This is a genomic window from Propioniciclava tarda, from assembly GCF_900182665.1.
In the GTDB taxonomy this organism is placed as follows: Bacteria; Actinomycetota; Actinomycetes; order Propionibacteriales; family Propionibacteriaceae; genus Propioniciclava; species Propioniciclava tarda.
Genome location: NZ_FXTL01000004.1, coordinates 1 through 57,671, shown reverse-complemented (window position 1 = coordinate 57,671; position 57,671 = coordinate 1). Strand labels below are relative to the sequence as shown.

Here is a 57,671-nt window from a genome sequence, read left to right as displayed (position 1 = left end):
CGTGGGCGAGGCCGATCGACGCGCGGCCGAGGCGGAAGCTGCGGCGGAGGCGTCCGAATCGGCGCCGCTGGGCGCAGCGGCTAACGTGGTCCGGGATGCCGCCAACGGGGCGGGCCGAGAGGAAGTTTGATCGTGGGGCTGTTCCCTGACACCGAGCCGGATTTCGAGCCCGACGAGGTGCCCTCGATCCGGAAGTCGCTGCTGTTCTACCGAGTGATGGCCTGGGTGGTCGGGATCATGCTGGTGATCTTGGTCTGCGTCGGTATGCCCCTGAAGTATCTGGGCGGCATCGGCTGGGTCGTGATGTATGTCGGGATCGCCCACGGCTGGCTGTATCCGATCCTGTTGATTGCCGCCTACAACCTCGGACGACGCGTCCAGTGGCCGTGGCAGCGGCTGCTCGCGATCGCCCTGGCGGGGACGGTGCCGTTCTTGTCGTTCGTGGCAGAGGTCTCCGCGACGCGTGACGTCCGCAACCGAATCATAAGAGTTTCTCAGGAAACCATTGGTTGACGCTCACGCGTCCAGTAGGTTGAGTGCTTTTGGAGGACCGCACTTGATAGACCTCGATCGCCCGGGCAGCGGGCCGCGTAGACGCGCGCCATTGGGGCTGCTCGTCGGCATGGTTGTCGCGGTCATCGGCGCCCTCAGCGGGCTCATCTTCGTGATGAGCCAGGGGGTTGGGCGCGCCCCCACGACCGCCAAGGTGTCAGCGGTTCCGACCGTCGTCACGATCGGGGCCATGCCGACGCTGAGCCAAGCCCCGTCGCTGACGTCCCTCACGCCGAACGAGGTCAGCACCTCCGAGCCGTCGCCGACCCCGTCCGTGGTGACGCTCGCTCCGGACGCCTGCCCCGCAGGTGACTTCTCGGGGAACGCCTATGACGGGTCCTGCGGAACCGCACCGGCACCCACGTCCGCGGCTCCGGACTCGTGCCCCAAAGGCGACTACTCCGGTTCGGCGTTCGACGGATCGTGCGGAACAAGGCCGGTGCCCACCCGGACGCAACCGGCGATCGACGTGTGCCCCAACGGTGACGTCAGCGGCAGCCCCACGGACGGCTCCTGCGGCACGATGCCGACGGTGGTCGTGACGTCGTGCCGCCTCGTGCAGGGTCCTGGGAGCCAGGGCGCCGAGGTTGTCGCGCGGGTGACCAACCCCGTTCACGTTCGGTTCAAGCTGACGCTCACGGTGAGCGGCGACTCTCAGGGGCTTCCTCCCTCCAACGCCGACGGGAAGGACTTCAGCTACGTCAGCAAGAAGGCCAAGGTCGCCGAGGCGTGTTCCGCCCGCCTCACCGTCGGGTGATCTGGGGGCGCTTCGCAGTTCTGGAGGCCGCCCCGGGCAAAGCCCTCATCCGGGTTGAGGTCCGCGACGATGTTCAACACGACGCCGGCGATGACTCAATTGTGCTGAAAAGTATGAAGCGCTATATCGATAAACTGCTAGAGCGCTGTGTCGATTCCGGATCGCAGGACATTGAGAATCCGACCGAGGTCATCTTCTGAAGCGAAATCGATGGTGATCTTGCCGCGGTGCCTGCCCATGGCGACATTGACTCTCGTGTCCAGGATGTCCGTCAGACGCTCCCCCAGCTCGGCGGCGCGCGGGTTGATGGTCCGCGGTTGGCTGGTTCGCTGCTGGGCGCGACCCTTGGTACCGACGGCCACGATCTCTTCGACCGCGCGGACGCTGAGACCCTCGGCCACGATGCGCTGGGCCAGACGCTCTTGGTCGGCTTGATCGTTGAGCGCCAGCAACGCGCGCGCGTGGCCGGCGGACAGGACGCCGGCCGCAATGCGCCGTTGGACCGGTGCGGGCAGCTTGAGCAATCGGATGGTGTTGGAGATCTGCGGCCGAGAGCGCTTGATGCGACCGGCCAACTCCTCCTGAGTACAGCCGAAGTCGTCGAGCATTTGCTGGTAGGCCGCCGCCTCCTCCAGCGGATTCAGGTTGGCTCGATGCAGGTTCTCCAGCAGCGCATCGCGAAGCAAGTCAGCCTCCGCGGTGTCGCGGACGATGGCCGGGATGGTGGGCAGACCGGCCGCCTTGGTCGCGCGGAGTCGCCGCTCCCCCATCACGAGTTCGTAGGCACCGTCCGGAAGCGGCCTCACAACCACCGGCTGCAGTAAGCCGACTTCCTTGATCGACTCCACCAACTCGGCGAGATCGTCTTCGTCGAAGACGGTACGCGGCTGCTTAGGGTTGGGCCTGATCTGGTTGACATCGATGTCTGCGAAGTGCGCTCCCAGTTCCGATGCTCCGACGGGGGCGTGGGTTTCCGAGGTGGCCGACTGGGTTTCGGGCCCGGTGGCCCTGATCAGGTCACCCAGGCCGCGCCCAAGGCCGCCGTGACGTTTGGGGGTCGTTGCCATGGTCGTTGTCCTTCTCTCAGAGGTGGGCGCCACGTTCGGCGATCTCACGTGCCGCCGTGAGATAGGCCTGAGCTCCCGCCGAGGCCAGGTGGTAGCTGAGCACAGTCTGGCCGTAGCTCGGCGCCTCCGCGACGCGGACGGACCGCGGGATAGCGGTGGGCAGCGTTTGCGCGGCGAAGTGCTGGCGAACCTGGTCCGCGACCTGCGACGAGAGGTTCGTGCGTGCATCAAACATGGTCAGCAGGACGGTCGTGAGGCGTAGATCATCGTTGAGTCGGCCCTTGACCAGGTCGATGGTGCGCATGAGTTGCGTGACCCCTTCCAACGCGTAGTACTCACACTGGATCGGGATCATGATCTCCCGCGCGGCGACGAGCGCGTTGAGAGTGAGAAGGCCCAGGGATGGGGGACAGTCGATCAGCACGTAGTCCACGTAGTACTTCGTGAAGAAGTCGGCCAGGGCGTTCCGCAGCCTTGTTTCACGTGAAACGGTGGCCACCAGCCCGATCTCAGCGCCCGCAAGATCGATCGTCGCCGGCACGACCCAGAGACCCGGAATGTCCGGACAGGACTGCAGTACCGATTCGACCGGTTCACCGTCGACCACCACCTCGTAGGTTCCCCGCACCCCCTCCTGGTGCTCCACTCCCAACGCGGTGCTCGCATTTCCTTGAGGGTCCATGTCCACGACGAGAACCTTGAGTCCGCCCAACGCCAGCCCGGCCGCAATGTTCACCGCCGTCGTCGTCTTCCCCACGCCACCCTTTTGGTTGGCAATGACGATCACCCGCGGCACTGCAGGGCGGGGGAGCGCGGTCACCGTTTCACGTGAAACATCGATCGCCAGATCATCGGGGGTCAGGGGCGCGGCGGTGGCAAACTCGTCTTCATCGAAGGCGACTCGTCGTGCGGAGCTATTCGACACCACAAACCCCTCACTGGCTCTGGACCCCGCCGAGCCTACCAAGTGCAATGACGAACCCGATCACCTAGTCAAGACCCTGTGGACAGTGCGAATCGCGTGCTCACGAACGAGACGAGCCTAGCCCAGCCGCCCCACGCCGTGCGTTCCCAACATGGCTCACGCACCGACTCAGTACGGCTGGTCGGGTATCCGACAAGCCAGCTCTCCCTGGAATCGCGCGACGACATCAGCCGGCTCCGCCGGGCTAGAAGAGGTGGGCCGTTCAGCCGAGCGGCCGATCAAGCGGCGCCACGGCCCGGTCACGATTGGTGATCAACCCGGCAAGGCTCAACCCCGCACTCCGATACGCAAGCCCAAACTCGCTATAGCTCTTTCTCCTTTTCTCTCTTTGTCGCTTTCTCGCTTCCGACGAAATCCACACCTGTGGGTGATCCTGTGGATGAACTACACGCCTGTCATTCAGACCCGCCCGCACCGGGGTCCAGCAAGCAGCCGCGCGTCATCGCACCCAAGCAGGCGGAACCCGCCCGCGACGCATACACCCGGCCCCACGCACCCGGCGCCTGCACACCTGACCCCCAGCACGGACTGACGCCCAAGGCGTCCGGACCTATGCTGAAGCGCGATCCGCCGACCAGACCTCGGCGGGCTAGGGGAGGCGCCATGATCCGCGGTCGCGCAGAGTACGAGAACGTGCTGCAGGCCATGGGGATCTGCCTGTCGTGCCGCATCCCGGCGCTGCTGTGGGGCGACCCTGGCCAGGGGAAGACGGCGGTCGTTGAGTCCGCCCGGGCGTCCGGCTGGCACGTCGAGACTCTGATCATCAGCCACTACGAGCCTTCGGACTTCGTGGGGCTGCCCATGCTGATCGACGGCAAGGTCGAGCTCGCGCCGCCCGCCTGGGCCGTCCGGCTGCGCGACCACGACGGCCCGGCGATCGCGTTCTTCGACGAGTTCTCGACCGCGTCTCCGGCACTCCAGGCCGCGGCGCTGCGCCCGCTCACCCACTACCAGGTGGGCTCGCTCCAGCTGCCGCGTACGGTCTCGTTCCTGGCCGCCGCGAACCCCGCGGACGTCGCCGCGGCCGGCTGGGAGCTGGCCGCACCGACCGCGTCCCGCTTTGTTCACCTCGACTGGGAACTGCCGCTCGAGGTCTTCGCCGAATCGCTGGTGACCGGCGTCTGGCCAGCGATGCCGGTCTACGAACTCCCCACTGACTACGCCGAACACCTCGGACGCCAGCGCGTTCTAGTGTCGGGCTTCCTCCGGGCTCGCTCGGCGCTCCTCACGTCGATCCCGAGCACGGCCCTCGATCGCGGCAAGGCCTTCCCGAACCCGCGCACGTGGGATTACGCCGCCCGCCTGCTCGCCCTCGCCGCCGCCATCGACGCCCCCGAGGCCGTCAGCCGCTTGCTCGTCGCCGGCTGCATCGGGGACGCCGCCGCGAACGAGTACCTCGCGTGGGCCTCGGCCCTGGACCTGCCGGACACGGACGCCGTCCTCGCCGACCCGCGCGCGGGCTGGTTCGCGGACCAGCGTCCCGATCGGGTCTACGTCACGCTGCAGGGTGTCGTCGCGCGGGCCGCCGGCGACCCCGCCCACTGGGCAGCGGCCATCGACGCGTGCTGCGCGGCGGCGTCCGAGAACGCGGTCGACCCGGCCGTGCCGGCGATCCGGGGGCTGCTCCGGATCCGCCCCGCGGACGCAACGCTGCCTCCCGACATCATGGTCTTCGCCCCCGTGCTCTCCCTCGCCGGCCTGCTGCCCGACCGACCGTGACCGAGCTTTCGGACGCCGTCGCAGCCGCCAAGCTGCGGCTGGTCAGCGCGGGGGCGTCCGACCTGCCCTACCTGTCCAAGGGACTGTATGCCCTTGTCACCGTGCCATCGGACGCCGTCGCCACCGTCGCGGCCGACGAACAGTGGCGCCTGTACGTCAACCCGACGTGGGCCAGCGACCACCCGATCGACGACCTGGCCCGCGAGATCGCCCATCAGCTCTGGCACCTCCTCTTCGACCACGCCGGACGCGCCCGCGCCGCCGGTGTCGACGCTGCCAACGCCGAGGCGTGGGGTGAGGCGTCCGATCTGGCGATCGTGGACGCCGTGGGTGCGGTCGGCGCCGTCCCGGCCTGGCTGATCGAGCGAGCCAGGAAGCTGCGCCTGCGGCGTCCCGATCTCGACAACCAGGCCACCGCCGAACAGCACTGGGCCAAGCTCAGCGGCGCCGTGGCCATGCCGCCCGACACCGAGGAAGGCGAGCCGGACGCCGAGGCGCGGGGGAGTGAGGGGTCGGCGTCCGACGGACTGCACCGCGAGTGGGAACTGCCCAGCGAGGCCGGCGTCGGCGGATTGGACGCCGCGGCCGCGGACCTCGTCCGGCGCTCGGTCGCCGAGTCTCTGGCCCACTGGGCGGACGGACGCCCCGGCGAGATCCCCGGCGAGCTGGCCCGCTGGGTGCGCGCGACCCTGAATCCACGGCTGCCGTGGGAGCAACTCCTCGCCCAGGCCACCCGCCGCGGACTCGGCTGGACCTCCGGGCGCACCCACACCACCTACACCCGGCCCAACCGGCGGGCGGCGTCCGTGCCGAACGTGGCACTGCCCGGCTGGCGGCGGGCGACCCCGTCGGTGGCCTGCGTCATCGACACGTCCGGCAGCATCGGCGACGAGCTGCTCGGACGCGCGCTCGCCGAGGTCGACGGGGCGATCCGGGCGCTGGGCGTGGCGGCGTCCGGCATGACGATCTTGACGTGCGACGCGGCGGTGCACGCCGTCCGACGCGTCCGGCGCCTCCCTGACGACGCCCTCGTCGGGGGCGGCGGCACCGACCTGCGCGTGGCGCTCACCGCGGTCGACGGCCTGCGTCCCCGACCGACGCTGACCGTGGTCTTCACTGACGGACTCACTCCCTGGCCGGACGCCCCACCCACCGGCAGCGCCGTCGTCATCGCGCTGCTGCTGCGCCCGGACGCCGACGCCCCCGAGACGCCGTCCTGGGCGACGACGATCGAATGCCGAACGGACCTGAGCTGACCCCTTCGGTCACGGAGCTGCTTTGCTGGCGGAGTTGTTGTTGCTGGGGAACAGCAACTCCGCCACTAACCCGCGGCTCCCGCTCACTTGGGCCGCCGAGGCGCCCGACGTTGACCGCGGGACGCCTCCGGGCGTGAGATGGTCGCTCACGACGCGAGACCAGGAGGATCGATGAGCGCGCTGCCCAGCAGACCCGTCCTGCCTGCGTCCGGGGTGACCTTCGACGTCGTCTGCCCGGAGCCCGCGGGCGGGCGTCCACATGAGGTGACGATCACCCCCGACTGGCGCCTCCTGCACCCCCACGACCTGGACGCCGAACGCGTCGGCGTGGCCCTGGGGGGCCAATGCCTCTGCGTCGCACTGGCCGACCACGCCCTCCCGGCCGTGCGCGGCTACCTGGCGCATCGCCTGCGTCTCGACGTCGCCCAGGTCGCGCACGCGGTCGACCGCTCGTGGCAGATCGGCGCGCGCGTCCGGCGGTGCTGCGACGAGCCTGGGTTCCCCACCGTCCGGGACGCCGCCGCGCACCTGCGGCGTCCGCGGCATTGGGCCCTGCGGTTCGGCGCCAGCACCGCGCTAGTCACCGCCGTCGCCCAGCGCATCCTGGACGCCCTCGCCGCCGCCGACCCGACCGTCGGGCTGGACCAGGCGATCGACCAGCGCTGCCCAGCGTCCGACGTCTCGGAGTTCCTGGTCGAGCCGTACGGGCTCTCCATGCTCTGGGACGCCGGCGTGCACCCTTGTCTGCTGCCGGAGTTGGTGGGCTCGGACGGACCCTTGTCAGTGAAAGACGTGCTGGCAAGGGCCTATGCGCGCGTCGAGAACGCGCCGTACATGTCGGGGGCCCGCATCACCGGCACCTGGCCGCAGTGGGGGATCGCCTCGGCGGGCCACACCATCGAACAAACGGCCGAACTGCTGGATCCGGCGCACGGCGAACTGCCCCCGCTGCGCTGAGGGTCTTCAACCGGACGACGCCCCCGTTCTGCCCTCTTGCCTCCTCCATTCCGGGCGTCTGCTCTATCGCACTTGCTATATTTCACGCATGACGGTGCTCTCAGAGATCGCTCGGCGATCAGACGAAGCGATCGCGGCTGCTCGCGCGGAGCTCGTCCGCGCGGTGCGCGAGGCTTCAGCGAGGGGAATGACCCAGCAGCAAATCGCCCAGCACATTCGGCGCAGCCAATCAGAGGTGTCCCGCCTCCTGCACTTTCACGGGACGACCCCGTTGGCCAGGAAACTCCGGGCCCACGCGGGCGAGATCCATCGGGAGGTTGGGGCCATGGGGGGGCGGAACGTCAGAGTGTTCGGATCGGTGGCACGCGGTGACGACCGCGACGAGTCCGACGTGGACCTCCTCTTCGACATGAGGCGGCCACTCAGCCTGATGGAGCTGGGGGCACTCGAAGCACGTCTGTCGGCGCTGTTAGGGGTGCCGGTCGACCTGGTGCCGGAGTCGAGTCTGAAGCCCGCGGTCAGGTCGAGGGCAACCACCGAGGCGGTGCCGCTCTAAATCGCACTGACCGTGAACTCCTCACCGATGCGCTCGCCCACCTCGATCTTCTGAGCGGCCACGCAACGGCCGGTGAAATGAACTCGCAGCTCGTCCTGGACGCCCTGTGCATGCGGCTCTCTGCAGCACTCGAAGTGCTGCACCGCCTGGATGAGCCGACCCGCGAGCGCCTATTCGGTGGAAACTGGCGGTTGATGTGGGGCATGAGGAATCGGATCGCTCACGGCTATCTCCTCATGGACCCAGCCATCATCCTGCGGACCGTCGCCATCGACGTCCCCGGCATCGTGACCGCGATCCGCACCGAGCTGGACGATCCCCCCTCGGCGTCCGACTAACCCGGAAGAGCCAAACGGCGCCGGAGTCAGTACCGTCTAGGGGTGAACACAGACATCGACGCCCAGCCCAGCGACGAAACCGAGAGCGCGGAGGCGTCCGAGACCATCGACTCCGGACCGACGTTCGCCGACCTCGGCCTCGACGAGAAGCTGCTGAAGGCGATCAAGGAGGCGGGCTACGAGTCGCCGACGCCGATCCAGGCGGCGACGATTCCCGCGCTGCTGGCCGGACGCGACGTCGTGGGCCTCGCCCAGACCGGCACCGGCAAGACGGCCGCGTTCGCCCTGCCGATCCTGGCCCGGCTGAACCCGAAGGCGAAGAAGCCGCAGGCGCTGATCCTCGAGCCGACCCGCGAGCTGGCGCTGCAGGTCTGTGAGGCGCTCGAGAAGTACTCGTCGCACCTGCACGGCATCCATGTGCTGCCTGTGTACGGCGGCCAGGGCTACGGCGTCCAGCTGTCGGCGCTCGCCCGCGGTGTCCACGTGGTCGTCGGCACCCCCGGACGCATCATGGACCACCTCGAGCGCGGCACCCTCGACCTATCCGAGCTCCGTTTCCTCGTGCTCGACGAAGCAGACGAGATGCTCAACATGGGCTTCGCCGACGACGTCGAGACGATCCTCTCCGACACCCCGGCCGACAAGCACGCCGCGCTGTTCTCGGCGACGATGCCGCCGCAGATCCGCAAGCTGGCCGCGCAGTACCTGACCGATCCCACCGAGATCAACGTCAAGGGCCAGACCGCCACGGCCCCCAACATCACCCACCGCTACCTGATGGTCAGCTACCCGCAGAAGGTGGACGCCCTCACCCGCATCCTCGAGGTCGAGAACTTCGAGGGCATGATCGTGTTCGTCCGGACCAAGAACGAGACCGAGACGCTGGCCGAGAAGCTGCGCGCCCGCGGGTTCTCCGCGACCGCGATCAACGGCGACCTCAACCAGGCGCAGCGCGAGCGGACGATCAGCCAGCTCAAGGCCGGCAAGCTCGACATCCTCGTCGCGACCGACGTGGCCGCCCGAGGCCTCGACGTCGACCGGATCAGCCACGTCGTCAACTACGACATCCCGACCGACACCGAGAGCTACGTGCACCGCTCGGGCCGCACCGGACGCGCCGGCCGCTCGGGCGAGGCCATCTCGTTCGTCACGCCCCGCGAGCGCCACCTGCTCCGCTCGATCGAGCGCGCGACCGGCCAGACGCTGACCCACATGCCACTGCCGAGCGTCGACGACATCAACGCCACTCGGCTGAACCGCTTCGACGAGGCGATCACGGCCGCTCTGGCTGGCGACAACATCGACTTCTTCCGCGACGTCGTGGCCCACTACGTCAACGAGTTCGACGTCCCCGAGGTGGACGTCGCCGCCGCGCTCGCCGCCGTCCTGCAGGGCGACGAGCCGATGCTGCTCGAGCCGGAGGCGTCCAAGCCCGCCCGCTTCGACGAGTCGTCCGGACGCCGTGGCGACTTCGCCGCCGACCGGCCGGCGCGTCCGGCACGCGCGGACCGCGGGCCGCGCGGCGAGGGCGGACCGCTCACGGCGTACCGGATCGCCGTCGGCAAGCGGCACAAGATCACGCCGCGCCACATCGTGGGAGCGCTGGCGAACGAGGGCGGGCTCAAGCGCGAGGACTTCGGCCACATCGACATTCGCGCCGACCACTCGCTGGTCGAGCTGCCCACGCAGCTGGCCCCCGAGGTGTGGGCGGCGCTCAAGTCGACCCGGATCTCGGGCAAGCTCATCGAGCTGACCCTCGACGACGGACGTTCGGGCAAGAAGTTCGAGAAGAAGTTCGATCGTCACGACGGTGGCAAGCCGAAGAAGAAGTTCCGCAAGGACTGGACCTCCTGACCCGGCGAGCATGACCTTGGAGCGCTACCCCGTCCCCACCGAGCCGCCGCGCTACGTCGAACCGCCACGCAAGGTGGACGGCCGCGGACGCTCCCGCTGTGCGAGGTCGTGGAGGCCTGAGGGGTCCTAGCTCAAAACGACGACGAACGTCTCCTCGACGTCCCGATGGGGGGTGACGGACGCCACCCGTCCCGACAGCTTGCGGCGCGCCAGCACCCGGTCGAGAGCGTCGACCTCGGCGGCAGCCGACTGCCCCTTCAGCGCGACGAGGCGCCCGCCGGGTTGGAACAGATGGGCCGTCCAGCCGAGCAGCCGATCGAGCGGGGCGACCGCCCGACAAGTGACCACGTCGTAGCGGCCCTTGTGCTCCTCCGCGCGGCCGCGGACGACCCGGACGCGATCGTTCAGCCCCAGCTCGTCGACGGCCAACTGCAGGAACTTGGCGCGGCGCTCCAGCGGCTCAAGCAGGGTGATCTTCAGGTCCGGACGCGCCAGCGCCAACGGAATCCCCGGCAACCCGGCCCCGGAGCCGACGTCGACGACGGCCGACCCGTCCGGCACGAATCCCGACACGGCCAGGGAGTTCAGCACGTGCCGCGGCCACAGGCGCTCGGTCTCGCGGGGACCGATCAGCCCCCACTCAACGCCTCGCCCGGCCAGGATCGAGACGTACTGCTCGGCCAGCCCGACCGCCGCTCCGAACAGCTCGGACGCCGCCGCGGGCGTCGCGCCCGGGGCGTCCGGACGCGACCCGACCCCGGACGGGGCCGCGGCGTCGGCGTCCAACTCAGGCCTTGGGCATCACGACGACGCGACGGTTGGGCTCCTCGCCCTCGGACTCGCTGACGAGCCCAGCCGCCGCGATCGCGTCGTGCACGATCTTGCGCTCGAAGGGGTTCATCGGCGACAGCCGGACCGACTCGCCCGAGCCCTGCACGTCGGCGATCGCCTCCGCGGCCAGGGCCTGCAGCTGCGTGCGGCGCTTCTCGCGGTGGCCGGCGATGTCGAGCATGAGGCGCGAGCGATGCCCGGTCTCGGTCATCACGGCCAGGCGGGCGAGTTCCTGCAGCGCCTCGAGCACCTCGCCGTTGCGCCCGACCAGCATGGCCGCGTCGGTGATGATCGAGACGTGCGCGCGGCCGCCCTCGTTGTAGGTGTCGATGTCACCGTCGAGGTCGGCGATGTCGAGCAGACCCTCGATGTAGTCGGCCGCGATCTCGCCCTCGTTGGTCAGCGCCTCGTCGCGCTTGCTGCGCGCCGGCTTGCCGTCCTCGTCAGCCTCGTCGTCCTCGTCGCCATCGTCGTCGACGACGTCGGACGCCTCCGGCTCGGCCTCGGCGTCGGTCAAGATGTCGGCCACGACCTCATCGGCGTCCGACTCGGTGGAGACGCCCTCGGGCATCAGTTCGTCGCTCATGTCACTCCTCGTGCAGGTTCCCGCCGTCGGCGGGTCAGGACTTCTTGCGGGCAGCGCGCGGGCGCTTGTTGGGCTGCTGCCGGGCGATGTTGCGCCGTTCGCCGTTCTCGTCGGACGCCGCAGCGCCCGACGTCGGCGGCTGGCGGTAGGTGGTCGTGGTGGCGTCCGTCGCCGGGGACGAGGTGGAGCGCGTGGTGCCCTGGCGGGCGACCTTCGTGGGGTCGGCGGCCTCGGTGGCCTTGGGGCGACGATCCATGCCGAGGCGCTTGCGGAGAATGGCCTCCGGATCCTTGCCGCGGGCCCGCATGCGCTCTTCCCAGTCGATGTAGGCCGGGGTGTTCGGCGTCGGGGCGTTGTGGATCAGGATGTACTGCTGGGCGAGCGTCCACAGGTTCGAGGCGAACCAGTAGAGCATGACGCCGATCGGGATGCTGATGCCGAAGAACAGGTAGCTCAGCGGAAGGATGTAGAGCATCGTCTTCTGCTGCTGAGCCAGCGGGCCGGTGAGGGCCTCCGGGGGCATGTTCTTGCGCATCATGTGCAGCTGCGTGAAGAACAGCGTCACCACCAGGCCGATGATCAGGAGGCCGGCGAGCACCTGATTGGGGCCGAAGCCGCCGTCCATCGGCATGAACTTGCCGGCCAGGGACGCCCCGAAGAGCGTCGAGTTCCGCAGCGAGTGCACCAGGTTGGGGTTGTCGACGAAGAACTGGCCGACGGGGACATTGTTGGACACAGCGTTCAGCACGTTGAACAGGCCGATGAAGATCGGCATCTGCAGCAGCAGCGGCAGGCATGAGGCGAAGGGGTTGACGCCCTCCTCCTTGTACATCTTCATCTGCTCTTGACCGAGCTTCTCCCGGTCGGTGCCGTACTTCTCCTGCAGCGCCTTCATCTTGGGCTGCAGGAGCTGCATCTTGCGCGAGCTGTTGATCTGCCGCACGAAGAGCGGGATCATCGCGACCCGGACAACGATCGTCAGGCTGACGATCGAGAGCAGCCAGATCAGGCCCGAGTCGGGGTTCAAGAAGTGCGAATAGAGCCAGTGGAAGCCGACGACGATGCCCGAGATGGCCCAGTAGATGGGCTGCATCATCGCGTCGAGGCCCTTGCCCATGTCGGCCCAGAAGTCCAACAGGGTCAGCAGCGGCTGAAGGTTCATGAGTTACCTCGCATGTTCGGTCCCGGGAACGGGGTCGTAACCGCCGGCTGACCAGGGGTGGCAGCGCCCGAGGCGCTTCACCGTCAGAACGGAACCCTCCCAGGCCCCGTGGGTCTGCACCGCCTCCAGCGAGTAGGCGGAACAGCTGGGATGGAACTTGCAGACCTGCCCGTACAACGGGCTGATCAGCAGGCGGTACAGCTTGAGAAAGCCGATGATCAGGTACTTCATCGCGCGTCCCGGTCGGCCCTGGACGGGCCACATGACGTCATCATGCGGCCAGCTTGGTCAGCGCGGTGGCGTAAGCGGAGCGGAAGTCCCCTGCCAGATCCCCGGTCGTGGCCTGGGGTAGCGCCCGGACCACGATGTCGACCGAGCTCTCGGCGTCCGACGAAAAACTGGACGCCGCGAGGTGCCTCAGCCGCCGCTTGACCCGGTTGCGGGTCACGGCGTTGCCGACGGCCTTGGAGACGACGAAGCCCGCACGCGATGGCGGGCTCGAGGTTCGAAGGGCGTGGATGACCAGTGTCTCGCGACCAACCCGGACGCCTCCGCGCACGCAGGCACGGAAGTCGTCCGAGGACGTCAGCCGCGATCGTGCAGGGAGCACCGGGACGCCTCAGGCTGGCAGGTCAGCCGGCCAGGCGTTCGCGGCCCTTGGCACGGCGGGCGGCGAGGATGGCGCGACCCGCGCGCGTCCGCATGCGAAGACGGAAACCATGGGTGCGGCTGCGACGCCGGTTGCTCGGCTGGAAAGTGCGCTTGCTCACGCCAATCTCCCCACTCTTAGATCGTGTTCGGATCACTGCGACCACTGCGGACACAGGCGTCGCCAAGACAGCGACTTGCCAACGATACGCGTACGGCACTCTGACCGGCAAACCGAACCCCTGGCGCGGCGTCCGTCGAGACGACACGCCGTAGAACATGAAGATTCTCAGATTCCGTTTGCCAGGGTCGCCCCACGTGAGTAGCGTTCTCGCCTACGACGGGTCGTCACCCCCACCTGGAGTGATCACCCCGGCCTATCTCCACATCCTGTGGACAACGGTGTGGACAGCGGGTGTAAAGGGGTGGCATGGCTGACGACCTGGATCCCGAATTGCGCACCATTTGGGATCACCTGTGCGCCAGCGCCGACCCCTCATATCTCGGTTGGCTACGCCTGATGCGTCCGCTCGCCCTGCATGACAGCACCCTGATGGCGGCCGTCTCCAACGACTTCACCCGCAACCGCATCGAGAGCCGGCTGCGGTCCTGGATGGAGGACGAGCTCACCGACCTGCGGGGGCGTCCGACGGCTCTGGCGGTCACGATCGATCCGGACCTCGAACACGAGCTGGCCGAAGAGGAACGGGCCGAGGCGGAGCAGCTGCCGATCCCGGTGCTCACGTTCGGCCTGGGCAACACGGCCCCGCGGCCAGCGTCCGGCAACGGCGACCGGCTGAACCCGAAGTACACGTTCGACAATTTCGTCATCGGCTCCTCGAACCGGTTCGCGCAGGCCGCCGCGATGGCCGTGGCCGAGCAGCCCGGGAAGGCGTACAACCCGCTGATGATCTACGGCTCGTCCGGGCTGGGGAAGACGCACCTGCTGCACGCGGTCGGGCACTACGTCGCCACCTACGCCGAGGGCCTGCGGATCAAGTACGTGTCGACCGAAGAGCTGACCAACGACTTCATCAATGCGATCTCGGACAACAAGACCCCCGAGTTTCGGCGCAACTACCGCGACATCGACGTGCTGTTGATCGACGACATCCAGTTCCTGGAGTCGAAGATCCAGACCCAGGAGGAGTTCTTCCACACGTTCAACACGCTGCACAACGCGCAGAAGCAGATCGTGATGACCTCGGACCGTCCGCCGAAGGCCCTGGAGGCGTTGGAGCCCCGGCTGCGCAGCCGCTTCGAGTGGGGGCTGCTGACCGACATCCAGCCGCCCGACCTCGAGACGCGCATCGCGATCCTGCGGAAGAAGGCGTTCGCCGAGCACCTCACCGCCAGCCCGGACGTGCTCGAGTTCATCGCCAGCAAGATCCAGACCAACATTCGCGAGCTCGAAGGCGCGCTGATCCGGGTGACGGCGTTCGCCAGCCTCAACGGCCAGCCCGTCGACATGTCGATCGCCGAGGCCGTGCTGAAGGACCTCATCCCCGACGGCGAAGAGATGCCGATCAACCCGCTCGCGATCATGTCGAACGTCGCCAACTACTTCGGCGTGACCGTGGACGACCTGTGCTCCGGCAGCCGGACGCACGTCCTGGTCACCGCCCGCCAGATCGCCATGTACCTCTGCCGCGAGATGACCGACCTGAGCCTGCCCAAGATCGGTCAACTCTTCGGCGGCCGCGACCACACCACCGTCATGCACGCGGACCGCAAGATCCGCCAGCTGATGAGCGAGCGCCGCTCGGTCTACAACCAGGTCACCGAGCTCACCAACCGCATCAAGAACGCGTCGCGCTAGTCCGTCCGTTCCCTTCTTGAGCTGGACGCCGTGGGCCGCTTCGCAGCAGCACGCGCTGAGCTATCGCTGGCCGAGCTTGACGAAGCTGCAACCTGCCGGGGCTTCGACAGGCTCAGCCCACGGATCCCTTCGCTCGGTCGACTGATGACTCACGCTTAGCCAACGATCGTCTCCTTGATCGGCGTTGCCGCTGAGCCCTGCGTCGGCGTCCGATCTTGGTCGCCAGGATCGACGCCGTCGGCGTCCGCACAACTCTGGGGAGAACTCGGACGCCCTGTGGAAACCGGACGCGACGTCCGCGCCCGTCCACATCTACTACCCGTGTAGTTCGAGGTTGTCCACATCGGACGCCTCCGCCGACACGCCTGCTGACCAGCCCGGACGCCGCTCGTCCACCGAATCCACAGCAGTGACGATGAAGAAGAAGTAATAGACATCTCTTCTCTTCGAAGTAACCCGGACGCACAACTGTGGGCGAAGCGGGCCACGCCGATATGATCCGAAGAACCGATCGACAACGCAGGAGACGCCGTGAAGATCCGACTCGAACGAGACGTGCTGGCTGAGGCCGTTCAATGGGCGGCGCGCAGCCTGCCGAATCGTCCCAGCGTGCCGATCCTCGCGGGCTTGCGCGTCGAGGCGCGTGGCGATCAGGTCGTCTTGTCGAGCTTCGACTACGAGACGTCGGCCAAGATCGCGGTCCCGGCGAAGGTGTCCGAAGAGGGCGTCGCGCTCGTCTCCGGCAAGCTGCTCGCCGACATCGCCCGTTCCCTGCCGGCCAAGCCTGTCGACGTCGCCGCGGACGCCTCGAAGATGGAGCTGACCTGCGGGTCCGCCCGCTTCACGCTGCAGCTGCTGCCCGTGACCGAGTACCCCGAGTTGCCGACGATGCCGGAGTCGTCCGGCACGATCGCGTCCGATGTCTTCGCCCAGGCCGTGTCGCAGGTCGTCATCGCGGCCGGACGCGACGAGCTGCTGCCCGTCTTCACCGGCGTCCGCATCGAGATCGAGGGCGACACGCTGTCGCTGCTGGCCACCGACCGCTACCGCATGGCGCTCAAGGAGATCACCTGGTCGCCGGGCTCGGCGCGCGCCGAGGGTGCGGCGCTCGTCCCCGGACGCGTCCTCAGCGAGACCGCCAAGTCGATGACGAACGGCGAGCAGGTCACATTGAGCCTGGCCGGCGGTGAGTCCGGCGACGGGCTGATCGGCTTCGCCGGCGACGGCGCCCACGGCGTCCGGGAGATCACGACGCGCCTGCTGGACGGGGAGTTCCCGAAGGTCCGGCACCTGATGAGCGTGACGCCTACGCTCACCGTCCGCGCCAACACCCAGGAGATCATCGCGGCCGTGCGTCGCGTGGCCCTGGTCGCCGAGCGCAACACGTCGCTGCGCATGCTGATCGCGGACGGCGCCATCACGCTCGAGGCCGCCACGGGCGACCAGGCCCAGGCCGTCGAGGCGCTTGAGGCCGTCGTCGAGGACCACACCGGTCAGGGCCTGTCGATGACCGCCGCCGGGTTCAACCCCCACTACCTCGCGGACGCCCTCAACGCGCTCGACACCCCGTACGTGAACTTCTCGTTCACCGCCCCGGGCAAGCCCTGTCTGCTCATGCCGTTGGCCGACCTGGACGGCGAGCCGTCCGGGGACTACCGCCACGTCATCATGCTGATGCGCCTGCCCTCTTGATCCGCGGTCGCGGGCGCTAGCGTCCGCACGTCAGGCGAGGTTGCTCCTTGTTCGTCACCCAGCTCAGCCTCGCAGACTTCCGCAGCTATGCGGTCGCCGAGCTGGAGCTGTCCCCGGGCGTCACCGTCTTCACCGGACGTAACGGCCAGGGCAAGACGAACCTCGTCGAGGCTGTCGAGTACCTGGCCACGCTGGCGTCCCATCGGGTGGCGTTCGACGCGCCGCTCATTCGGAAGGGTGCCGAGCGGGCCATCGTGCGCGGACGCGTCCAGGCCGGCCTGGACGATCCGCGCTCGCTCCTGCTGGAGATCGAGATCAACACCGGTCGCGCCAACAAGGCGTCCCTGAATCGCGGGCCGCTGAAGCGTCCGCGCGACCTGCTGGGGGCGCTGCGGGTGGTGCTGTTCTCGCCCGAGGACCTGGCGCTGGTCAAGGGTGATCCGGCCGATCGGCGGCGTTTCCTGGACGAGCTGGTCACCGCGCGGTGGCCGCGCATGGCCGGCGTCCGGGCTGATTACGAGCGCGTGCTGAAGCAGCGCTCGAGTCTGTTGAAGTCACTGGCCGGACGCCGTGGGCCGTTGGCCGAGGACGCGTCCATCACGCTGGACTTCTTCTCCGATCAGCTGGCCGGCCTGGGCGCTGAGATCACCCGGGCGCGGCTCGACACGCTGGGGGACATGCGGGCCGGCGTCGCCGAGGCGTACTGCGCCATCGCCCCCGCCGAGGACGTCGCGGCCATCGCCTACCGGTCGAGTTCGATCACGGGGGAGACCAACGGGATCGTCGACGACGAACACCTGGACGCCGCCGCGCTGCACGCCCGCTACGTCGAGCGCATGATTGAGCGCCGCGGCGAGGAGATCGCCCGCGGGCTCAGTCTGGTCGGCCCGCACCGGGACGACTTGGTGCTCTCACTAGGGGACTTTCCCGCGAAGGGGTACGCCTCGCACGGCGAGTGCTGGTCGTTCGCGCTCGCTTTGAGGCTCGGGTCGGACGCCCTGCTGCGAGCCGGCGGGGTGGCGCCGGTGCTGATCCTGGACGACGTGTTCGCCGAGCTGGACGAGGTCCGTCGCGCCCGGCTGGCCGAGCGGGTGGCCGGCGCCGAGCAGGTGCTGATCACCGCCGCCGTCGCCGGGGATGTTCCCGCCGGACTCGCCGGGCGTAGGTTCGTCGTCAACGCCGGGGAGGTGAGCGCCGATGATGAGTGACCCTTCGACAGGCTCCCCGTCGACAAGCTCAGGGACCGGGACCGGGACCGGGACTGGAGCGCTGTGCTCAGGCAACCCGGCGGCTGAGCCTGTCGAAGCCCCGACTGAGGTCCTGTTCGACCCGACTGGGCTCAACTTGGCTAAGGCGATCGCGGAGTCTGTGGCTCACTCGTCCCCCTTGCCACCACCCAAGCCGCGTAAGGCCAAGCGGACTCGCGCGTCGGCGTCCGGACGTTCGCGCAGCGACCCCACCGCCCTCGGTGACGCGCTCGGCGAACTCATCGCCGAGCAGGGCTGGACGACCGAAGTGAGCGTGCACGCCCTGCTCGGACGCTGGCCGAGCATCGTCGGGGACGCCGTCGCGCAGCACTCGACGCCAGAGAGTTTCGTGGCCGGGATCGTGACGATCCGGACGGACTCGACGGCCTGGGCGTCCCAGCTGCGGCTGATGACCCCGCAGCTGCTCGCCAAGCTCAACGCGGCCGTGGGGGAGGGCACGATCAAGCGCCTGACGATCAAGGGTCCGGACGCGCCGAGCTGGAAGCACGGCATCCGGTCGGTCCGCGACGGTCGCGGCCCGCGCGACACGTACGGCTGACGAGCGCGGACGCCGAGGCGTCCGATTCTTGGACTGGCAGCGGACCGCGGCGTCGTGACGGCAAACCGGCCGCCTTCTTCACCCCCGGGTCCAGGCGCTCGGAAGGTCGACAAGGTCGCTGGGGCGCGCGGTCGGATACGGGCAGCGATACCGAGGTGAGTCGGTGCGCCAGTACCGCCATGATGTGGCTCGTTCTGTCGGAGGGAGCCGTCGTGAAGCAGCCAGCCTTGGGCAGGGGGTGATCCACAGGGTCGAGGTCGATCTGCAACGCCCCGCCTCCTGTGTGCGCGAGGCGAGGAGGAAGGAGGCGGCGATGGCTGCGAGATTCGATCAGAGGAGCCCCTGAGGGCCCGCCGCGCATGGGAGGACCTATGAGAGCCCCTGTTCGGGCGTCCTAGAGGCGTCCGGACGCCGTTGAGGGCCATGCGGGCGCGTCCGGTGACCGGAAATTTTCGGTGATCCGGTAGAGTAACCAGGTCTGTGAACGCCGCCTGGGCCATCCTCGGCCCAAGCGGCGCCGTGGCGTAGGAAGAGAATCAGTGAGCGAAGCGCAAGCCGTGGCCGGCACCTACGAGGACGTGCGCGGCACGTCGTCGACGGCCGTCGAAGAGGGCAACTACGACGCCAGTGCGATCCAGGTCCTGGAGGGCCTCGAGGCCGTCCGGAAGCGTCCGGGCATGTACATCGGGTCGACCGGCGAGCGGGGCCTCCACCACCTCGTGTACGAGATCGTCGACAACTCCGTCGACGAGGCCCTGGCCGGCTACTGCGACACCATCGACATCGAGCTGCTGCCCGGCGACGGCGTCCGCGTGACCGACAACGGACGCGGGTTCCCGGTCGACATGCACCCCACCGAGAAGATCCCGGCCGTGACGCTGGCGCTGACCGTGCTGCACGCAGGCGGCAAGTTCGGCAACGGCGGCTACAAGGTCTCCGGCGGACTGCACGGCGTGGGGGCGTCCGTAGTCAACGCGCTCTCGGACCACTTCCAGGTGGACGTCCGCCGCGACGGCTACCACTGGCGCCAGGAATTCGTGCTCGGCGAGCCCAGCTACGACCTCAAGCGGCTCGAGCCCCTCGGCCCGGACGACCAGGTCGGCACCACGATCTCGTTCCACGCGTCGCCGAAGATCTTCGAGACCACGCACTACAACTGGGACACGCTGGCGACCCGCTTCCGGGAGATGTGCTTCCTCAACAAGGGCCTGCGCATCAACCTGATCGACCGGCGGCCGTCCGAGACGGCGTCCGACGACGACGACTTCGTCGACGCGCCGACCGAGACGCGCGAGGTGTCCTACCGCTACGACGACGGCCTCATCGACTACGTGAAGTACCTGACGGGCTCCAAGGAGACGATCAACCCGACCGTCATCGCCATCGACGCGGTGAACAACGAGGCGCAGCTGGCCGTCGAGGTCGCCATGCAGTGGAACTCGTCCTACTCGGAGTCGGTGCACACCTTCGCCAACACCATCAACACCCACGAGGGCGGCACCCACGAGGAGGGCTTCCGGGCGGCGCTGACCAACACGGTCAACCGCTGGGGCGCGCAGTGGGGCATGATCAAGAAGCCGGAGGATCGCCCTAGTGGCGACGACATTCGCGAGGGCCTGACCGCCATCATCTCGGTCAAGATCGCCGAGCCGCAGTTCGAGGGCCAGACCAAGACCAAGCTGGGCAACACCGAGGTCAAGGGCTTCGTCCAGCGCGTGGTGAACGACCTGCTCGGCGACTGGTTCGAGAAGAACCCGTCCGAGGGTCGCGACATCATCCGCAAGGCGCAGGCGGCGTCCCAGGCGCGGCTCGCCGCGCGCAAGGCGCGCGACATGGCCCGTAACCGCAAGGGCCTGCTGTCGGGCGGCGGCCTGCCCGGCAAGCTGGCCGACTGCTCGTCCCGGAATCCGGTCGAGTGCGAGGTGTTCATCGTCGAGGGCGACTCCGCCGGCGGCTCCGCCAAGGGCGGACGCGACCCGCGCACCCAGGCGATCCTGCCGATCCGCGGCAAGATCCTGAACGTCGAGAAGGCGCGCCTCGACAAGATCCTCGCCAACAAAGAGGTCGAGGCGATCATCAACGCCCTCGGCACCGGCGTCCAAGAGGACTTCGAGGTCGACAAGCTGCGCTACCACAAGATCGTGTTGATGGCGGACGCCGACGTCGACGGCTCCCACATCCGGACGCTTTTGCTGACGCTGCTGTTCAGGTTCATGAAGCCGCTGATCTCGGGCGGGTTCATCTACCTCGCCCAGCCGCCGCTGTTCCGCCTGCGCTGGACCAACGCCCCGCACGAGCTGGCCTACACCGATGAGCAGCGCGATCGGATGCGCGACGAGGGCATGGCGTCCGGCAAGAAGCTGCCGAACGTCAACCCCATCCAGCGCTACAAGGGCCTGGGCGAGATGAACGCGTCGGACCTGTGGGACACCACCATGGACCCGAACCAGCGCACCCTGTTGCAGGTCACGCTCGAGGACGCCGCGGCCGCCGACGAGATGTTCTCGATCCTGATGGGCGAGGACGTCGAGCAGCGCCGCTCGTTCATCCAGCGCAACGCCAAGGACGTCCGCTTCCTCGACATCTAGTCGATCTCTCGTTTGACGACAAGGACACATACGCATGAGTGACATCCCGCAGGGACCGGACGCGTCGCGCGAGCCGACCGACGGCGAACTGGACGCCGCGGCGTCCGATAGTGCCGAGACGGCAGCGGCGGACGACCAGCCGGTCGCGCTGAGCGGCATGGAGGGCAGGGTCGAGGAGATCGACCTGAACGACGAGATCCAGCGGAGCTACCTCGATTACGCGATGAGCGTCATCGTCGGACGCGCCCTGCCGGACGTCCGCGACGGCCTCAAGCCCGTGCACCGCCGCGTGATCTACACGATGTACGACGGGGGCTACCGGCCCGACCGTGGCTGGAACAAGTGCAGCCGCGTCGTCGGCGACGTGATGGGCAAGTACCACCCGCACGGCGACACGGCGATCTACGACACCTTGGTGCGCCTCGCGCAGCCGTGGGTGATGCGGCACAAGCTCGTGCAGGGCCAAGGCAACTTCGGCTCGCCGGGCAACGACGGCGCGGCCGCCATGCGCTACACCGAGTGCCGGATGGATCCGCTGGCCATGGAGATGGTCCGCGACATCGACCAGGACACGGTCGACTTCCAGCCCAACTACGACAACAAGGACGTCGAGCCGGTCGTCCTGCCGGCGCGGTTCCCCAACCTGCTGGTCAACGGCTCGACGGGCATCGCGGTCGGCATGGCCACCAACATCCCGACGCACAACCTGCGCGAGGTCAACGACGCCGTGCAGTGGGTGCTGGCGCACCCGGAGGCGTCCAAGGAAGAGATTCTTGAGGCCTGCATCGAGCGGATCAAGGGTCCGGACTTCCCCAACGGCGCCCTGATCGTCGGACGGAAGGGCATCGAGGACGCCTACCGCACCGGACGCGGCTCCGTCATCATGCGCGCGGTCATCACCATCGAGGAGGACGCCAAGGGCCGCACCCAGCTCGTCGTCACCGAGCTGCCGCACCAGTGCAACCCCGACAACCTCGCGATGAAGATCGCCGAGCTGGTCAACGCTGGCAAGCTGACGGGCATCGCGGACGTGCGCGACGACTCGTCCGCACGGACCGGCCAGCGCCTGTGCATCGTGTTGAAGAGGGACGCCCAGCCGCGCGTCGTCATGAACAACCTCTACAAGCACACCCAGCTGCAGGACACGTTCGGCTGCAACATGCTGGCGCTCGTCGACTCGGTGCCGCGCACACTGCGGCTCGACCAGTTCATCACCTACTGGATCAAGCACCAGATCCAGGTCATCCAGCGTCGGACGGCCTACCGCTTGGCGGACGCCGAGGCGCGGGCCCACGTCCTGCGCGGCCTGGTCAAGGCGCTCGATCGTCTGGACGAGGTGATCGCGCTGATCCGCTCGTCGCGGACGACCGACGAGGCGTCCGAGCGGCTGCAGAAGCTGCTCGACATCGACGAGGTGCAGGCGAAGGCGATCCTGGACATGCAGCTGCGCCGCCTCGCGGCGCTGGAGCGGCAGAAGACCGTCGACCAGCTGGCCGAGTTCGAGCGACTGATCGCGGACTACACCGACATCCTGGCCAACCCGACCCGGCAGCGGCAGATCGTCGCCGACGAGGTGCAGGAGATCACCGACAAGTACGGCGACGAGCGGCGCACCAAGATCATCTCGGCCGACGGTGACCTGTCGGACGAGGACCTGATCCCCGACGAGGACATGGTCGTCACGATCACTCGTGGCGGCTACGCCAAGCGGACGCGCAGCGACCAGTACCGGGTCCAGCGGCGCGGCGGCAAGGGCGTCCGGGGGGCGACGCTGCGGGCGGACGACGAGGTCGACCACCTCTTCACGACGTCCTCGCACCACTGGCTGCTGTTCTTCACGAACCTGGGCCGCGTCTACCGGCTCAAGGTGTGGCAGTTGCCCGAGGCCGGACGCGACGCCAAGGGGGGCCACGTGGCCGGCTTGTTGTCGTTCCTGCCGGACGAGCGGATCGCGCAGGTGCTGACCATTCGCACGTACGCCGACGAGCCGTACCTGCTGCTCGCGACGCGTCGTGGCCTGGTCAAGAAGACCGAGCTCACGGCGTACGACTCGCCGCGGCAGGCCGGCCTGATCGCGATCAACTTCCGCGAGGACGACGACGAGCTGATCGGTGCGATCACGTGCAACGCGTCCGATCACGTGCTGTTGATCTCGCGCAAGGGGCAGGCGATCCGGTTCCAGGCGTCCGATTCTGAGCTGCGTCCGATGGGACGCGCGACGTCCGGCGTGACCGGCATGAAGTTCCGCTCCGACGACGAGCTGCTGAGCATGGCGATCGTCCAGCGGGCGGTGGATGAGGACTCACAGTTCGTGTTCACCGTGACCGACGGCGGCTTCGCGAAGCGGACGGCCGTCAGCGAGTACCGCGTCCAGGGACGCGGCGGGCTCGGCATCAAGGCCATGAAACTGAACGAGGACCGCGGGTCGCTGGTCGGCGGCCTCGTCGTTCGGGCCGAAGACGAGATCATCGCGATCAAGACCTCCGGGCAGATCATTCGGTCTGCGGTTGCTGGCGTCCCGGCCAAGGGACGCGACACCATGGGCGTGAAGTTCGTGGGGTTGAAGCCGGACGACGCCGTGGCCGTCATCGCCCTCTACCCCGAGTCGAAGGTCGACGATGAGGCGGCTGCCGAAGCGGGCGACGGGGACGATACCCTTGCCCACGCGGAAGCGGTGGACGTCGAGGCGATCGCCGAGGAGGCGAGCGACGTGAGCGCAGCGGCTGAGGCGTCCGACAGCGAGGAGGAGAAGTGAGCAATCCGACGGTGAGCGCCCCGGCGCCGGTGGATGCACCCGCCCCTGAGAAGGCTGCGCGCGCCAAGGCGCCCGCAGAACGTCGGACGCGGCGGGCGCGGCTCCGCATCTCGCGGATCGATCCGTGGTCGGTGATGAAGACGTCGTTCCTGTTCTCGATCGCGTTCGGGATCATGTCGTGGATCGCCGTGTATGTGGTGTGGTCGGTGATCGGGGCGTCCGGGCTGATCGACACGCTGAACGGCTTCCTGACGACGCTGCTGGCGAGCCCGAACGACCAGAGCCAGGTCCGGCTCGAGGACTTCGTCAACACCAACAAGGTCATGGCCGTCACGGCGCTGATCGCGGTGATCAACGTCGTGATCCTCACCGCGCTGGCCACGATCTTCGCCTTCTTGTACAACCTGTCGGCCAACATCCTCGGTGGGCTTGAGCTCACCCTCGCCGAGGACTGACCCGGGAGGCGTCCGGCGATTTGAGGCGGGTGCTCGGGGTGCAGTAAAGTTCCCACCCGGTGCATCCGCGTCACGCGGGCCTATAGCTCAGACGGTTAGAGCGCTGCCCTGATAAGGCAGAGGTCACTGGTTCAAGTCCAGTTAGGCCCACCGAAAAGTACCCCGGTCCAGAGGACCGGGGTACTTGCTGTTTTACCCTCGCTGACTAGGGGTTATGCTTCTGTATGAGGGCTCAGCAGGGTGGACAGTGGTGGTCAGCAATGGCCACTGAGGGACTTGGAAGTTGCACGTATGTTGCACGTATGTTGCACGAAACGAGGGCTCAAGACGGTTTGAGGTGGCGACCGTGACCCCGGCACGACGGTCGTTCGGCGCGATCCGCCGACTGCCTTCGAAGAGGTACCAGGCGAAGTACACGGGTCCGGATGGAATGTGGCATCTGGCCCCCGAGACCTTCACGACGAAGATGGACGCCGAGGGCTGGCTGAGTTCGGAGCGCCGGTTGATCGAGTGGGATCAGTGGATCTCGCCGGCCCAGCGGGCGGCGATGCGGAAGTTGGACGCCACGCAGACCCTGAAGGTGTACGCGGCGGAGTGGCTGCCGCAGCGGGTGGCCGTCCGTCAGCTGAAGCCGAAGACGGAGAGCGAGTACAAGCGGTACCTGAGCCGGCTGATCTTGCCGACGCTGGGGGAGCTGCGGCTGAAGGACATCTCGCCTGCGACGATCCGGGCGTGGCTGACGAAGCTGAACCCGTCCGCGCCGCGGCTGAACCAGAACGCGTACGCGCTGTTGAAGGAGATGCTGGCGACGGCCGTCGAGGACGAGCTCATCGATCGGAACCCGTGTCGGGAGCGGATCAAGAAGCCGGTGCGGCACATCGGGGAGCCGGCGACGCTGGAGGAGCTCGCGCGGTTGGTCGAGGCCATGCCGGAGCGGCTGCGGCTGATGATCGAGCTCGCGGCCTGGTGTGCGCTGCGATTCGGGGAGGTGGCCGAACTGAGGCGCGGCGACATCGATCTGAAGGAGGGGGTGATTCGGATTCGGCGGGCGGTTCAGTGGATCGACGGCGTCAAGACGGTCGCGGCGCCGAAGGCGGACAGCGTCCGGGTGGTGGCCTTCCCGCCGCACATCGGCCAGGCGATCAAGGAGCACCTCGAGAAGCATGCCCAGTGGGGCAAGGACGGCTTGTTGTTCCCGACGACGCGCGGTGGTCAGTACCGGGCGCCGACGTTCCACTCGTCGCATTTCCGGAAGGCGCGCGAGGCGGCGGGGCGTCCGGATCTGCGATTCCACGACCTGCGACACACGGGCGCGACGCTGGCGGCGGCGTCCGGAGCGACGCTGGCGGAGTTGATGCAGCGACTCGGACACTCGACCGTCTCGGCGGCGCTGGTGTACCAGCACGCGACCCAGGGCTCAGACAAGCGGATCGCGGAGCGGCTGTCCGAGATCGCGAAGGAGTCGGCTGGAGCGGGCGATCCCGAGTAAGAGGAGCGCGGGGAGGCGAGGGAGCGTGCCGGGGTCTTCCTGGGTGAGGGGGTACTCAACAGGGAACGTGTGTTTGTGCTTCCCGGAACCTCACTCCCGGGCGGAGCCCCCGCAGCGACCTGCGTACATACTTCAGGAGTGATTTCGGAGCCCGCTGGACGGCTGGGTGGCGGGCGGCGTCCGGACGTGGGTCCGGGCGCTCATCACCCTGAGCGGGAGGTGAGTTCGTGATTCGACCCAGACTCTTCACCATCGAGCGCACCGGACCGGGTCGCTTGTCCACGATGGCGGCGCCGGCCGGTGGTGATGCGCTGCCCGACGAGATGCGTGCCCTCGCCGACGCGGGGATCGTGATGGTGGTGAGTCTGTTGACCGATGCGGAGGACTGGGAGCTCGACCTCCTGCACGAGGAAGAGGCTGCCGCCCAAGCGGGCATCAGCCTGGTTCGACTACCGACGCCCAATCGCTGCGTCCCGGGCGTGGGAGCCACCCACGGTGTCGCTCGACGGGTGCTGCACGAATTGGGGCTGGGCCACGGGGTCGCGATTCACTGCCGCGCGGGCATCGGTCGGGCTTCGCTCCTGGCGGCCTGCGTATTGAGTTTGGAAGGGATGCATCCGAGCGAAGCCTGGCCGCTCATCAGCACGGCCAGGGGCGTTGAGGTGCCGGACACCGATGGCCAGAGGGCGTGGGTGGAAAAGTTCGCCGATCATGCGTCGGCGAGCACATCGACGGGTTCAAACCTGGCTGGGCTGCCTCGCCACGAGTTGCGCACTGCCGCCTCAATCGACGACCTGCTCGCTGATGAACGTGACCGGTGAGCTCAAGCGGTCTCTGGATAAAATCCGCTCACGTAAAGGTTCATCCTGTATGGTATTTATCCATGGAGCTCCTGAGAGATCTGCCGTCGACCTTCACGACAAAGGCCGCGCTGGGCTTAGGAGTACATCCGCGGGAGCTCTACGCCTGGCGCGACAGCGGTGACGTGGTTGAACTGTCCCGAGGGGTGTTCCGGCGCGGCGATGCGCCACTGGCCACGTACCCCGATCTCTTGGCAGTGAGCACTCGGGCGACGGCGTCCATCGTGTGTTGTGTGTCGGCGGCGGCGGTTCATGAGTTGACGGACGAGCTGCCACCAGCGGTGCAGATCGCGGTGCCGGTCAATAGCTATCCGCCTCGGATCGACTTCCCGCCGACGCAGGTGTTGCGGTTCGCCAAGGCGACGTTTGAGTTGGGCTTGTCGCGGGTCGAGGCGGCTCCCGGGGAGTGGGTGCGGGTGTACGACCCGGCCCGGACGGTCGTGGATTTGATGCGCCTGCGGCATCGGTTCGGAGAGCCGCTCGCGCACGGCGCCTTGACCAGAGCGCTGGCTGCCGGGGTGGCGCGTCCGGCTGACCTCCTGCGCTACGCCGAGGCGCTCGACGTGCTCGGACCAATGCGGTTGGCGCTCGATGTGGCGATGGCGCGATGAGTGGCCCGACAGAGGCGACTGCCGCCGGGCGCGCCTATCTGGACCTGCAGAACAGAGCCCGGCGCGAAAGGCGCGGCACGCAGGAACTACTCACGATGTACGTGGTTGAACGCTGGTGGGAACGGCTGAGTCGATCGCCGTATGCCGGCGATTTCGTCCTCAAAGGCGGGATGCTGCTGGCCGCGTTCGGTCATCGACGGCCAACATCGGACGCCGACGCCTTGGCGCAGAATCTGGCCAGCGATGTCGAGTCGGTGATGGCCCGGGTCGTCGAGGTGGCGGCCATCCCGGGGGACGACGGGGTGGAGTTTCTGACCGACACGGTTCGGGCGTCGGTCATCCGCGATGATGCGCTCTACGCGGGCGTCCGGGTTCTGATGGACGCCCAACTTGCGACGGCCCGAGTCAAGCTCCAACTCGACGTGAACTTCGGTGACCCGGTGACGCCGGGGCCGCAACTGATCCAACTGCCCGCGTTGCGGCCGGGGTTCCCGCCGGTGCGCATCCTGGGCTACCCGCTGGCCACGGTCCTGGCGGAGAAGTTGGTGACTGCGATCGATCTGAGGGCCGCCAACACCCGGGTCAGGGACTTTGTCGACATCTTCACCCTCACTCGAGACGAGCACATCGATCGCGACGAGTTGCGCGCCGCTCTCATCGCCACTGCTGCCTTCCGGGGAGTCCAACTGATGCCACTGTCCGACGCAATCGGTGATCTGGCCACGGCCCGTGCGGGTACGTACGCGTCCTATCGAGCCAATTTGGGGCCGGACGGGGCGCACCTCCCGCTGGCTTTCGCCGATGTCGTCCGAGCCGTAGTCGAATTCGCCGACGAACACCTCCGGTAGGGGTACGCGTCGAGGAACGTTCCCTTGCTGCTGTAGCGCCTTGATCCACGAGACGTTGGCGGCGGCGTCTGGTGGGACCGGCGCCAGCATCAAGACGTTGCCTGGGCGGCTCTCGAGTGGGAGCGCTGAACGTCCGGGCGGATCTTGCGCGTGGCCCCAGTCCATTCACTGGATGGGTGTCATAAAGGCCCAGAGGCGGCTATCTAGGTCTCGGACGGCGTATTCGCGATAGCCGTAGGGTTGGTCAACCGGTGGGTAATCGATCGTTGCACCCTGCGCTACTGCGCGTGTGTGGTGCGCGTCAACGTCGTCGACAATGACTGACATCCCGGCCGTCTCGGCGCCGAGTTTGGCCGGAGACTCAAGTCCGAACTCCGGGGCGACGCGGTGGAGCCAGATCACACCGTCGCCAGCCGTGACCTCTGCGTGGATCGCGATGCCCTGGTCGTCGGTGTCTAGGCGGCCCGACTCGAACCCGAAGACTCGGACGAGATACTCACGAGCGGCGGCGACATCCCGATAGACGAGGGTGGGAATGCGTCGGAGGACTGGGCTAATGGTCATCACCAATTCCTTCAGGGTGTCGAGTAGGGCGGAGGTGTCATCGTGGATGCCCGGGTCATGAAGAGCGGCATCCAGTCGGTCGCGCAGTCGCAGAGTATTGGCCACGTGGGCGTCCAACTCCGCGATCCTGGTTCTGGTGTAGCTCGCCGGATCCCACTCAGGGGACGCAGTGATTTGCGCAATCTCCGCTAGAGATCGTCCCAGGGCACGAAGGAGTTGGACTCGATAGAGCAGCTGGACCTGTTCGCTACCGTAAATACGATGGCCAGACGTAGTCCTGTCGGGAGTCACGAGGCCCAATTCTTCGTAGTAGTGCAGGGTCCTGATGGTGAGTCCGGTCCTCACAGAGAGCTCCCCTACACGTACGCTCTCGACTCTTGAGAAGCCGTCCGAGTCTTTGTCGTCCATGACTTTGACCATAGGACCTGACGCCACGTCTGGTTCAAGGCCTCCGATCCCCTCAGTTCCCTGGGTGACAGGAACCGGGTGCCCTCGGGCCAGGGCGATTGTGACTCTCCAAGGGACCGCTAGCGATCGCCGAGTTGGAGTCGCGTCCAGGAGTGGGCGGTGAGCGTTGCGCCGGCTAGGGCCGCGGCAACTGGGAGTAGGAGGCTGACCGTTGGGATGCCGGCGTTGGGGGTGGCCCAGAGGACGGGAATGGCCCAAGGGATGGCGATGCCAAGGCCGAAGCCGACGGCGATGTTAGTGACGATGACGAGGGCGAGAGTGGCGCTGATGCCGGCGAGGTAGCCGCGTCCGAGGGTCGCGATCCACATGACGGGCAGGGCGGCCACGCCGAGCAGCGCTCCGACGAGTGCGACCGTCGCTGCGGCTACCGGTGCGTTCGCGGCGGAGAGTCCGAGTGGGAGGCCGATGCCAGCGACCAGGACGCCTTCGGCCGCGGCGAGCGCAACGGCCCAGCCGATGGCGGCGGCGATTTTGGCGCAGGCGATGGTGGCTGGTGCGGCTGGCAAGGCGAACAGGCCGACGATGGTGTTGTCGGTGAACTCGCGTCCGGCGGTCCAGGCCATGACGATGCCGACGGCGAGCAGGGTGGTGATCCCGACGCTGGTGGCGGCCAGTCCGGTGTAGCCAGCCCAGCCGGGCGCGTCGACCAGGCCGGACGCTTTTCGTCCGAGTTGGCTGGCTGGTCCGGCTTGGGCGGCGGCGTACCCGCCGGCGGTGGTGATGGTGACGAGTCCCAGGGAGGCGAGGGTGGCGACGCGGGTCACGGTCGCGCCGAGGAGCTTGCGGGCCTCGAACGCGAGAACGGTGCCGAAGATGCTCATGCCGAGACCGCCGCGGTGTCAGCGGCGAGGACGGTGTTGAAGAACCTCTGCTCGAGGTCTGGTCCGTCCGGGGTGAGGGTGTCGATGATGCGTCCGTGGTGAAGGACATCGACCCGGTCGGCGAGGCGGGCGAGTTCGTCGAAGTGGTGGCTAGTGACCAACACCGCCGCCCCGTCGCGGGTGGCGTCAGCAATCAGGGTACGGAGGGCGACGACGGCGAGCGGGTCGAGCCCGTTGGTGGGCTCGTCGAGCACGATCAGCCGCGGCGCGTGGACCAACGCGGCCGCGAGCCCGACCTTCTGCCGCGTGCCGAGGGACAGCCGCCGCACCGGCGTCTCAAGCCAGGCGGTCAGCATCAGGCGGTCTGCGAGCTCAACGATTCGTGTGGACGCCGACGCGCGACTCGCGCCGTGCAGGGCTGCGGATGCCTCGATGTTCTGCCGGGCGGTGAGCTCGGGGTAGCAGAACGGGGTCTCGACGAGGTGCCCGACCGAACGCCAGACGCTGCGGTCGGCGCTGGGCAGCCGAGTGCCCAGGATTGTGACGGTGCCGGCGTCCGGGCGCAGCATGCCCAGCATGACCCGCAGTGCGGTCGTCTTCCCGGCGCCGTTCAACCCGACGATCGCACGGCACTCGCCTGCGTCTAGGAATAGGTCGAGTCCGTTCAGGACCCGCCGTCCCTTCAGATCACGGCGGACGCCATCCACCGCAAGCGCAGTCGTCACGACGGGTCCCCGATAAGGCCGAGCAGGCCAGTCTTCAGCAAAGCCGACGGGTCGGCGTCCGAAGGTCCAGACGCCCAAGACAACAGCACCGCGGTCGCCGCCCCCAGCAGAGCTCCGGCCGCCGCTCGGGCGTCCTCGACGCTCGCCGCGCCGTCGATGAGCGCGTGCGCGACGGCGTCCTCGGTCTCTCGGCCGGAGGCCCACAGTGCCGCTCGCAGGCTCGTTGTGGATGCCGCCAACGCCACCCGCTGACGAAACTCGACCGAGGCGAACTCGGCGAGGGCCTCCGGCGAGTCCATCGCGGCGGCTAACCCTCGGACGGCTCGCGCCAGCGGCGTCGACGACCTGGGCTGAGCAGCCACCGCAGCTGCGATCGCGGGATCGAAGACGTCGACGACGACCACGGACTCCTTCGTGGGGAAGTGCCGGAAGAACGTCATGTGCGACACCCCCGCCGCAGCGGCGACGGCAGCGACGGGCGTCGCGTCGAAGCCCTGCTCGGTGAACAGTTGCAGCGCCACGCGTCTGATCCGGTCTGGTGTTCCCTCGGTCGATATCACCCCTTCATGTTAGTCACTAACGTTTGTTACTAACAAGACAGCGCGGATCAATTCGCTCCGTTGGCAGGTTGGGCTCGCAGGTTGGCGACCAGAAGCGCGGCGATGAGGTAGCAGGCGACTTCCCACGGTGCGAGCACGTTGGCGAACGCGTGCGCGTGAAGGGTGTTCGGGGCGCCGGTGTTGCTGGCGAGGGTGTTGAAGTAGATGGTTCCCAGGGCGGCGATGCCGACCGCGCCACCGAACTGAGTGATGCTGGTGAGGACGCCACTGGCGGTGCCGGCTGAGCGTCCGGGGACGCCGGCGAGGATGGTGCTGAGCAGGATGGGGGCCGTGAGGCCCAGGCCGAGGCCACCGAGGAAGAGTGCTCCGGCAAGAGGCCAGGTGCCCGGGTCGGTCCCGTCCTTGACGAGGAACCAGGTCAACAGGTGTGCGGCTGCGAGGGTGAGCGCGCCGGCAACGAGCAGTTGGCGGCCGAGTTTGGCGCCGAGGCGATGCCGATCCCGGAGGTGATGATGGACCCGAGGGCGTACGGCAGCATGATGAGGCCGGTGTCCCAGGCGGTGCGTCCCGTGCCTTGCTGCAGGTAGATCGACCGGGTGAGGAAGAAGCCGCCGATGCCCCCGAAGAACAGCAGGGACGCCACCAGGCCGAGGCTGAACGTGCGGTTGCGCAGCAGGGCGGGGTCGAGGATAGGGGCACCGCCCGCTGCGGCGAGTCGCCGCTCGTAGGCGAGAAAGGCCACGAACAGCAGGACGCCGCAGGCGAGGATCACCCATCCCCAAGTCGGCCAGCCCCAGTCGCGTCCCTGCACGATCGGCAGGAGCACCAACACCACGGACGCCGCGGCGAGGGCCGCGCCGACGGCGTCCAGTCTTGTGGTTTGGGGTTGCCGCGACTGCGGCAGGACGCGGAGGCCGATCAGCAGGGCCAGGGCGGCGACGGGCAGGTTGACCCAGAAGATGGTCCGCCAGCCGAGGCCACCCAGGTTCGCGATGACCAGGAAGCCGCCGAGCAGCGGGCCGACGACGGCGGCCAGGCTTTGGGTGGCGCCGAAAGCGCCGAATGCTTTTGCCTGACCAGCGGCGTCGAAACAGGACCGGATGATGCCGAGGGTTTGCGGCACCAACAGGCCGGCGGCGACCCCCTGCAGGACGCGCGCCCCGATCAGCAGGGGCGCCGTCGGTGCCAGCGCGCACAGCGCGGACGCCACGGCGAACGCGGTCAGGCTGCCCAGCAGGACGCGGCGATGCCCGTAGTCGTCGCCGATGCGTCCGCCGGTGATCAGGCCCGATCCCAGCGCAAACGTGTAGGCGGCGAGGACCCATTGGAGTTGGGCGGGGGTCGCGCCCAGATCGCGGACGATCGCTGGGGCGGCGACGACCACGATCGTCGCGTCGACGAGGTCCATGAAGGAGGCGAGCAGGACGACGAGGAGCGTCCAGCCAGTTTGAGCGCGGGGTACGGCTGCCGAAGCGGTCGCTTGCGGGAGAGGTGCGTGTGCCATGAACGGCACTGTGCTGGGGGTTGTGGACGCCGAATGTCCGCTATTCGTGTCATCGTGGACGCGTGGCACAGTCGTCCGCGCGGGTTCTGACGCTACTGTCACTGCTAGAGGCACGACAGGAATGGCAGGCAGAAGCCCTGGCGGGCCGCCTCGAGATCACGACGAGGACGCTTCGCCGCGACATCGAGACGCTGCGCGATCTGGGTTACCCCATCGATTCGGTCCGGGGCCCGGGCGGCGGCTACCGGCTTGGCGCGGGCAGCAAGCTTCCACCCTTGGTGCTGGACGACGACCAAGCCATCGCGATCGCCTTGGCGCTGCAGACTGCCCCCGCGAGCATCGCCGGCATGGACGAGTCGTTGGCCCGCGCGCTCACCACTTTGCGCCAAGTCATGCCCGCCCGGCTGCGGACCACGACGGACGATCTTCAGGTCACCGCCCTGAGGAACTACTGGGAGTTCTCGGCGCCGCCCATCAGTGCGTCCACCCTGAGAGCCGTCGGGTCGGCGCTGCGCAACCGTCAGATCCTCGCGATCGACTACGAACCGGTGGACGCCGGGCATGCCTCGCCCCCGAGACAGGTCGAGCCCTACCACGTCCTGGTCTGGGCCGGCCGGTGGTACCTCGTCTGCTTCGACCTCGGCGTCCAGGCCTGGCGAATTCTTCGCATCGAGCGGATACGTCCGCGCACCCACCCCGGCCCGTCGTTCACTCCGCGGCCCCTGCCGCAGGACGACATCGTCGCCTACGTCACCCACAACGCCGATCGAGGGGACACGCCAGCACACTGGCAATGCCTCGGTTCAGCAGTCATCGACCTTCCGGCATCCGTGGCGGCGCAGTGGGCCCCAGGCGGCTCCGTCGTCGAGCCCGTCGACGCCACCCGATGCCGACTCACGCTCGGAGGTTGGTCCTGGGCCGGCGTCGCCGGCCTGTACGCGACCTTCGACGCCGACATATCCGAGGTCGAGCCCGAACAGCTTCGGGACGCCTTCGCAGCTCTGTTACACCGGGCTCGCGAGGCCTCCGCATCGCAATTCCCACGGACGCCAGCGGGCCAACTGAGTTGAACTTCGTTCCCCCACGAGGGAACCAGTTCGTCACACCAGGGGTACGCGTCGAGGAACGTTCCCCTGCTGCTGTTGCGCCTTGATTCCAGTCAAGGAGGAGCGATGGCAAGGCGGTACGAGACTTTGGCGGCGGCGTCCGATCGGACGGGCGTCAGCATCAAGACGTTGCGGCGGCGGATCTCGAAGGGGGCGCTGCACGCGTACAGGTCCGGGCGCATCTTGCGTGTGGATCCCGACGACGTGGACGGCATGTTCCACACGGCGCCGGCCGGCGGCCTGGACTTCGTTGTCCTGGAGCTGGCAGTTGGTGGGCGATGAGCCGGCCGACGGACGAGATGCCGGTGGGAACGCACAACCGTCTGATTGTCGATGAGTTCCGGGTACGCATTAGGACCAGGCATGTAGCGCGCTCTATCGACCGATTGTGACTGTCCGGGTGATCTCGGAGTGAACAGACGACCAGGCCAAGAACCCTCCCAGCGGGAGACGGCCCCGCCAGAAATTGGCGGTGGGGCTGGGATGTCACGGTTCTAGTCAGTGCTCGGTTCGATTGGAGTGGCGGGGTTGGATGGCGCGTCAACTTTGAACTGGCCCTGTCTGAGGACGTCCAAAGTCATCGTGCCGAGGCGTAGATCCGCAGCGAGGCCCTGAATCAAGACCCTTAGGTAGGGGTAAGCCGCCATGATCGAGACCTTCTCCGTGAACTCGATTCGGACGTCGTCCGGGATCTGGCTGTCATCGGCACGGTCATACAAGACGGCCACTGCAGCCACGAGCTTGAACTGTTCGCTCTCGACGACCGCCCTGAACCATGTCTCTAGCGCTGATCCCCAGGAGATGGGGTTGAGATTGATGGCAATTTCACCAGCGGAAGTGACGTCTCCGAACGCCGACAACCCAGTGTCAGGAGTGGAAGGCAACTTGAGGGTCGCCTCAGTCTGGATGGTTCGTACATCCCTCAGGGTGACGCTTTGAAGGAGTTCCTGGATGTCCATGCGTGGAGGGAGGGGCTAGGCGGCCAGGGCGAAGTCTGTGGGTCCTGCAGGCTCCGCCACTGGAAACCCGGCGGCCCCAACGGCTCGGAGTCTGACCACGTTCTCGGACGGTGGGCTGAGCTCCGCAACGTCACGTACTGGGAGATCGTTGATGCTGGTCGTTACCCAGTTTCCCCGTGTCTGATCGTCGAGCAACTGCCCCTCATCCATCTCGACATCGTGCTTTATGAGGGCGCCGACGGCGTGAGCGTAGCGCCGGATCGTAGCCAAGGTGGGGTTGCTATCGTGCGCTTCAAAGGAGGCCACCGAGGGCTGAGTGATCCCCATGATGGCGCCTACCGCTTCCTGGGAGAAGCCACGCGCCCGTCGAACCTGGATGAGACCCCGAAGGAGCGCGCGATCGTTGTCCGCCAGCAGTTCCGCGCGGATCATGCTGGGAGAAGACGCGTTGATGCCCAGCAGATCTTCCAGGGTGCTCATAGACGCAACTCTATGAAGGCTGTCAAGCGGCCGGAGGTAGGCCGGGCTGTGCGTCAGGGAAGAGCGGCTGGGACGAGTCGAGGCCCCAGCTATTGCCCCTGCCGAACATCACACGGCGACTCGCCTCGTCCATTTGGGCGTCTTGCAGGGCGTTGGTGACTGATGGGTTCCCCGGAACCACCACTTTGACATGGACAAGAGCCACAACTGTCTGATGGGCCGGCTGGTCGGGCTCGTGAAAGTAGATTCGAACCGGTGTGTCCCCTGGCCACCAAAGGCGCAGTTCCCAGAGGTCGGGTTGTCGTCGGACTGGAGTCCAGCTGGCTGAACTCAGCTCGCCACGTTGGGCCGCTTTGATCAGTGACCTGAGTTCCCCGAGCCTTATCTCTACCTCCGAATCGGTGAGTGCGAGACCGTTCTCACTGTGCCGGATTGAGGCCGCCAGTTCCGTCGTCACTCTGGTGTCGCCAGGGTCGCGCTCAAGAGGGTGCCAAGCTCGCAGGACGCCCCTAGCCCCGTCCGGGGCGAGGGGCCTGATGTACATGCTCCGTACCGTATCGGCAGCGCAGGACAAGAAGGCTCAGCCGCTCGACCAAAGCACAGATCAGACGCGTGGAGGACCTTCGCTGGGTCTGCCACTCGGTGGCGCACAAGACGGGGTCCTACATTGCAGATGATCCAGTGAGGGCCGGACCGATTCCCAACTGGGCCGCTCTTGGGTGCCTAGACCGGGATCGGGTCCGCCAAGGTGGATCGGCGCGGAGTCGGGCAGGTCGATGGATTCCCAGCGGGGCTCCGGTTCGGGCACGTCGTCAGGGATCGGGGCGAGCAGCAGGTTGGTGCGCCAGACGAGGGCTTGGGCTTCGTCGATGCCGTCCTCGGGCGGGTTCGCGTTGATGAGTTGGTCGAGGTGCCAGCCGCGGTGGAGGGCGTTCTCGACGCTGGCGACGAGAGGCGGCCACCAAGCGGAGTCCTGCAGCGATCGGGACCGTTCGGGTCCGACGAGCCGCTCCATCTCAGGCAGCCAGTGGGTGAGCAGTTCGGCGTAGTCGGAGTGGAGTTGGGTGGCGACGGCTGGGTTGATGTAGCGGCTGATCCGCCACGAGAGCGCGGCGGCGGAGTGGTCGTCGGGCAGCGGTCCTTCTGTGATGGCGGCGCGGAGCAGTCCCGCGGCGTCCAGGCGGGCCGACGCGACTTGGGCGAGCCGGTACGCCAGAACAGGCACGAACGCATCGGACGCGGTGGCCGGTGCCAGGGTCGTGATGGTCGGCGTCCATTCGGCGGCGGCCGGGGCGAGGTGGTCGACGACGCGTTGGTCGAGTTGCCGCTGGTGGCGGCGCTCGAGTGGTGCGTGTTGGCGTTCGCCGGTGGGTCGGGTGTCTTGGTCGGGGATGCCGTGGGCAGCCCGCCACACGGCGACGTCACCGATCGTGGCCGGGTCGGGGCTGGTGATGCTGGACGGCAACCATCCCGGACGCCCCTCAGCCGCGACCGCATCGGCGCGCACCTGCTGCGCCAGCTCCATGACGAGCTCGTGTCGGCGGCGGAGGTAATCGCCCCAGTCCGCATGTCCCGCAAGGCCGTCGGGGATGCCGGGCAGCCAAGGGAGCGGTCCGGGAAGGCTGTCGAGGCGTCCGAGAGGTTGGAGTCGCCAGTCGAGGACCGCCGCCGGGTCTGCGGCGTCGGCCAGCGGACCTTTGCCGACGGCGTCCGTCAACGCACGAACGGGATCGATGCCGGACGCGGCGTCCAGGATCAGATGTGACCGCAGGGTTGGCCAGGCGGGGGAGTCGGTGAGTCCGGGCACGAGCTGTTCGGCCGTGCCGTCCAGGGCGGCGAGGGTCGCGGGCGGGGTGGTGGCTTCGGCGGCGAATCCGATCGCGTCGGCGTAGCGGTGGGCAGCGCCGGCGAGGCGTCCGGCGGGGTCGGCGAGCTGGCGGGCGGTGCTGGATGCCGACAGCGGCTGCTCGTCGCGGCCAAGGATCGCTTCGAGGAGGTCGGTCGCGGTCGGCGGCAAGATCGCCTCGGGCCGGATGAGCGAGTGCGGGTCGCCGCTGCCGACGACCTGCAGGTAGGCGTGATTGGCGAGGCGTCCGCGCGTGAGCATCGTGTACAGCTGTTGGCGGGTTTCGTCGGCGGTGAGCAGTCCGTGCATGGTGTCGGCGGTGACGCCCTGCGCGGCGTGGATCGTGCACGCGTACCCCAGGTCGACCGACGCCGCGACGTAGGCGGCCGGCAGCACGACCCGCGCAGAGGTGTGCTGATGGACAACCGTCATCGACCCGTTCGTGTTGAGCGTGGTGATGTGCCAGCGGTCGCCGTTCTTCACCCAATCGGACGCCGTCGTCGCGAGTCGGCGGTTGTTCGTTCGGGTGATGATCACGTCACCGATGCCGGCGGTATTACCGTCGGCCAGCAGCACGGTCGGACCGGGTCGGTGGCCATGCAGGTGGGCTTGGGCGCGTTGGTTGAGTGCGGCGACGAGGTCGCGGGTGGGGGCGAGCATGAGGGCGTCGAGGCCGGCGGCCCGGTCGGTGGCCCAAGCCTGGAAGAGGTTCTCGACACACGCGGTCTGGTCGCCAACGTGGACGCGCCGCTGGTCCAGGTAGAACCCCAGCGCGGACGGATCTCCGTCACGCAACGCCAGGCTGGCCGCGGCCTCTGCAGGGTCGGCGAACCGCACGAGCTCGTTCAGTCGCAGCGCCCCCTGCGTGACTTCGATATCCCGTAGGACGCCACCGGCGCCGATCGCCGCCAACTGCTGGGTGTCGCCGATCAGCCGGACCGACCCAGCGCGGTCCAGGACGAACTCGACCACCCGATCCAGCGTCAGGGTGTCGGCCATCCCGGCCTCGTCGATGATCACCAAGCTCTGCGGGTCGATGCTTTGCGCCCAGTCGGGCAGCGGCCGCCCGGTGGCGAGGGCGTGGGTGAGCAGGGCGAGGGTGTCGGCCTGGTGGCCGATCTGTTCGCCGAGTTGGGCGGCTGCGGACGCCGACGGCGCGAGTCCGATGACGGTGCCCCCGCCGGACTGCCACGCCTGGGCGAGGGTGCGCATGGCGGTGGTCTTGCCGGCGCCGGCGGGGGCGATGGCCAACTGGACGAGGCGTCCGGACGTGCTCATCGCCTGCACCAGGGCGGCCTGGCCGGCGTTCAATGGCGTCCGGTTCGCCTCGGCTTCCAACAGGGCGACATCGATGACGGCGTCCGAGATCAGGTGCCCGCCGACGCGGCCGGCGGCGTCCACGAGTCGTTGCTCGGCGGCGAGGATCCGGGCCGAGGTGTGCCAGGTGGCCCCGGCGACGCTGTAGACGGATTGGCCGTCGAGGCGGCGTAGCTGGGCGGGTTCGACGATGTCGTCCGGGGGAGGCGCGAGCCGGATCGAGTGCCGAGTGAGTGCGGCGTGGACGAGGCGTCCGACGACCTCGTCGACCCGATCCGCGGGGACCTCGGCCGCGCGCACCACGCGGAAGGCCTCAGCGCGGACGTGCCAGTCCTGCCATGTCGACCGGGACGCCTCAACCGTCGCCACGATCCGTGCAGCCTCGCGGCGCACCCAGCGTCCGTTGGTGCGGACGTTGCGGCGGCATCCCGGATGCAGGGTGGCCGCGATCATCCGCTCCACGCCGCCTGCGCCCAGGACGGCGTCCGCCTCCGACCTCCACGCCTGGCGTTGCTCGGCCAGCGAGCGCGGCGAATGCTTCGCCGGACGGGTCTCGAGGGTGGCCTGCTGGGCGAGGGTACGGGCCTCGATCACGGTCGGGGGACGCTCCTGCGCCTCCTGAAATCGCGCCGCCAGCTCGCCTTGGCGGTCCTCGATCGCGGCCCGCCGCGCGGACCAGCGGGCGTTCAACGCCGGATCGACCCCGACCAGCTCGCGGACGGCGCGCTTACGGGCGTCCGGCTGGAGACGCTCGGCAAACCGCACCCCCAGGCTCGCCGCCAGGTGCCGCTCGAGAGCCGTGTTGTACACCTCGGACGCCGTCACCTTCGCCTTGAACAACAGCCGCCCATCGATCGCTAACCAGCGCCCGTCGGTGACGGTCTGCACCTTGTTCGCCACGGCCACGTGCGTGTGCAGGTCGGGGTCCCCGGCGCGGGAGTCGCGGTGAGTGAACGCGGTGCCGACAAGCCCGGTCACGTCGACCTGACGGACGCCCTGGGCGCCTGTCCGCGTGAACAACGCCCGCCGCTCGATGAACCGCAACGCCTCACCGATGGCCGCGTTGTGGGCCCGCTCGATGGTGGCCGCCGTGGCGGGATCGGCCAACGCCCACAACGCCGACACGCTCTTGACCGGCGAGAACGTCAGATCGAACCCGGCCACGGCCGTCGTCTGCGGACGCGACAACGTCGCCAAGTGGCCGTGCAACTCGCGGGAGTCGGCCGGCGGGCGTCCATGAAGTTGTGTGAAGGACCCCTTCGCCAGGTCCGTGCGGATCTGCCAGCGGACCTCCTTCGGCACCGGCCAATCACCCGGGACGCCCTTCGCCTCGTTGTAAGCGGCGTAGGCCTTCGCGACCGCGATCTGGAACTCGGGGACATCGTGCTCGATAACCAGAAAGGGATTTCCGAGCCTGGACGCCGTCCGCCGGTCGGCGTCCGAGGCGTCAGCTGGCAGTTCGGCGAGACGTTGGTCGGCGAGCGGATGCATCCCGGATCCGAACAGCAGCCGCATCTGCTCGGCCGTCACCGGATCGCCGGCGCTGAGGCCGTCGAGGCCAACCAGCCCGGACCCGACCCAGACTCCGGGTGACTCGCCCTTCTGCTCGTAGTAGGAGGCGAGGCCGGTGTGGCCCTTCTCGGAGGAGTCCATAGCAGCGACCTGCCGGGTCAGGTAGTCATACCCCGCCCCGGCCGTGATCTTGTGCAGACTCATCACGCCTACCTACCGGCGGATGAGCCCTCCTCCCGGACGCCCAACCAGGGGGAACCTTCCGGCGGTGCACCAGGTGTGATGCAGTTCTATCGACGGGGCCGTGATGGGGTTGCGGAGCAAACAACTCGGCGGCCAGATCGCGGGAACTGACTCGACGCAAAGGGAGCCGCCGCTCTGTTGACTGGGGGCGAGCTGCGGTAGCCGAGAGTCCGGTAAATGCTTGAGCGCTACGTGAATGACGACCGGTCTTTTCGCGAGCGAGTTCATTGTCGGGACCGGACAGCGTCCGGTAGGCGCATTCGTCAACAACCAAGCGCTCTCTCGTACGTCAACGACGTACTCCAGCCACGCGGTGGGGACGTCGCAGACCCGTGCGTCACCGACGCAGTCGTGGCCAGCATGCAACAGCAAGAGCACGCTCGAGTCTTCGGGGTCGCGTTCCGTGTCGGGTACTGCCGTTCCGACGTGGGCCGATAGCCTGAAGCGTGTCCTTGCATGATGAAGTTGTCACATGGGCGGCGAGCCGTCCATGGTGGCAGCAACGGGCTCTCGTTCGGCTTGCGCGAGGCGAGGTGTTCGATGAGGCCGACGTCGCGTCGCTCGTGTCGGATGTGTTCTCCCCGGAGCCCAGCCCACCGGCGGGGGGATGGGTGGCGTCACTGATTGAAGCGCAGGAGACTGTGGGTGAGCCGGTCGTGCTTCTTGGCATCAGGGACGTCCGAAACGTCAACAGGTTGACTACGGGCCAGACTCTGACTTTCGCAGCGCAGGGGATCACCGTCGTGTTCGGCCAGAACGGCTCCGGCAAGAGTGGCTACGCGCGGATCATCCAGTCGATGGTACGCACTCGCACCAAGGCCAACATCCTGCCGAACGTCTTCGGTAGCACCGGCGAGTGCCGCGCTGAACTCGTCTATCGCGTCGGAGAATCCGAGCGCACAGCGAGCCTCGATGGCGAACCGCCAGTGGAGCTGGCACGGGCCGCCTTCTACGACGAGAACACGGGCAACGACTACCTCATGACTGAGTCTGAAGTGCTGTACCGCCCGGCGATGCTCCGGGTATTGGATGACTTGGCCACGACATGTGACCGCATCAGGGCGCGGATCAGCGACCAGAAGATCGCGCTTGATTCACAGCAGATTGCACTCCCCGCCGTGACCCCAGGGTCATCCAAGGAGAAGTTCTTGAAAGGTCTCGTCGCCCAGAACACTGACGCCGCCATCGAGTCGCAGTGCGTGGCACCCGCCGACGCGGAGGAGCAGCTGCAGGCACTCCGGACCGAGGAAGCGCGGCTCGTCGCAACAGATCCGACTTCAGAGAAGCAACGCTTGACTGGTCTTGCCTCCGCGACGAACGTCCTCGCCGCCCACCTCGATTCACTCAGCTACGCCTTCAGCCCCGCCGCGGAAGAGGGACTCAACGGAGCCCGGGTAGCCGTTGAAACGACAAGGCGAGCCGCTGAGATGGCGGCCCAAGTCAACTTCGATCACGAGCCGCTGCCAGGTGTAGGTGAGGCTGCATGGCGGGCCATGTGGGAGTCGGCCGCAGCCTTCAGCGAGAGCGCATACCCCGGGCACGACTTTCCCCACACTGCAGAGAGATGCAGTTTGCGTCCTATGCCAGCAGCCGCTCTCTGAGGTAGGGAGGACACGCCTCCAACGGTTCGCTCAATATGTGACCGACGACACCGCGCAGAGGGCAGCCGCTGCCCAAGCAGCGCTCACCCGACTGTTGCAGGACATCCGCGCTGTTGAGACTGAGCCCGCCCACATCGTCCGATGTATCGCGACTTTGGAGGGGGCCAATGAGCCTTTGGGGGCCAGCGCCGACTCGCAACTCGACTCCCAGCGGGCCAGACAAGAATGCCTCCTCGACCCAACTGCGCCTTACGTCGGGCCAGTGCAGGCGGCTCCCGTTGCACTGGAACTCCGCGCCCGTGGCAACGCGTTGGCGGAACAGTCAGCGACGATCTCCGCCGACTCCTTCAATCAGACCCTGACCCAGGTGCAAGGAGAGCAGCGCGCGCTGAAGGATGTCATCGCAATGCGGAACGGCATCGACGCAGTCAAGAAGCAGCGTGACCGCGAGAAGGAGCGGGAGCGTCTGAACATTGGCTTCTCCTCTGCGAACACACGTGGCATTACAGAGAAGATCGCGGACTGGACTAGGCGTTTCGTGACGGAGGCGTCCACGGACCGTTTCACTCGTGAGACCGACCGGCTCGCTCTGGAGAACGTCACGCTGCGCGACGCCCACGCACGCAAGGGCGCCGTCTATCAGCGCCCTGGACTCCTTGCCGCCACAGTCTCGGCCTCCCTCCCATCTGTCCTTTCCGAGGGCGAACAGACCGCGCTTGGTCTGGCCGGGTTCTTGACTGAGGCGTATCTCGACGTGTCGAAGTCAGCGCTCATCTTCGACGACCCCGTCTCGAGCCTCGACCATATGCGCCGGGAAAAGGTCGCCAACCGATTGGTCGAGTTTGCGGAAGACCGTCAGGTCATTGTCTTCACGCACGATGCTTCCTTCACAGCTGACCTCAGGCGTGCGTGCGATTACCACAAGCTGACCTTCACGGAACGCGCTGTAGAACGCTCGGCAGCCAAGGTGCCGGGGTTTACCAGCGAGAAGCATCCCTGGACTGTCAAGGACGCCGCTTCCCGTATCCACGAACTCAAGAATGAGGTTGCCGCTCTCGCCAGGGAGCTGGAGGGCATGACGCACGACCAGTACTGCGAGCAGGTGCGCAGGATCGCAGGCAAGATGTCCGAGACCTGGGAGCGCATCATCAGTCAAGAGATCGCTGAACGGCTGGTGGATCACAGAACCCTCAACGTGCAACCCAAGATGATGAAGGTTGTTGCCCACATCTCGGCTGATGACGAGACCGTGTTCCAGCAGTCCTACTCCCGCATCTCCGGGTGGGCACCCCGCCACGACAATCACCCTGAGAACAACTGGACACCCCCAGAGATTGGTGACGTGCAGCACGAAGTCGACCTCATTGAGGCATGGTTCAAGGGCGTCAAGAAGTACAGCAACTGATATGTCAGTGAGTGACGAGACATGGCGACCCACTCCGGCAGAGCTGCAGGGAACTCATGAGCAACCTTGGGTCTGATCGCCTCGATGATCTGAGGCCGATCAAGCAGCCCGCGACGTCTCAGCTTCCTCTGGAGCTTCGAGGCAGCCGCTGAACGCCTTGTGGATCTGGCAACCGATGGCCATGCCCAGCGGGATCGGTACGGCGTTGCCGATCTGCCGAGCGATCTCTTCGCGCGTTCCGACCCACTGGTAGTCCTCGGGGAATCCCTGGATCATGGCCGCCTCGTAGTGTGTGATGGCTCGGTCCTCTGTGGGGTGCAGGTAGCGACCCTTCTCCGGTTTGAAGAACTCGGTGCGGATGGTTACCGATGGCTTGTCGAGGTGCAAGCGTCCCATGACGTCCGCTGTACCCGTTCGGTGCTTGCGCCAACAGGGCGCTAGCAACTCATCCGGCAAGTCGAAGCGGTTTCCCTTTGCGGGGATCGAAGCGAATCTCTTGAGAGACAAGTCCGTGTAGAAGCGTCCGAAGTGCAGCTCCCGGGTCGAGAACGCGCCTGGCCGATCCACACCGCCGTACGTGACCGTTCCCTCGGGGAGGCCGACCCGATCAACGGCGTTCGGGATGTGCTGGAAGATCTCGTCGAGCGTGCGGTGCTGGGGCTCGTGCGTCTTCCTCGGTAGTCCGGGAGCAGGAAGGTCCTTGTGGTGACCGATGACGATCACGCGCTTTCGTGCCTGCACAGCTCCGTAGTCAGCGGCGTTGAGAATGTCGAACTCGATCTTGTAGTCGGTGAGCACCCCGGACTGGAGCTCGCTCTGGAAGACAGCCCACTGCGGAGAGGTAAGGAATGCAGGAACGTTTTCGAGCACGAAGAACTTCGGCGTCGACCTCTTGACCGCCTCGGCGTACCGGCGCCACAGGAAGTTGCGATCGTCGTCCACATCCTGCTTGCCGAGTGTCGAAAACCCCTGACACGGCGGCCCCCCCACGACGAGATCCACCTCAAGTGGCTCAACCTCTTGAAGCCAGTCCTGAATCCTCCCCGCGTATACCGTTCCGCCGACTACTCGACCGTCTTCGATGCGCCCGCCGTGGTTGAGTGTGTAGGTTGCTGCGGCGGACAGATCGAACTCGACCGCGGAGACAGGGTCGACTTTCAGTCCTCGGGCGAGGCTCAGACCTGTGGTCAAACCACCCCCGCCGGCGAACAAGTCAAGGGTGCGAATTGCCCGATCACATGGCTCGGGCATCAGCGGGCCGAGCATGATAGCGGGGGCGGGCGACATACCACCTGAGGGTAGCTAACCCCATCCAGTTACCACCAGCGCCACACCGCGCACCGGCGCCACGCCGCTCGCACGGTCCGGCCTACCTCGCGCGTTCGTCGACGGCTACCTCTGACACGAGAGAACCGGAACAACAAGGCGCCACCCGCGAGCAAGGCCGCGTGGTGGACGACGAAACCCGCGCGCAACATCGAGCGGGATCGTGGGGCACGGTTTCCATCTGGTCGCAATGGGCTGGAGAGTCATCAGGATCTGGGAGCTCGAGATGTGCAATGAGCCCGCCAGGAGCTTTGGTGAAGTCCTCTGATCGGAGCTGGCTCCGACCCTCGGCGTAACAGGGCGCACTCCCGACCAGGTAGACCGCGGCCCTCCGCGACGGCCCCCGGTAGGTGGCACTGTGTCGCCAGTCCTGCTGGCGAACAACGGGACCGTCGCCGGGGTTCAAGGTCGGTGAGAGCCCTGACCGTTAGCATCGGATCAACCCATCCACTTGGAGTGACATCAATGACGACGACGTCCGACGCCCCGATCCGCAAGAAACTCATCGAAGTGTCGATCCCGCTGGAGGACATCAACGCGGCCTCTGCCCACGAGAAGTCGGTCCCCCGCAAAGGCCATCCCGCGACTATGCACCTGTGGTGGGCGCCTAGGCCCCTGGCAGCCGCCCGCGCCGTACTCTTCGCCCAATTAGTCGACGACCCTTCCTCAAATCCGAACCTCAGCGAGTGCCAGCAGAAGGCGGAACGCGAGCGGCTTCACGACATCATCCGGCGCCTAGTTAAGTGGGAAAGCATTAACAACGAGACCCTGCTCCGCGAGGCACATGCGGAGATCGTAAAATCCGCGGGCGGTAGGCCGCCCACAATCCTTGATCCTTTCGCGGGTGGCGGCACAATCCCACTGGAGGCGCAACGCCTCGGGCTGAGCACTCATGGCAGCGACCTCAATCCGGTGCCCGCTCTGAAGACCAAGGCACTCATAGAATTTCCCCCGACGTTCGCTGGTCAGTCGCCGGTCTTCCCGGGAGCGGCCGAAGCGAAACTCGGCGAGTGGCCACGCGCCACTGGCCTCGCCGAGGATGTGCGACGGTATGGGGCATGGGTGCGCGATAGTGCTAGGGAGCGCATAGGACATCTGTACCCTGACGCGCAGATCATCAACGACAAGACCAAACGAAGCGAGCCCACGACGACTATCGCCTGGATCTGGGCTCGCACGCTTACATGCCCCAACCCTGCCTGTGAGCATCGAGATGCCGCTCGTGCGCTCTTGGCTCCTCAGCACAAAGAAGGGGAAGCTGACGTACCTCGAACCCACCGTCGTTGACGATGTGGCTGAGCCCAGCGGGCGGCGGATCAAGTTCGCGATCCGTCACGATTCAGCGAACGCGCCGACGAAGGAAAGGGACGGAACTATCACGTCCTCGCGCGGCGCGACGTGTGTCGCCTGCGTGATCTTTCAGCTCGTTGGCGGAGATCCGGAGCAGCGCGATCGCAGATGGATACGGCGTTCGCTTGCTCGCTATCGTCGCCGAGGGGAATCGACGGCGCATCTACACCGAGCCGACGCCTGAACACATAGCGGCATCTGATGTTCCGCGTCCGGGCTCGCTACCGACCGGGAAGATTGCGGAGAATCCCCGTTGGTTCTCACCTCCCCAGTACGGCCTGACCAGTTTCTCGGACCTCTTCACGAACAGGCAGCTAGTCGCCCTGACGACGTTCAGTGACCTCGTGCGCCAGGCGCGGGCAGAGGTCTTGAAGGATGCTCTGGCGGCGGGACTGCCGTCAGGAGATCGTCTCGCGGAGGGGGGCGTTGGCGCCGAAGCTTACGCCGACGCGGTAGTTACGTACATCGCCATGGCAATTAGCAAATTTGCAGATTGGTCGTCCTCCATCTGCAGTTGGATTTCGCAGATTGAGGGCGTCAGAAACACCTTCCCGCGTCATGCGATCGCGATGACATGGGACTACGTCGAGATCAATCCATTCTCAAACTCGGTGGGGAACTTCGGTGCCCATGTCGAATGGGTCGCTGCCGGAATCGACCACCTACCCGCCGGCCCGATTCAAGGGCGTGGTTCGCAGTCTGATGCGGCCTCACGTGATTACACAAACGTAGTGGTGTCCACAGACCCTCCATACTATGACAACATCGGATACTCTGATCTTTCCGACTTTTTCTATGTGTGGCTGAGGCGATCATTGCGTGATGTGCATCCCTCACTGTTCGGATCAATCCTCGTGCCGAAAGCGGAGGAGCTGGTCGCGAACCCCTATCGCCACAATGGCAAGGATGGTGCGGAGAATTTCTTTGAGCGAGGTTTCGCGCAGGTCTTCGCCAAGGTCAGAATGGAAGCATCAACTGATTACCCCATTACGGTGTATTATGCCTTCAAGCAATCCGAACTTCAGAAGGAAGGCCTTAGCAGCACCGGATGGGCAACGATTCTTGAAGGAATCATTCGTGAAGGTTGGGCTATTACTGCTACCTGGCCAGTGCGCACCGAACGGGCTGGTCGCATGACGTCGGTCGGCACGAATGCCCTCGCCTCGTCGATTGTCCTGGTCCTGCGTCCACGTCACACGACAGCTGGACAGACCACGCGACGAGGCTTCATCACTGCTTTGAAACGCGAGCTACCAGCAGCTCTGAAACGGATGCGTGAGGGCGCCATCGCACCGGTAGACCTGGCCCAGGCCACGATCGGCCCGGGGATGGCGGTGTTCTCGGGCTTCCGACAGGTGGTCGAGAACGACGGTTCTGATATGCCAGTGAAGACAGCACTTGCGCTAATCAATCAGGTGCTCGACGAAGTGCTGGCCGAGCAGGAGGGGGATCTCGACGCAGACACGCGGTTCTGTCTGAAGTGGTACGAGCAGTACGGCTGGGCTAGGGCCCAATTCGGTCATGCGGACGTCTTGGCGCGTGCGTACAACACTTCGGTGCGCGGCCTCGAGGATGCTGGAGTGCTCACGCAAGGTGAAGGTGTCGTCCAGCTGGTGCGCCCGCAGGACTTGCCAGCGACCTGGAATCCGGTTACCGACCACCGCATCTCAGTCTGGGAGGTGACCCTGCAGTTGGCCAGGGTGTTGTCCGCCGAGGGCGGTGGAATCGAGGCAGCCGCGAAGCTCATGTCTGCGGCAGGCCGTCGCTCCGAGGTGGACGTCGACTCGATTCAGCGGCTGGCCTATCGCCTGTACGAGATGACGCAAAAGTCGCGCCCTGACGACGCGCGGCTGTTCAACCTGCTCGGTGGTTCGTGGTCGGATCTGACCGAGGCTGCTGGTCGCGTGCGACTAGGGACAGCGGTGCAGGGTAGTTTCGACTTCGGGGGGGACAACTAATGGCGACCAGCAACATCGAGGCGGTGCGAACGGCGCTGCAGTCGCTGTCGGAAATGCTCGATCCGTACATCGAGCGGGTCACCGCGAAGCTGGTGGCCGCAGGTCAGGACTGGACGGTGCTCTTGGCCGCGAAGGATGCCGAGAGGGGCATCCGCGGCAAGGAGTACTCACGGACCGATCCGCAGGACCAGTTCCGAATCATCACCGAGCCAATCGGCTCGCTCGGCTATGTCTTCAACGATCACCTATCTCGTGGGGAGCAAGGCTTCGTCGGGGAATTGCGCAACGTTCGCAACGATGTTGCGCACTTCAAGCCCTTCTCTCCGGATGACGCGGTCCGCGCCCTGGACACCATTGAACGGGTCATGCGCGCGATCGGAGCAGTCCGCGAGGCCGACGCCGTCCGCAAGTCGCGGCAAGACATCCTACGGGGGAACTTCGAGCAGCAAACTCGAAAAGCAGTGAGAGCGGCCACTGGGCTGCCTGGCACGGCGGACGCGGAGCTCCCTCCTTGGCGCGAGGTGCTCAAGCCACATCCAGACGTGGCTTCGGGCCGTTACAGCAATGCCGAGTTCGCCGCGGATCTCTATTCGGTGGCCGTGCAGGGAAACGCGGCCAAGGAGTATCAGGACCCGGTCGAATTCTTCCGGCGCACGTATCTAACAGACGGTCTTAAGGAGTTGCTGCGCCGCGCGGTGGACCGGATATCGGGCTCGGGGTCCGCCAACCCGGTGATCAACCTGCAGACCACATTCGGTGGCGGCAAGACCCACTCGATGCTGGCGGTGTGGCACTTGTTCTCGGGTCGCTCGCTGCACGAGTTCCCGCAGAGCGTTCAAGACCTCTTGGCTGGCGAGCACGCCGATGTCCTGGGGCGTCCGGTCCGCAAGGCCGCGCTCGTGGGTAACGAGATCCCGCCCTCGACGCCGTCCCGCAAGCCTGACGGCACGGTGGTGCACACGCTGTGGGGCGAGCTGGCCTGGCAGCTCGGCGGTCCGGAGGGGTACGCGATCGTCGCCGACGCCGACTGCACCGGTACCAACCCCGGCAACCTCATGCGGGAACTGTTCACGAAGTTCGGCCCTGCCGTCGTCTTGATCGATGAATGGGTGGCCTACGCCCGCCAGCTTCCCGACGCACCTGACCCGAAGCGTCCGGTGCCCGGTGGCTTGTTTGAGACCCAGTTCACGTTCGCCCAGTCCTTGACACTGGCCGCGGAGAGCGTGCCCGGCACCCTGGTTCTGGTGTCCGTTCCGGCCAGTGAGGGCCGGCCCGCCGATACCGGCGGAGGAGATGAGGAGAGCTCGGCTGCGCCTGAGGGCCCAAGAGCGAGTGATCTAGAAGTCGGTGGACAGCGTGGCCGAGACGCGCTGCACCGTCTGGATTACGTCATCCGCCGTGTCGCGTATCAATGGAGCCCGGCAACTAGGGCGGAGTCGTACGAGATTGTGCGCCAGCGGCTGTTCGAGGAGCCAGATGCCAAGGCGATTGCGATGATCGCCACGGCGGCCCGGCGGTTCACTGAGTACTACCGAATACACCAGAAGGAGTTCCCAACAGGTGTTGGGCAGTCCGCGTACGAGTCGCGCATCAGGGCGGCCTACCCGATTCATCCTGAATTGCTGGATCGGCTGTACTCGGATTGGTCGACCCTGGAGAAGTTCCAGCGCACACGCGGAGTGCTTCGGCTGATGAGTCACGTCGTTCACCAGCTCTATGAACGCAACGATCCCTCCCCGTTGATCATGCCCGGATCGATCCCGCTGGACGCTCAGCTTGTGCGCAGCGAGATGGTGCAATACCTCGACAACGCCTGGGACGCGATCATCCAGTCCGAGATCGACGGAGAGAACTCGGTCGCCCGCACCGTGGACCTGGAACGACCCGCGCTTGGGGACCGCTCACTTGCCCTGCGGACCGCTCGGACGATCTTCGCCGAGGCTACGCCGACGCTCGAAGCAGCGCTCAAGGGCAAGGACAGGAAGAGCATCACGCTCGGGGTCGCCATGCCGGGGGATGTCCTGGGCAACATCGGGTCGGCACTCGACGGTCTTCAAGAGAAGTCCTCCCACTACTACGCCGAGGACGGGCGCTTCTGGTACGACACCCAGCCGTCGCTGAACCGCCTCGCAGCCGAACGCGCTGGTCAGTTGTCTCTCGATGCGGTGCACGGCGAGGTTGCGGTTCGACTCAAGCGCGTGTTCAAGGGCTCGACGGACGTCATCGCGGACGTCGTTCACCCCGAGACCTCATCCGACGTGGAGGAGGCCGACTACCTTCGCTTGGTCGTCGTGCCGCCTCAGTACGCCCACAACGGCAAGGACAAGGATTCCAGTGCGTCGAAGTGGGTCCACGATCTACTACGGCAGCGTGGCCAGGCCCCGCGCTCGAACGTCAACACCATCGTCGCCGTGGCCGCCGACGAGAAGCAGTGGGGCACGTTGGAGTCCGCGGTGCGCTCATATTTGGCTTGGAATTCCATCTTCGACGAGACGGCCCGCCTTGATCTGACCCAGTCGGCCGCAGCGCAGGCACAGACGATGCTGGAGTCGGCGAACCGCACGGTAGACGATCGCCTCGCTCACACGTGGATCTGGTGTCTGCACGCTGTGCAGGAAGACCCGCAGGCCCCCTTCGTGGTCGGACAGGTACGCGCTGACGGGCAGGAAAAGAACCTCACCAAGCGCATCAGCGCAAAACTGGCCTCGGTCGACGTCGCACATCCTTACGTCGCTGATCGAGTGGTCAGGCTCGATGTCGAGGAGTTCCTACGCGCGCGATGGACGCGAGGGTTCATCGGCTTCACCGAGCTCTGGGCGTACTACACCCGTTACCCCTATTTGCACAGGCTGCGAGACAAATCGGTGCTTGTGCGAGCACTGGAGGAGTCGCTCTTCGACGCCGCGTTCGTCGACACGGGATTCGCTCTCGCGACAGGCTTCGACTCCGCGACAGGCGATTTCCTCGGCCTGGCAGTGCCGTTGGAGGACACGGAGTTCGGGCCGTTCGACGACAGAACACTGGTCGTGCGACCTGACCTCGCGGTCGCCCAGAGAGAACGGGAGCGTTCTCGGGCGGTGAAGACGAAGCCGGGGCCAGGTGGTGAGAGCGATTCCCCGCAGCCGGGCAGCGACCTGGGCCCCAGTAGCGGGACGGGAGGAACACGGGGGTCCACACCCACTCCCGCGCGTCCACCAGTGGCGAACGCGACGTACTCACTCAGACACGACGTCTCCCCGACCGGAGACATGCCAGCGGACTTGGAGGCGATCGCTCGAGAGATCCTCGACCTGCTTCGCAACGCGGACCCCGACGTTCTGGACATCACGTTGACGGTTGATGCCCAGAAGGCAGCCGGGTTCGACGAGAACACCGTACGCGCGATCAAACAGAACGCTGGCGACCTCGGAGTGTCGACAAGCAGGTTCGGGGATCTGTAGTGGTCGCTCCGTTCGCTCCGCAGCCGGTTGGATCGAAGGTCGTCCCACCCGATCCGTCGATCACGGCTGCGATCGGACGCCACCACACCCTGGCGACTGCGGTCACTGACCTCGTCGACAACAGCATCGACTTCGGTGCGACCCATGTCCTGATCCGGTTCCTGCTGGAGGGTTACCGACCCATCGGGCTCCAGATCATCGACGACGCGTCAGGCATGGACTCTGCCGCCATCGACGACGCTATGACCTACGCCAAGAAGCGCGAGTACAACGGACGAGACCTGGGGCACTTCGGCATCGGACTCAAAGCAGCGTCGTTGAGCCAGGCGCGCACGCTCCTGGTGTGGTCGAAGCGGTACGGCTCGCCACCGGTTGGTCGACGCCTACGCCGTGAAACGCTAGAGACCGGCCCAGTGGTCGAGGAGTTCTCCGCGGCCGACGCGGCGGAGGGTCTATCGAAGGCCGATGTCGACTTCCCTATGGAGACCGGGACGATCGTTGAATGGCAGGACGTGCAGACGTTCCTGACTTCCTCGAGCGATAGTGAGCAGGCAGCATGGGTGAACGGGACGACCCAAGAGCTTGTCGATCACCTCGGTCTGGTTCTACACCGAATCCTCGACCGCGGCGAGTTGTCGCTCAGGATCGAGAATTATGACGTTCAGTTGGCCTTCGCAGGTGCGCCTCGGACCGTGACCCCCATCGACCCCTTCGCGTGCCGAGGGGTCGGGCGTCCGGGTTACCCCAAGGACCTGTCCGTCGAGGTCGGTGATGCAGCGACGAATGCGCGCCTTCACATCTGGCCGCACTGGCACAGGGGGCCAGGGTTCGTCCAGGGCAACCGATCACCGATCGAGTCGCAAGGGCTGTACATCTACCGCAACGACCGGCTTCTACAGGCCGGCGGCTGGAACGGCCTGGCGACACCGACGGTCGACCTCAGCTATGCCCGCGTGGCCATTGATCTCACGGCCGACATGGAGCGCCACGTCATCATCAACCCCGAGAAAGCTGGCACCGCCTTCGACGACGAGCTCCGCAACGCCCTGGTGCGGTCTCGGACAACCGACGGAACAACACTGGCCACCTATCGGGAGGACGCGAAAATGGAGGCGAAAGTCTCCAGGCGGCGGTCGGCTACCCCCATCGAGGCGCCGCTTCCCGGCAACGGCCTGCCCGGTGTTGTAAAGGATGCGTTCACCGTGCACACCGATCCGAACGATGTCTTCCCGATCGACATCAAGTGGCGTGTGCTACCCGAGGGCCGGGTCTACGAGATCGACGTCGACGACCACGCACTCCTTCTGAACGCGGCGTACCGCACAGCGGTGGTTGGTCGCAAGAGCCTCGACATCGACGACGCACCGCTCGTCAAGAGCCTTCTGCTCCTGCTGTTGGAGGACCATTTCGTCGGCACAGGTGGCGGTGCGAAAAGGAAGCGCCAGGACGCCGCATGGCAAGCCATCTTGTTCTCTGCGGTCCGAGCTCAATCAGTGCACACCCAAGGAGATTGACCGGTATGACAACACCGACGGACCAGCTGAGCCCAGACACGCTCGAGAAGTACTTCAGCAGCGGGGCGGTCACGACCCACCTGGTCAACGATTCCCCAGAGATCATCATCACCATCGACTCCCCGGGCCAGAAGATCTCCGTCCTCACGCCCCGAAACGGTCTGGTGCTCCACACGGATGACCTCCGCCGGGTCACGACCGGCTTGGAAGTCCGCGGCGGCGTGGAGTGGGCCCGCCTCACTCTGGACGCGCGTGGCATGTACGCCGAGGCGTACGGGTTGGTGCTTTCCGTCGTCCAGGCGATGCGCGGTGGCGCGACGTTCGCCGCGGCGTCATCCGCGGCCATGACGAACATGAAGGCGCTCCTCGCCGCCAAGCCGCGAATCTCGGAGGAAAAGCAAGTCGGACTGTTTGGCGAGCTCCTGTTGTTCCGTGCTCTTCTGGACAGCTTCGACGAGTACGCCGTCATCGACTGGTGGCTCGGACCGCTGGCGGAGGAACGCGACTTCGCGTTCCCGGCATTCGACGTCGAGGTCAAGACCACCCTTGGCGAGTCGCGAACACACGTAATTCACGGTGCCAGCCAGCTTGAACCCAGCCCGGGCCGCTCGCTGTGGCTCGTGTCCATCCAGATCACGCGCGCCGGGGGCGACCCGAAGGGGATTGCGCTCCCCGGGCTGATTCACCTCATTCGTGAACGCCTCACGGCTACCCGGGGCCGTTTCCTGAACTGCCTAGCGTCCCAAGGTTGGGATGACGATGACGCAGCGATGTATCCGACTCCCTATGTGCTGCGCACCACGCCAGCCGCGTACCTTGTAGACGACGACTTCCCAGCGGTGACGCCGGCGCGCCTGCGTTCGACGGTGCCCCACAGCGACCTTGTCAGTGACGTGACCTACCGTGTGGACGTGTCCGGCAGGATGCCCGGGGTGCCTGGTGAACCGCTCGACACCTTCGTCGCAAGTACCGAACCCCAGGAGGCATGACGTGACCGATCTCTACACCGAGGCCGTCGTCGGAGTTGTCCGAGGCATGAGCAAGGGCAGCCCCAAACCCATGCTCAAACGGGTCCAGTTCGAACTCGACGAAACTGACGTCCGGGGCGACTTCACCGAATCCGATCTGGTCGAGAAGCTCACATCCGCTGACGTGAACGAGCCTGCCCGGTACGAGTTTCACATTCAGCTCACGAGGTGGGACTCCGCAGCCGACACAGCATGGTCGGCGGGCTCGGCACCGAACACGGCAGAACGCCGGGCCGCGATCTTGGACGCGCTCGGGTTTTCCTCGGATGCGAAGGCACGGATCGACCACGCATTCCCGGTGAGCATGACCGGGGCAGTGGTGATTTCTGGCAAACCCTCCGACTGGGATCCTTGGTATTCGAGTGACCTCGTTGCCCAGCGGTCGTTCTACTGGGATGGATACCGCGGCGTTCTGGAGGAGAAGGGCTGGAGTTCGTACGCTGTTGGCGAGCTCGGACGTGCCACGGACGAGGTCGTCAAGCGACTGGCAGACCCCACACGAGATGACCCTTACCAGTCCAAGGGTTTGGTCGTGGGCCACGTCCAGTCCGGGAAGACAGCCAACTTCACCGGTGTGATAGCCAAGGCGATCGACGCTGGGTACAAGCTCGTCATCGTCCTCACCGGCACGATTGAGCTGCTCCGCGGGCAGACCCAGCGTCGACTGGACATGGAGCTAATAGGCGAGGAGAACATTCTGGGCGGCGTCCCCCGCGACAACGCGGAGCTCGCGGCTTCAGTCGACTACATCGGAGACGGCGACATCGATTGGTATGAGGGCAGGTTCGTCTCGTACGGCAAGGATCCCAAGGAGCTCGGTCTCCCGGGAATCCGTCGGCTCACCGGCGCCAAGGACGACTACAAGCTACTCAAGGCAGGTCTCGGGTACCTCGACTTCCGGCAGACCGATCACCTCGTCGACCCGGCGCGACCGCTATACCACGAGCAGAACGTTTACCGACCCGACATCCGCATCGCCGTCGTCAAGAAGAACTCGACGGTGCTCAAGAAGCTCGTTCGAGATCTGCAGGCGACCAAGACGGACCTTGGGGAAATCCCGGCGCTAATCATCGACGACGAAGCGGACCAGGCGTCGATCAACACGACGCGGCCGAAGAAGGATGCAGCCGAGGAGAAGGAACGGACCGCGATCAACCGGCTCATCGCACAGCTTCTCCGCGAACTGAAGCGAGCTCAGTACATCGGCTACACGGCGACGCCGTTCGCCAACGTCTTCGTCGACCCCGAGGACGCCGAGGACATCTTCCCCAAGGACTTCATCGTCAGCCTCGATCCACCTGACGACTACATGGGAGGCCGCGACTTCCATGACCTCGACGAGTCCGAGGACGACGTCGACGACGAGCCCGCCACGAAGACGGTCGCGAACTCTAACGAGAAGGCGTTCGTCCGGTCGCTCGTCGCCGGCCCGGACGAACTCGAAGCCCGCGACAAGGAGGTGCTCGCCGCGCTCGACGCGTACGTCCTGTCTGGTGCCATCAAGCTCTTCCGCGCCGCGGCGCTCGGCAAGCCGAAGCTCTTCAGACACCACACGATGCTCGTACACGAGTCAGTGCGAACCGCCGAGCACGAAGCCCTTGCGGCCGACATCCGGCGCGTCTGGGCCTCCGCGGCATATGAGCTACCCGCAGGGCTCAAGCGGCTGCATGACCTCTGGGTCTCCGACTTCCGTCCCGTGACGGAGGCCCGTGCGCCGGAGGCTCCGGTAATCCCCGGCTTCCACGCGCTGCGCGGCTTCATCGGGCATGCAGTCGACAAGATCCAGCAAGGCGTGAACCCGGTGGTCATCGTCAACGGTGTTGCCGAGAAGGACTACCTACAAGCAGACATCAACTTCCAGTCCGGCGACGTGTGGAAGATCCTTGTCGGGGGCGCCAAGCTCTCGCGAGGGTTCACCGTCGAAGGTCTCACGATCTCCTACTACACACGTCGCACGATCGCCGCCGACACACTCATGCAGATGGGCCGCTGGTTCGGTTACCGGCCGCACTACCGGGATCTGGTGAGGCTTTACATCGGGCGAAATGTCCCCGCTCCTAGACACGAGGTCATCGACCTCTACAAGTCGTTTGAGGCGATCGTTCGCGATGAAGAGGATTTCCGCGACGAGCTGAGGAGGTTCCAGGGGTTCGAGGAGGACGGCCGCCCGCGGGTCCGCCCGATGGACGTCCCGCCCTTGGTCTATCAAAGCCTTCCGTATCTCAAGCCGACCAGTGCGAACAAGATGTACAACGCTGAACTGACCGAGCAGGGCGAAGGTGGCAAGGTCGTCGATTTCAACCAACAAGGCGAGCACAAGGACACCGCCAACAGGACGCACTTCGAGGCTGTTCAGCCACTGCTCGACGCTGCCAGCACCGTGGGCGACTTCTTCTACATCAACGAAACAGGCGCCCCCCGACCATGGCGCGCTCGCTACGGGATCATGGACGCCGACGTCCTCATCGAGGTCATTCGCCAGTTCAGTTGGGCAAACAATTTCAAGATCTCTCCGTACCTCGCATTCATGCAGAAGGCCATCGCCGAGGGCACTCTCAAGGACTGGGCGATCATCGTCCCTGAGATTGACTCACTGCCCACCCGTACCGTTGAGGGTCGCAAGCTGAAGCTCATGCGCCGCTACCGACGCTCAGACCGCCCGTGGCAGTTCTCCGGGTCGTCCACCCGTCAACGCGCCGCCCTCCTCGCCATCTCCAGCGGGATCGATGCCGACACGGTCGACAAGGACGGCCACATCGCCACCGCACTCGCCTTGCCGGACTATGCGCACGTCAAGGCCCTGAAAGTGCCGACTCGAGGGGCGTTCCTCCTGACCTTTGCCGGGGACAGCGCGTCGGCACGGTTTCACGACGCCAAGGGCGTCACCGATCCCGTGAAGCTGCCTGATCCAACGAACTCCAAGGACGTCGCAACGTTGTTCTCGTACGCATTGCCCTTGGCTTCGGCCCCGGCTGGGCGGATCGCGTTCAAAGTACGCAGGCCCGACAGACCGGAGGATCCGATTGTCGACGCTGGCGCGTTATGAGTGATGAGCTGTTGGGTACGGGCCCCGTTTTGGGAGGCGGACCCAATAGTTTCAAAAGTTATGATTCCGGGGCGGCCCGGGTGGGCAAATCCCGATGACATGGAGCAGCTCCTTCAGCTACTCGGCAGCTCGTAGAGACTTGAAGGCGGATCGGCCTTGATAGCCGTGACTCCATCGAGCTCCCTTGTAGCGTCTGGGCATGTCGCAAAGCGGACACCTGTTCATCGTCCAGGCCGACCTGACCAGGGTCGCCGCCGACGCGTTCCTCGTCCCGTGTGACGACGAGCTCAACGTCTCCGGGACTTGGCGTCCGTTCCTCGAACCTGGCGCTTCCCCGCAGGCGAAAGAGGACTGGTTCCTGCCGCAGGGCGTCCAGCTCGAGAGTGGCATGGCCGTTCTGCCCGACACGACACCGGAAGACCCGACCCCGGATCAAGTCGTCGGGCTTCGCGTCCTGGTCGACACCGTCGGCGTCGACGACATCGCGGCCATGGTCACTCGTTCGTTGGACGCAGTACGCCTCGCCGCGTCTCAGGCGCAACGTCACGGCGGACGCATCCTGCCCCTGGTGGCGATGCCCGTCCTTGGCGTAGGCCAAGGCAACTTCAAAGGGGCTCTTCACAGACGAGGGTGTAGTCGGGGGCCCGGGTTGTGACCGGCGTGTCGGTGGCGGGACGGGGGTCGAGGTCTTCCGAGGATGGAGGTTC

Annotated in this window: 49 protein-coding genes, 1 tRNA gene and 1 pseudogene (1 of these 51 running past the window's edge); 33 read left to right on the top strand and 18 right to left on the bottom strand. The window is 66.5% G+C overall.

All coding sequences use genetic code 11. The annotated features are described in order from the left end of the window. The 3 genes and pseudogenes from FN821_RS04975 to FN821_RS04965 all read left to right on the top strand — a co-directional run. On the top strand, nt 1-130 hold the 3' portion of the coding sequence (locus tag FN821_RS04975) for an SURF1 family protein (RefSeq protein WP_131171446.1). 692 nt of this gene lie to the left of the window's left edge; the window shows 130 of its 822 coding nt (coding positions 693-822); its start codon lies beyond the left edge, outside the window; it ends in the stop codon at nt 128-130. Nucleotides 131-147: 17 nt separating this feature from the next. Next, nucleotides 148-513, top strand: a pseudogene (locus FN821_RS04970) (DUF3817 domain-containing protein); the annotation flags it as partial. A 91-nt stretch (nt 514-604) separates the two neighbouring features. Further along, nucleotides 605-1,309, top strand: coding sequence for a hypothetical protein (locus FN821_RS04965; RefSeq protein WP_131171445.1), 705 nt, complete (start codon nt 605-607; stop codon nt 1,307-1,309). A 137-nt stretch (nt 1,310-1,446) separates the two neighbouring features. On the opposite strand, the gene FN821_RS04960 is transcribed toward FN821_RS04965, so the two are convergent. Both FN821_RS04960 and FN821_RS04955 read right to left on the bottom strand, forming a co-directional pair. Beyond that, complete coding sequence (locus tag FN821_RS04960) at nt 1,447-2,376, bottom strand: ParB/RepB/Spo0J family partition protein (protein WP_131171444.1); 930 nt, start codon at nt 2,374-2,376, stop codon at nt 1,447-1,449. 16 nt (nt 2,377-2,392) lie between these two features. Then, the gene (locus FN821_RS04955; RefSeq protein ID WP_421958039.1) at nt 2,393-3,301 is read right to left on the bottom strand and encodes a ParA family protein; all 909 of its coding nucleotides are present in this window, start codon (nt 3,299-3,301) and stop codon (nt 2,393-2,395) included. A 663-nt stretch (nt 3,302-3,964) separates the two neighbouring features. Here FN821_RS04955 and FN821_RS04950 point away from each other — a divergent pair. From FN821_RS04950 to FN821_RS04925, 6 genes are all read left to right on the top strand, one after another. After that, nucleotides 3,965-5,080, top strand: coding sequence for an AAA family ATPase (locus FN821_RS04950; RefSeq protein WP_165489247.1), 1,116 nt, complete (start codon nt 3,965-3,967; stop codon nt 5,078-5,080). Then, nucleotides 5,077-6,336 (top strand): vWA domain-containing protein, encoded by a 1,260-nt coding sequence (locus FN821_RS04945; protein WP_131171442.1) that lies wholly within the window; start codon nt 5,077-5,079, stop codon nt 6,334-6,336. The genes FN821_RS04950 and FN821_RS04945 overlap by 4 nt, the downstream gene beginning before the upstream one ends. Before the next feature lie 171 nt (nt 6,337-6,507). Further along, nucleotides 6,508-7,293 (top strand): hypothetical protein, encoded by a 786-nt coding sequence (locus tag FN821_RS14185; protein ID WP_165489246.1) that lies wholly within the window; start codon nt 6,508-6,510, stop codon nt 7,291-7,293. A gap of 88 nt (nt 7,294-7,381) precedes the next feature. After that, the gene (locus tag FN821_RS04935; protein ID WP_131171441.1) at nt 7,382-7,849 is read left to right on the top strand and encodes a nucleotidyltransferase domain-containing protein; all 468 of its coding nucleotides are present in this window, start codon (nt 7,382-7,384) and stop codon (nt 7,847-7,849) included. A 77-nt stretch (nt 7,850-7,926) separates the two neighbouring features. Then, entirely contained in the window at nt 7,927-8,187 is a 261-nt protein-coding gene (locus tag FN821_RS04930) for a HepT-like ribonuclease domain-containing protein (protein ID WP_131171440.1), read from the top strand. A 42-nt stretch (nt 8,188-8,229) separates the two neighbouring features. Then, complete coding sequence (locus FN821_RS04925; RefSeq protein WP_241660102.1) at nt 8,230-10,041, top strand: DEAD/DEAH box helicase; 1,812 nt, start codon at nt 8,230-8,232, stop codon at nt 10,039-10,041. 126 nt (nt 10,042-10,167) lie between these two features. Here FN821_RS04925 and rsmG read toward each other — a convergent pair whose 3' ends face one another. Genes rsmG through rpmH form a run of 6 tightly spaced genes read right to left on the bottom strand, consistent with a single transcriptional unit; the run spans nt 10,168 to nt 13,390 of the window. Next, nucleotides 10,168-10,827, bottom strand: coding sequence for a 16S rRNA (guanine(527)-N(7))-methyltransferase RsmG (gene rsmG, locus FN821_RS04920; protein ID WP_165489245.1), 660 nt, complete (start codon nt 10,825-10,827; stop codon nt 10,168-10,170). A 1-nt stretch (nt 10,828) separates the two neighbouring features. Next, nucleotides 10,829-11,458, bottom strand: a complete 630-nt coding sequence (locus FN821_RS04915) for a Jag family protein (protein WP_338324570.1) — start codon at nt 11,456-11,458, stop codon at nt 10,829-10,831. Between the two features lie 34 nt (nt 11,459-11,492). Then, entirely contained in the window at nt 11,493-12,575 is a 1,083-nt protein-coding gene (gene yidC, locus FN821_RS04910) for a membrane protein insertase YidC (protein ID WP_131171541.1), read from the bottom strand. A 48-nt stretch (nt 12,576-12,623) separates the two neighbouring features. Further along, nucleotides 12,624-12,884, bottom strand: a complete 261-nt coding sequence (gene yidD, locus FN821_RS04905; protein ID WP_241660101.1) for a membrane protein insertion efficiency factor YidD — start codon at nt 12,882-12,884, stop codon at nt 12,624-12,626. A 7-nt stretch (nt 12,885-12,891) separates the two neighbouring features. Then, the gene (rnpA, locus tag FN821_RS04900; protein WP_131171439.1) at nt 12,892-13,230 is read right to left on the bottom strand and encodes a ribonuclease P protein component; all 339 of its coding nucleotides are present in this window, start codon (nt 13,228-13,230) and stop codon (nt 12,892-12,894) included. 22 nt (nt 13,231-13,252) lie between these two features. Further along, nucleotides 13,253-13,390, bottom strand: coding sequence for a 50S ribosomal protein L34 (rpmH, locus tag FN821_RS14440; RefSeq protein ID WP_131171438.1), 138 nt, complete (start codon nt 13,388-13,390; stop codon nt 13,253-13,255). A gap of 308 nt (nt 13,391-13,698) precedes the next feature. Between rpmH and dnaA the strand changes: the two genes are divergently transcribed. The 13 genes from dnaA (at nt 13,699) to FN821_RS04830 (ending at nt 28,191) form a co-directional block, all read left to right on the top strand. Further along, nucleotides 13,699-15,087 carry a chromosomal replication initiator protein DnaA gene (gene dnaA / locus FN821_RS04890; protein ID WP_131171437.1) on the top strand — a complete coding sequence of 463 codons (1,389 nt, stop codon included), beginning with the start codon at nt 13,699-13,701 and terminating at the stop codon, nt 15,085-15,087. 184 nt (nt 15,088-15,271) lie between these two features. After that, nucleotides 15,272-15,517: a hypothetical protein gene (locus FN821_RS04885; RefSeq protein WP_131171436.1), complete on the top strand. Its 246-nt coding sequence runs from the start codon at nt 15,272-15,274 to the stop codon at nt 15,515-15,517. A 101-nt stretch (nt 15,518-15,618) separates the two neighbouring features. Next, nucleotides 15,619-16,779 carry a DNA polymerase III subunit beta gene (dnaN, locus tag FN821_RS04880; protein WP_131171435.1) on the top strand — a complete coding sequence of 387 codons (1,161 nt, stop codon included), beginning with the start codon at nt 15,619-15,621 and terminating at the stop codon, nt 16,777-16,779. A 47-nt stretch (nt 16,780-16,826) separates the two neighbouring features. Further along, nucleotides 16,827-17,987 (top strand): DNA replication/repair protein RecF, encoded by a 1,161-nt coding sequence (gene recF / locus FN821_RS04875; RefSeq protein WP_131171434.1) that lies wholly within the window; start codon nt 16,827-16,829, stop codon nt 17,985-17,987. Nucleotides 17,988-18,165: 178 nt separating this feature from the next. Then, nucleotides 18,166-18,585 carry a DciA family protein gene (locus tag FN821_RS04870; protein ID WP_241660100.1) on the top strand — a complete coding sequence of 140 codons (420 nt, stop codon included), beginning with the start codon at nt 18,166-18,168 and terminating at the stop codon, nt 18,583-18,585. Nucleotides 18,586-19,124: 539 nt separating this feature from the next. Continuing rightward, the gene (gyrB, locus tag FN821_RS04865) at nt 19,125-21,173 is read left to right on the top strand and encodes a DNA topoisomerase (ATP-hydrolyzing) subunit B (RefSeq protein ID WP_131171433.1); all 2,049 of its coding nucleotides are present in this window, start codon (nt 19,125-19,127) and stop codon (nt 21,171-21,173) included. 157 nt (nt 21,174-21,330) lie between these two features. Next, nucleotides 21,331-23,928: a DNA gyrase subunit A gene (gene gyrA / locus FN821_RS04860; RefSeq protein WP_241660108.1), complete on the top strand. Its 2,598-nt coding sequence runs from the start codon at nt 21,331-21,333 to the stop codon at nt 23,926-23,928. Continuing rightward, complete coding sequence (locus FN821_RS04855; protein ID WP_131171431.1) at nt 23,925-24,383, top strand: DUF3566 domain-containing protein; 459 nt, start codon at nt 23,925-23,927, stop codon at nt 24,381-24,383. Before gyrA ends, FN821_RS04855 begins: the two co-directional genes overlap by 4 nt. Nucleotides 24,384-24,459: 76 nt before the next feature. Further along, nucleotides 24,460-24,533: transfer RNA gene (locus FN821_RS04850), tRNA-Ile, on the top strand. 196 nt (nt 24,534-24,729) lie between these two features. Continuing rightward, on the top strand, nt 24,730-25,872 hold the full coding sequence (locus FN821_RS04845) for a tyrosine-type recombinase/integrase (protein WP_206661997.1): 1,143 nt from the start codon (nt 24,730-24,732) through the stop codon (nt 25,870-25,872). 227 nt (nt 25,873-26,099) lie between these two features. Next, the gene (locus FN821_RS04840) at nt 26,100-26,693 is read left to right on the top strand and encodes a protein-tyrosine phosphatase family protein (RefSeq protein WP_180319736.1); all 594 of its coding nucleotides are present in this window, start codon (nt 26,100-26,102) and stop codon (nt 26,691-26,693) included. 62 nt (nt 26,694-26,755) lie between these two features. Continuing rightward, nucleotides 26,756-27,343: a type IV toxin-antitoxin system AbiEi family antitoxin domain-containing protein gene (locus FN821_RS04835; RefSeq protein ID WP_131171430.1), complete on the top strand. Its 588-nt coding sequence runs from the start codon at nt 26,756-26,758 to the stop codon at nt 27,341-27,343. Continuing rightward, the gene (locus FN821_RS04830) at nt 27,340-28,191 is read left to right on the top strand and encodes a nucleotidyl transferase AbiEii/AbiGii toxin family protein (RefSeq protein WP_131171429.1); all 852 of its coding nucleotides are present in this window, start codon (nt 27,340-27,342) and stop codon (nt 28,189-28,191) included. The genes FN821_RS04835 and FN821_RS04830 overlap by 4 nt, the downstream gene beginning before the upstream one ends. Nucleotides 28,192-28,356: 165 nt before the next feature. On the opposite strand, the gene FN821_RS04825 is transcribed toward FN821_RS04830, so the two are convergent. The 6 genes from FN821_RS04825 to FN821_RS04805 all read right to left on the bottom strand — a co-directional run bounded on the left by FN821_RS04825 (nt 28,357) and on the right by FN821_RS04805 (nt 32,833). Next, a complete protein-coding gene (locus tag FN821_RS04825) occupies nt 28,357-29,163 on the bottom strand; it encodes a MerR family transcriptional regulator (RefSeq protein WP_131171428.1) in 807 nt (268 codons plus the stop codon). A 119-nt stretch (nt 29,164-29,282) separates the two neighbouring features. Continuing rightward, on the bottom strand, nt 29,283-30,044 hold the full coding sequence (locus tag FN821_RS04820; protein WP_131171427.1) for an ABC transporter permease: 762 nt from the start codon (nt 30,042-30,044) through the stop codon (nt 29,283-29,285). After that, nucleotides 30,041-30,751, bottom strand: coding sequence for an ABC transporter ATP-binding protein (locus FN821_RS04815; RefSeq protein ID WP_280525918.1), 711 nt, complete (start codon nt 30,749-30,751; stop codon nt 30,041-30,043). Before FN821_RS04815 ends, FN821_RS04820 begins: the two co-directional genes overlap by 4 nt. Before the next feature lie 14 nt (nt 30,752-30,765). Further along, nucleotides 30,766-31,290 carry a TetR family transcriptional regulator gene (locus tag FN821_RS04810; protein WP_221929112.1) on the bottom strand — a complete coding sequence of 175 codons (525 nt, stop codon included), beginning with the start codon at nt 31,288-31,290 and terminating at the stop codon, nt 30,766-30,768. Nucleotides 31,291-31,376: 86 nt separating this feature from the next. Further along, nucleotides 31,377-31,751, bottom strand: a complete 375-nt coding sequence (locus FN821_RS14435; protein WP_206661995.1) for an MFS transporter — start codon at nt 31,749-31,751, stop codon at nt 31,377-31,379. Continuing rightward, entirely contained in the window at nt 31,748-32,833 is a 1,086-nt protein-coding gene (locus FN821_RS04805; protein WP_206661994.1) for an MFS transporter, read from the bottom strand. Before FN821_RS04805 ends, FN821_RS14435 begins: the two co-directional genes overlap by 4 nt. A 62-nt stretch (nt 32,834-32,895) precedes the next feature. Here FN821_RS04805 and FN821_RS04800 point away from each other — a divergent pair, with 62 nt between their 5' ends. Beyond that, nucleotides 32,896-33,903, top strand: a complete 1,008-nt coding sequence (locus FN821_RS04800) for a helix-turn-helix transcriptional regulator (RefSeq protein WP_131171425.1) — start codon at nt 32,896-32,898, stop codon at nt 33,901-33,903. Nucleotides 33,904-34,005: 102 nt separating this feature from the next. Beyond that, the gene (locus tag FN821_RS04795; protein ID WP_206661993.1) at nt 34,006-34,221 is read left to right on the top strand and encodes a helix-turn-helix domain-containing protein; all 216 of its coding nucleotides are present in this window, start codon (nt 34,006-34,008) and stop codon (nt 34,219-34,221) included. Nucleotides 34,222-34,433: 212 nt separating this feature from the next. On the opposite strand, the gene FN821_RS04790 is transcribed toward FN821_RS04795, so the two are convergent. From FN821_RS04790 to mobF, 3 genes are all read right to left on the bottom strand, one after another. Beyond that, the gene (locus FN821_RS04790) at nt 34,434-34,898 is read right to left on the bottom strand and encodes a hypothetical protein (protein WP_131171424.1); all 465 of its coding nucleotides are present in this window, start codon (nt 34,896-34,898) and stop codon (nt 34,434-34,436) included. Between the two features lie 15 nt (nt 34,899-34,913). After that, nucleotides 34,914-35,378 (bottom strand): helix-turn-helix domain-containing protein, encoded by a 465-nt coding sequence (locus FN821_RS04785; protein WP_131171423.1) that lies wholly within the window; start codon nt 35,376-35,378, stop codon nt 34,914-34,916. 604 nt (nt 35,379-35,982) lie between these two features. Then, nucleotides 35,983-40,257: a MobF family relaxase gene (gene mobF, locus FN821_RS04780; protein WP_131171422.1), complete on the bottom strand. Its 4,275-nt coding sequence runs from the start codon at nt 40,255-40,257 to the stop codon at nt 35,983-35,985. Between the two features lie 572 nt (nt 40,258-40,829). Here mobF and FN821_RS14430 point away from each other — a divergent pair. Together FN821_RS14430 and FN821_RS04770 are read left to right on the top strand one after the other, a co-directional pair. Further along, nucleotides 40,830-41,897 carry an ATP-binding cassette domain-containing protein gene (locus tag FN821_RS14430; protein WP_131171421.1) on the top strand — a complete coding sequence of 356 codons (1,068 nt, stop codon included), beginning with the start codon at nt 40,830-40,832 and terminating at the stop codon, nt 41,895-41,897. A gap of 37 nt (nt 41,898-41,934) precedes the next feature. Continuing rightward, nucleotides 41,935-43,302 (top strand): AAA family ATPase, encoded by a 1,368-nt coding sequence (locus FN821_RS04770; RefSeq protein WP_131171420.1) that lies wholly within the window; start codon nt 41,935-41,937, stop codon nt 43,300-43,302. Nucleotides 43,303-43,401: 99 nt separating this feature from the next. On the opposite strand, the gene FN821_RS04765 is transcribed toward FN821_RS04770, so the two are convergent. Then, a complete protein-coding gene (locus tag FN821_RS04765) occupies nt 43,402-44,589 on the bottom strand; it encodes a DNA cytosine methyltransferase (RefSeq protein WP_206661992.1) in 1,188 nt (395 codons plus the stop codon). Between the two features lie 504 nt (nt 44,590-45,093). On the opposite strand from FN821_RS04765, the gene FN821_RS14425 reads away from it, so the two are divergent. The 7 genes from FN821_RS14425 to FN821_RS04735 all read left to right on the top strand — a co-directional run bounded on the left by FN821_RS14425 (nt 45,094) and on the right by FN821_RS04735 (nt 57,619). Further along, nucleotides 45,094-45,915: a DUF1156 domain-containing protein gene (locus tag FN821_RS14425; protein WP_206661991.1), complete on the top strand. Its 822-nt coding sequence runs from the start codon at nt 45,094-45,096 to the stop codon at nt 45,913-45,915. A gap of 188 nt (nt 45,916-46,103) precedes the next feature. Then, nucleotides 46,104-47,936: a DUF1156 domain-containing protein gene (locus FN821_RS14420; protein ID WP_206661990.1), complete on the top strand. Its 1,833-nt coding sequence runs from the start codon at nt 46,104-46,106 to the stop codon at nt 47,934-47,936. After that, nucleotides 47,936-51,376 carry a Swt1 family HEPN domain-containing protein gene (locus tag FN821_RS04755; protein WP_131171419.1) on the top strand — a complete coding sequence of 1,147 codons (3,441 nt, stop codon included), beginning with the start codon at nt 47,936-47,938 and terminating at the stop codon, nt 51,374-51,376. The genes FN821_RS14420 and FN821_RS04755 overlap by 1 nt, the downstream gene beginning before the upstream one ends. Continuing rightward, nucleotides 51,376-52,890: an ATP-binding protein gene (locus FN821_RS04750; protein WP_131171418.1), complete on the top strand. Its 1,515-nt coding sequence runs from the start codon at nt 51,376-51,378 to the stop codon at nt 52,888-52,890. The genes FN821_RS04755 and FN821_RS04750 overlap by 1 nt, the downstream gene beginning before the upstream one ends. 5 nt (nt 52,891-52,895) lie before the next feature. Next, complete coding sequence (locus FN821_RS04745; protein WP_165489243.1) at nt 52,896-53,879, top strand: PD-(D/E)XK motif protein; 984 nt, start codon at nt 52,896-52,898, stop codon at nt 53,877-53,879. Nucleotide 53,880: 1 nt separating this feature from the next. Further along, complete coding sequence (locus FN821_RS04740; RefSeq protein WP_131171417.1) at nt 53,881-56,964, top strand: Z1 domain-containing protein; 3,084 nt, start codon at nt 53,881-53,883, stop codon at nt 56,962-56,964. A gap of 199 nt (nt 56,965-57,163) precedes the next feature. Then, nucleotides 57,164-57,619 carry a hypothetical protein gene (locus FN821_RS04735; protein WP_142640440.1) on the top strand — a complete coding sequence of 152 codons (456 nt, stop codon included), beginning with the start codon at nt 57,164-57,166 and terminating at the stop codon, nt 57,617-57,619. Nucleotides 57,620-57,671 lie beyond the last annotated feature (52 nt).

Bases quoted from the DNA above. Each gene is read 5' to 3' on its own strand.
- gyrA (WP_241660108.1), top strand. From the start codon at position 21,331: ATGGAGGGCAGGGTCGAGGAGATCGACCTGAACGACGAGATCCAGCGG.
- FN821_RS04915 (WP_338324570.1), bottom strand. From the start codon at position 11,458: ATGAGCGACGAACTGATGCCCGAGGGCGTCTCCACCGAGTCGGACGCC.
- FN821_RS14185 (WP_165489246.1), top strand. From the start codon at position 6,508: ATGAGCGCGCTGCCCAGCAGACCCGTCCTGCCTGCGTCCGGGGTGACC.
- FN821_RS14425 (WP_206661991.1), top strand. From the start codon at position 45,094: ATGACGACGACGTCCGACGCCCCGATCCGCAAGAAACTCATCGAAGTG.
- yidD (WP_241660101.1), bottom strand. From the start codon at position 12,884: ATGTGGCCCGTCCAGGGCCGACCGGGACGCGCGATGAAGTACCTGATC.
- FN821_RS04930 (WP_131171440.1), top strand. From the start codon at position 7,927: ATGAACTCGCAGCTCGTCCTGGACGCCCTGTGCATGCGGCTCTCTGCA.
- FN821_RS04790 (WP_131171424.1), bottom strand. From the start codon at position 34,898: ATGGACATCCAGGAACTCCTTCAAAGCGTCACCCTGAGGGATGTACGA.
- FN821_RS04785 (WP_131171423.1), bottom strand. From the start codon at position 35,378: ATGAGCACCCTGGAAGATCTGCTGGGCATCAACGCGTCTTCTCCCAGC.
- FN821_RS04755 (WP_131171419.1), top strand. From the start codon at position 47,936: ATGGCGACCAGCAACATCGAGGCGGTGCGAACGGCGCTGCAGTCGCTG.
- dnaA (WP_131171437.1), top strand. From the start codon at position 13,699: ATGGCTGACGACCTGGATCCCGAATTGCGCACCATTTGGGATCACCTG.
- FN821_RS04960 (WP_131171444.1), bottom strand. From the start codon at position 2,376: ATGGCAACGACCCCCAAACGTCACGGCGGCCTTGGGCGCGGCCTGGGT.
- FN821_RS04745 (WP_165489243.1), top strand. From the start codon at position 52,896: ATGACAACACCGACGGACCAGCTGAGCCCAGACACGCTCGAGAAGTAC.
- FN821_RS04805 (WP_206661994.1), bottom strand. From the start codon at position 32,833: ATGGCACACGCACCTCTCCCGCAAGCGACCGCTTCGGCAGCCGTACCC.
- FN821_RS04735 (WP_142640440.1), top strand. From the start codon at position 57,164: ATGTCGCAAAGCGGACACCTGTTCATCGTCCAGGCCGACCTGACCAGG.
- FN821_RS04820 (WP_131171427.1), bottom strand. From the start codon at position 30,044: ATGAGCATCTTCGGCACCGTTCTCGCGTTCGAGGCCCGCAAGCTCCTC.
- FN821_RS04950 (WP_165489247.1), top strand. From the start codon at position 3,965: ATGATCCGCGGTCGCGCAGAGTACGAGAACGTGCTGCAGGCCATGGGG.
- yidC (WP_131171541.1), bottom strand. From the start codon at position 12,575: ATGGGCAAGGGCCTCGACGCGATGATGCAGCCCATCTACTGGGCCATC.
- FN821_RS04830 (WP_131171429.1), top strand. From the start codon at position 27,340: ATGAGTGGCCCGACAGAGGCGACTGCCGCCGGGCGCGCCTATCTGGAC.
- FN821_RS04835 (WP_131171430.1), top strand. From the start codon at position 26,756: ATGGAGCTCCTGAGAGATCTGCCGTCGACCTTCACGACAAAGGCCGCG.
- mobF (WP_131171422.1), bottom strand. From the start codon at position 40,257: ATGAGTCTGCACAAGATCACGGCCGGGGCGGGGTATGACTACCTGACC.
- FN821_RS04825 (WP_131171428.1), bottom strand. From the start codon at position 29,163: ATGGACGACAAAGACTCGGACGGCTTCTCAAGAGTCGAGAGCGTACGT.
- FN821_RS04795 (WP_206661993.1), top strand. From the start codon at position 34,006: ATGGCAAGGCGGTACGAGACTTTGGCGGCGGCGTCCGATCGGACGGGC.
- FN821_RS04765 (WP_206661992.1), bottom strand. From the start codon at position 44,589: ATGTCGCCCGCCCCCGCTATCATGCTCGGCCCGCTGATGCCCGAGCCA.
- FN821_RS04935 (WP_131171441.1), top strand. From the start codon at position 7,382: ATGACGGTGCTCTCAGAGATCGCTCGGCGATCAGACGAAGCGATCGCG.